Below are 55,801 nucleotides of genomic sequence, written 5' to 3' on the forward strand. Positions count from 1 at the left end.
ACAAAAGACTCCACATGTAAGTCGATGGATATTCGACTTACTGCATGAGCTTTACCACGCATCTCAACGACCCGAAGAAACTGACTTCGTGATTTTGGAGGCTGCCGAAACTTCCGAGGAGCGCCGTAGCTCCGATGAAGAGGTAAGAGCAAGTCAATTCGCTGGCGAGGTTGGTCTCTCGGGCCAGGCGGAAGAGCTCACGGCAATTGTCGTGGATAGAAGCCGCGGCGACATCAAAAGGGTCAAGTCCGTTGTTGCGCGCTTGGCCGAGGAGAGGGGCGTGGACGTTGGATTGCTCGCAAATTACCTAGCATTTCGCCTTCAGATGCAAGGGATCAACTGGTGGGGAGCTGCGGCGAACCTCCAGCGAGGTGGCGGGGATCCTTGGATGGTCGCGAGGGATGTGTTTTGCGAACGGTTTTCCTTTGATGGCCTAGACGACGTCGATGGTTCAATTTTGCAACGAGCTCTTGAGAGGAATTATTGATGAAACCCTTGGTCGAACTCAAACCACTCAAGATTAGCTGCACGGATAGCGATTGCGATAACGGTCTTCACTGTTTCAAGACGACGCGACAGATGGGGCGTAAGGAGCGTGGAAGTTGTCGGTCTTGCGGTGCCAAGCTTATCGACTGGCCGCGGCTGCATAAAAGATCAATCGAAGATGCTGAATTCACTTTCGAGGCGCTTCGAAATGAAAAAATTAGGCATCATTTCTTTCACGTTGAGATTGATCAGCGTGCAAAGAACTACGCCAAGCGAAAGGGTTGGTTGAAGCTTCGAGAAGCAGTCGAAAGTAGGATCAGAAAGTACGTGGCGAAGGCAGGGAACCCGCGTGATGGGCGGCAAACACCGTTCGAAGACAATCCAATCTTCTATGCACAGCACGCAACCGCCACATGCTGCCGAACCTGCCTCAACTACTGGCATGACATCTCCAAAGGCCACGATTTGACTGATGAGGAGGTAGACTACTGCGCGGACCTAATTGAGATGTATCTTCGAGAGCGCCTGGACGACGTTGAAGACGGGCCACAGCGTGTTCCCCCGATCCGGTCAAAGATTATGGGGTAGGGGGTCGAGAGATGCTCAGAGGCGTTATCAATACGGAGCAACAGGCAGAGCATCTGCGCAATAAATCGGTCAGCGCATCTGAACGGCGTGTGCTGCTTTCCAAGCTAAGCGGCTCCGACCAAGAAGCTGACCTAAGCGTTCCGACGAATTGTGAAGGCTTCGGTCGAGTTCGTCACTTCAAAACCTCAACGGCTCCGAGCTGGCCGTCCAACCCACTGCCAATCCTGCCGGCGGCGAAGGCTCTAGGGCTCCCGGACGGCCAGACTGCCATGGAAGCACAAGTCTATCAAAACGCGGCTTGCCCTTGGCGATGCTGGTACTGTTTCGTTCCTTATCCACTACTGAGCGCCAACCCAAAAAAGTCGAAGTGGTTCACGATATCGGAGCTAGTAGACCTCTTCGAGAATGAGGCAGATGGGTGTCCGAGAGTCATCGATCTATCAGGTGGGTCGCCGGATTTGGTCCCAGAATGGCCAGTTTGGATGATGGAAGAGCTGGAGGCCAGAGGACTCGATCATCAGACGTTTCTATGGTCGGACGACAATCTCAGCACTGACTGGCTTATGACTAAGCTGTCGAAGTCGCAGCTGGAGCGAATGCAGTCTTACAAGAATTACGGTCGGGTTTGCTGCTTCAAAGGTATCGATGAAAGGTCATTTGCGTTTAACACAAATGCAGAGCCAAGCGGCTTTGAGTTCCAGTTACAAGTAATGGATAGGCTGCTGGACCTCGATCTCGACGTCTATGGCTACATCACGCTTACCGACCCAACGTCTGACAACATCGATTCTCGGATGAGCGCCTTCTTCGACCGTTTGCAGACCATTCATGAATTCCTCCCCCTTCGCATAATCCCACTGCAGATTGGCGTCTACGGTCCAGTGGAGCCGAGAATGAATGACGAGTTTGATGCCAGCCTTGCTATACAAGAAGTGGCAATCCAGCACTGGAACGTGGAAATCGAAAAAAGGTTCTCACTCGAAGATCGTCAACGGCCAATCACGGACGTGAGCTTGCGGAGGTCTCAGGTATGAAACACGCGCCGATCGATCTCTGGTCGTTCGAAAGCAGGGTAGAGTTCTGGCTTCTAAAGTCGCTATCGGCGGGCGTCACTAGCTTCTCAAGTCTGCTTGCAGAACTCCCCGGAGTGTACCCCACTGCCGCAATGGCGGGAATTCGTCGTCTAGTCAAAAGTGGGCGCATTTCAGTCGAGATGGGCCGAAAGCTAGCTCTCCAAGCACGTGTCGCATCAAGCCCCACTTCAACTTATGCCGAACTTCCACCGCCGCATCCGTTGGATTTCGAATGGAGATTCAACCAGGAGACTTCTGAAGCACTCGCTTCTCGAGCTGTGATTCCCAGTGCACGACGTTTTGGAAGGACGCTTTGCCTTGGCGTCCCGACAGTCGCCTTGGCCGCAATCAAGCTAGGTTTGGGTCAACACGCCGACTTCTTGGGAGAAGCCAACGAGATTTCAACGGCTGTAAGCGAACATGCACGAAGAAGGGCTAGCTCGCTCTCAACACATTTCGGTTCGAGCCGGGCTTCTTCGGCGTCCTATGCGAGTGTAGTTCTAGATCCTCCTTGGTATGATGATTGTCTTCACGAGATGATTCCGCTGGCGGCTTCTGCTTGCCAGCACAACGGTACCGTGTTCGTGGTCGCTGCCCCATTCGGTTCGAGAAGATCGGCGATCGATCATCGCGCCAATCTGATTTCCATTGCTGAACAGTGCGGTCTGGTTCTGGCAAATCAAGTTCCAGCATTCGCGAGGTATCAGACCCCTTTCTTTGAAGCCAATGCTCTTAAGGCCGCTGGCTTAGCGGTACCCGGAGATTGGAGGACGGCCGACTTGCTCGAGTTCCGAAAAGCCGGTGTTGGGAGCAGCCTGCCTTTGAAGGCTCGAACAAGGCCTCGCCCGTGGCACGAACTCTCCGTCGGTCGGATGCGTCTATTTATCGACGTGTCTCAACCAGATGAGCATGGAGGCGATGTCACACTAAATAGCATCGTTGCAGGTGACGTATTGCCTACAGTGAGCAGGCGCGACGGACGGAGGACGCGGGCAAACGTTTGGACGTCTGGCAACCGCATCTTTCGGTGCAACAGGCCAAATGAGTTAGTTGCTGCACTCGAAGGAGACTTGTTGGCGCTTCCAGAATTTTACCATCGCGATCCATGTCGACCCTATTACCACAGAAATTTCCAACGATACGCTACGTTGAAGTTCCACCTTCAGAAGCTCTCCGCTAAAGAGCTGCAGGAAGAGAAGGAGCACTTTGGTGGGAACAGTGGCGCGGCGCGAAGAATTGCTTCACGAACTCAGCGCGAGGTTGCGTTCGCACAACTTTTGGGGTCCGCTCCTCGCAGAGATCCTTTGCAGCCGTTTGGACAGTAAGTTGCACGTGGCGATCTTTTCAGAACCATTTTTGTCGTTCCTCAAAGCTGGACAGAAAACAGTAGATACGCGCTTGTCCTCGGTGAGGTGCGCTCCCTACGGCCATGTATCCTCGGGTGACCTCGTTCTTGTGAAAGAAAACTCTGGGCCGATCACTGCAGTAACAAGAGTCTCCGATGCTGAGTATTTTGCTACTGCGCATCACTCGTTGGATGCAATTAGGGCCGACTATGGCACTAGGATCTTGGCTGGAGATGATTTCTGGCGATCAAAGCAGTACGCTAGGTTTGCTTCCGTTATTCACGTTGAGCAAACCACAGAGTTTGCACCGATCGAATTTGCGAAAACTGACAGACGAGGATGGGTCGCGCTGGATGACGACCAGTTGGAGTTTGCTTTTTGACTGGCAAGGTAGTCCTCGCTTTTTCCGGGCAGATAGGCAGTGGCAAAAGTTCACTGGCAAAAGCAATCAGTGACGAGTTTGGTTTTCCCCGAATAAGCTTTGGCGGCTACGTCAGGCATTTGGTTCGACAGTCTGGCGGAGACGAGAGTGACAGAAAATCACTTCAAGACGAGGGCGAAAGACAGGTCGATAACGACCCAAGTGCGTTCCTATTGGCGACACTCAATTATCACGATGTTGACAAAGCAAACTCCTTTGTTGTTGAAGGCTTGAGACATACTTCGATCCTGAACGAGATGCGCAAGTTCTTCGGAACAGATCTTATCCACATTCATTTGGAGGCTGCCGATCAAATTGCCTTCGTGCGTGCGGTAGCACGCGGAGACGACCCAAAGGTCGTGGAGCGCGCTTTGCGACACACAGTCGAGGCCGACGTGGCGATAACGTTGCGCGAAGCCGCCGACTTAGTGCTTGCCGCTTCTGAAACGTTGTCGGAACTGACAACGCAAGTTGTTCCGTTGGTTGAATCGAGAACCTGACGGACAAGAAAAGCACGGAACACGGACATCCGCTGTTGCGAGGTTGACCTGGAGGAAACCTCCCTTCCGTAAGCCTCGTAGAGCGTGATAGTTGTAGCAGATTGCTGCTGTCAGAAGTTCTCGATCCTCAGTATCGCTTTGATTTCTTTCGCACGTTCCGCCAACGGGGAATTGGTGTGATAAACACTATCAATGAACCCTTGAGCCCATTCTAGTAGTTCATTCAGGCGCTCAGGTGGATCTGGCCGAAAGGCTTGGTTGGCGTGGACGATATTGTTCCTGATCGTTCTAAGCTGTCTGTAGCAATTCTCGAATACCGACTTCTCTTGGTCGAACTCGATGTCCACGTAGCGGTAGTCTTCGATGTTGCCGTCGTAGCGGCCAGGAACCCCGATCGACTTTAACTCGTCAAAGAGATCTCGTGGAAGGTCGGGTGAGGTCTCGTGAAAGTGCTTGATTGCCCCTTCGAACGCCATCTCGTTCAATACCAAGCTAATGAGCTTGCGTTCTTGCTGGTTCATGCTGCCAGACTCCCAACCTTAGCATATTCTAACGTGCGTGCGCTCAGCGAAGCAACGTATTGGCGAGGTAGTTGACTTTCTTGATCAGACCGAAACGTACCATCAGTTCGCTGCCGACATGATTTCGCTTTTACGCCGAATGGCAGCAATGCGGACTGCGAATGCAGCATCTTGACCCGTTGGTGAACGGCAGGAATGGGCCGTCACCGCCTGCCGAGGCGACCCAACCTTGAAAGCTGCGCCAGCATTCGGGCTCCTGTGCCGGTTGCGTCACCGGAAGGAGCTGCGGTTGGCCCACCCGCAGTATTGGGTCGGCTTGGCAACGCTTGCACACCAAAGAATTGGCGCGCACGCAGAGCTGCGTACTCCGCGCCAGTCGCACCTCCGATGGCGTATCGGTTGTAGACTTGCTGGCTTCCTGCGAGCCCTCGGGCAAAGGCATAGCTGCCGCCGAAGCCGGCTGAGAGCGCTGGCATCATGATGTTTCCAGAAATCGCCCGCACCAGGAATGGCGTTGCTATGATAAATCCCTTTGCCATCAGCACCATCATGAAGAAGGGGATGAGCGCGCCGATGTTGGAGGCGCCTTCCGGGTCGCCCAACTCAGCAAGAAGCGCACGCGAGACCCCCGTGATCGTCGCGAACACGCCAGCCACGACGATAGGGTACATCGCGAAGGAAATCAGCGCCGAAAGCCAGCGTGCGAAATAATCCTTGGTCACTTCAAAGAGGGTCAGGAAGATCATGATCGGTGCAATCCCGATCAGCAGAGCGATCATGAGCCTGGACGCAACGACGATGAACGCAGCCAAGCCACCGAGGATTGAGAGCAGCAAAACCCCAAGGGTGTCCAACAGGGCACCGGCCATCCAGTTCAGTTCAGACCCCGCGGCATTCAAATAGTCCCCGAGCGCCGCGATCAGGTCATCGAACTCCTCTGCGAAGGTGCCAGACGGTCCGGGTGATCCGCCGCCGACCGAGGCCACAAGCGACCCGGCAGTGCTGTCGATCCCGTTCAGGATCGCCGCAGCAAGGATGTTGAACTGTACCCAGTTGGTTGCAAATGCGCCTATCAGCCCGATCTTCACGGCGAGCCAAAAGGCGGTGCGACCGTCCATGGCGCGATACTGGTAGATCGTGTTGATGAAAACCAGAATGACGACGAGTGTGGTGCCGAGGACGAGCATCGTTCCGACTGTTGCGGCGACTGCGCCGAATTGCGTCTCGGCAGCGGTATTGAGATAGCCTTCAGCCGTTTCCACGAAGTAGGTGACGACGCTCATGGAATCCTACCAGTTTCCGGCGGCTTTGCAGATTGGCATGGCTTCACGCCGAAGCTCATTTGCCTGGCGTCGAAATTCTGACGTCGCTTCCACGATGTCCCAGTATTCAGATGCGGCGAATTGCTCGCCGAAGACGCCTTCAGCGGCCTCCCAAGACGGATACCGCGTGGGACATTCGCAGCTCTGGGCTTCAACGATGCGTTGCATGCTCTGTGCCCGATAAATCTGTTGGATCAGGAGCCGTTTATGGGACTCGCGCACATCTATGTTTTGCATCCACTCTGGCTCTGGAGGTTGATTAGGGCAGACATCCGGTTGGTTTTCGAGCGTTGGGATCAGGTTCCGTTCAGAGACGCCAGCGGTTGCGCAGAGAACGACGAGCAGGCCTGCCGTCGCAACGACCCGCATCATTCTGAAGCCGCCTTCGTCGCCAAAGATTCTCGCTTCACGAACGTGGTGTAGCCGTAATCACCTGCTTCAGCTGTAATGACTTCCCACCCCTCTGCGCCGCGCTCATTCAAGGCGCTTCGCATCGCGTCGTAGTCCTTTTGCTTCTTCACCTGGAAGAACAGGATGTCATATTCAAAGGTCTTCATTGGGAAGCTCCAGTCTCGGTTGCGCCGGGGAGGTAGAATTCTGTGATGCCGCGCCTGCCGTCATGGCGACCGGCCTGGATGATCACGTCGATGGAATTCTCGATATATTGGATCATGTCGGCATAGGTCATTGGGATCTCGGTCTTGAGTGCCGCGATCGCGAGCCTCTGCACGGCGAGTTGCGGGGTTTCGGCGTGCAGCGTGGTCATGGATCCGCCATGACCGGTGTTGATCGCCTCGAGGAAGGTCATGGCTTCCTTTCCGCGCACCTCGCCCAGAATGATCCGGTCGGGGCGCATGCGTAGCGTGGCAGTTAGCAGAACATCGGCTGTCTGGAATTCCACATCGCGATTGGCGATGAGGGTCACGGCATTGGGCTGGGTCGGCAGAAGTTCGGCGGCTTCCTCGATGGTGACGATGCGTTCCTCAGTAGGCACATGAGAGAGGATCTTCCGCGCGGCAACGGTCTTGCCGGTGGAGGTGCCACCAGAGACGATCATGTTGAGCTTGTTGTCGACGCAGAACGCGAGTGCATCGTCGATGACGCCAGACGCGACGACCCCGCGCAGTTCCCGGGTTTTCTCTAGGCGGAGTTCTTCAAGCTTTCGTTCCTTTCCATAGAGGAAATCAAGCGCGATCCCGTCGAGTGGCAGGCTCGAGAAGAACCGAAGGCTGATCGACATCGCCGACAGCACGGCAGGCGGGGTGATGACCTGTGCCCGGATCGGCCGGCCCTTGTAGGTGATCGAGACCGAGACGATGGGCCTGTCCTTGCTCATCGTGGTATTGGCGGAGGAGGCGATCTGGTTGCCGAGATCCTTCACTTCTGTCGCGGTCAACGCCTGGTCCAACTGCCGCATGAAATGATCCCCCTGGAACTCTCCCCAGCAGCTGCCGTCGGGATTGATGCAGATCTCGATGACATCATCACGTGCGGCGGCGTCGATCCGGTCGAGCGAGGTCTGGAGATAGCTCAGCGACATGGGCTCAGAATAACTCCAGATCGCGGTCGACCATCACCGTCACGCGGGCCCCCTGGTCGACATAGATGACGGGTCCGATCGAAAGGTAGTCGCCAATGACGCTGTCGGTGGCATCGGCGAGATCATCGCCCAAGTCTTCGAGAACGTCGGCGGCAGTCTCGCCTTCGACATTGGAGGCGGCGGCGTTCGGCGCGGCGGATATCAGAGAGATCAGCGCGGCAGAGCCAAAACGCTCGTCAAATCTGGTATCGACAAAGCCGGTCACACCGGAGCGGCCAAGTTCGTCTCCTCCGAAGGAACTGATCTGGACGGTCTGGTTGTCGGGCAGGACGATCCGATCCCAGGCGATCGTGACCCGACGTTGTGCGATATCAACGCCGGATCGATAGCGCCCGATAAGACGGGAGCCGCGTGGGATCAGGAGCCGGGAACCGTCGAAGCTGAAGACGTCTTCGGAGACCACGGCGCGGGTCTGGCCGGGCAGAGAGCTGTCGAGAGCGGTTTCCATGACGGCCTGGATCATCGTGCCCTGGACAATGGTGTTCGACGGATTGGCGATAACCTCGGCCTGCGTGACCGACGTGGGCAGCGCGCCGTTCAGCACGAAATCCGTCACCTCTCCGAAAGTGCGTTCGGACAGAGCCGTCTCATTAGCGCCCGAAGTACCGCCAAAGGCGATGGTGGGCGAGGTGATGCGGCTTTGCTGAAATGCGCGTTCCTCGGCTGCGCGGCGCTCGAGGTCCGCAAGCCGTCTTGCTTCCTCCTCGAGGAGCATGCGTTCTTCTTCCCGCGCCCGCAACTCGTCCTCGGTGGGACCGACGGGTGCCGGAAGGGGGCGGTTGGCTTCGAGCTGGGCCAGCTCGAGATCCATGCGGAGTTGCTCCAGCTCGCGATCGCGCGCTGTGAGCTCGTCGCGAAACTGCTGTTGCGCGGCTTCCGAGGCGGACTGCAGGGCGGCAATCTGGGCGGTCAGCGCATCGATGGCTTCGGCGGCAGTCGTGTCTTCTTCGACCACTGGTTCTGGCGCGTTGCGCAATTCCTCGATCTGGGCCTGAAGGGCGGCAAGCTGCGCCAGAAGCTCGGCGTTGGGTTCCACCGGATCCGGTGCGACCAGCACCACCTCAGGATCAGGCGGAGGGAGGGTTTCAATCGTCCCGAACCCGTCGCCCTCGTTTTGGAACACGTCCGGCGTGGCCGTGGGCAGGGCTTCCTCTTCCTCTGGTTGGGACATCAGATAGAGCAATGCCCCGCCCGCTCCGATCACGAGGACGACGAGCAGTGCGAGCAGCGGAGAGCGCCGCGGGGCAGCGAGTCGACCTGTTCCTTTGCCTCGTTCAAGGGCGGCGAGGCGCTTTTCGAGATCCGTGTTTCCAGCGTCGCTCATGAGCCTGCCCCCGCTAGCGGTGTGGCCTCGATACAGACCACCTCTTCCCCGACCCGCAGAACCCATTGCCTGTTCACGCCGGACACCCGGATCACGCCGTCCTCGGTGGCCTGCGTGTTCACCGTGCGCTCGCGGCCCTTTGCGTAGCGGAAGATCGCGGGCACCGGCGCGTTCCGCGGGAACTCAAAATACGTGAAGGTCCCGTCATCCCAGACGCGGGTCGGCGTGAACTCGGTGCGCGCGCTGGCACCGTAGTTGTAGTTCGGCGCTTGTGCCGCGACGGCGCGGCCCTTGCGCGTGTGGTCGTCTGGATAGCGGAACTGCACCACGTAGAAGGTCGGGCTGCGGGTTTCCTGGACGTTGAAATAATAGCTACGCCTGTTCGTGTAGACGGTCACGTTGGTATGGACACCGCGCGCGATGGGCTTGATCGCGAAGGCCTGGCCGCCGGGGACGCCGTCAATCTCGAAGCCCTCCGTGTCGCCTGCGATGATCGAGCGGATGCTCTCGCCTTCGCCGAACTCGACCGTGGTGACATGGGTGAGTGAAACGCTCAGACGGTAAACCTGGGCTTCCTGGTAGGTGGCCAAGCGCACCCGGTTGTCATTGGGCCCGCCGCGCGGGATGGCTTCGGCGAAGGCGAGGTCCGGCAGGAGGGCCATCCAGAAAGCGAACAGGCTGAAGCGAAACACGGTCAATTCTCCAATTTGTCGGAGCGGATAGAATATTCGAGCACGGTGAAGCCGAAGGGATTGGTCCAGACCTCATCGATGGAGCGGCGAGTCTCGGGGCGGAACTCGAAAAGAAGGGTGGCTGTGAAAAGACCGGTCTGGACGCCATTGATGGATGTGAGGCGTTTGCGCAGGCGGACCGTGGCGCGGCTCAAACCGATGCGATTGATACTAAGGATTTCCACATCGAGCCGGGCATTGGGGCCATAGACCGTCGGTGGGTAGTTCTCATTGGCGCTGTTCCAGATCTGGCGTAACCCGCTCTCGGCAGCGCCATCTGAGCGGCGCAAAACGCTTCGGATGCGCAGATCGTTGTCGAGCTGGTTGTAGACCTCACGGTCGGTCACGTAGCGGAACACCTCCGCCTCGATGATCGCCTGGTTGGCGGTGACAGACGTCGCTTCCACCGAGGCTTCGGGCAGGGCAAAGCCCGTCTCAGGATCATAGGGCACAACGACCGGGGGAGGATCGACATCGAGGATCGCGACGGCCGCCGCGCTCAGGCATCCGAGGATGCCGAAGATGAGGCCGATGAGCCCAAGGCGCTGCCAGAGCCGTTCACGGCGTAGCGCGCCATAGACCAGCTCTTCTTCGATGATTTCCTGTTCACTCGCCACGTGTCACACCTCGGCTCGGCGTTTCGAAATAGATTGAATCGGTTCTTCGCTGCCTCTCGCTTCGTTCGAACGCGAAAACCGATATTTGATATTCTGGGTCAATTTCGAAACGCCCTAATCAGCCCGCAGGTCGGGTAGGGTAAAATCCATGAAGCGCTGCTCCTCGGCGATGGTGGCCGCATCGATCACGCCGCCGGTGCCGTCGCCCACGGTTTGCACGGCTTCGAGCTGCCACATGGCGACCAGTGCGATGGCAAGTTCCGCCGTCACGCGCGTGTTGAGATCGACGCTTTCCTTGAGTTCGTCCATGTCATCGATCAGCGCGACCAGCCGGTCGACCCGTTCCAATGATTGGCCTGCGTCTTCGTAGCTGTTCTGGGCGGCGGCCGCGACGAGCGCGCCGGTCGTGGCTTGCGTCGCCACGCGATTGGCACCGGGATTGCCGCTGGTCGCCATTTCCGAGAGGGTGTCGTCGTCAAAGCCGAGATCGGCCAGTACCCGGTCCATCTGGGTTTCGATTTCTCCCGCGCCGGAGCCGGACAGGCCCGAGAAATCCCCCGTCTTGATGGCCTCAATCGTCGCAAGGATGTCGCCGAACTCTTGGTCGAGCAGACCGTTCAGCTCGTCTTCCATCTCGGTGCGGATGATTTCCGGCAGTTCGGCGAGGCGCGTCAGGGCCTCGTAGGTTCGTTGCAATTCGCCAAGTTGGTCCGTGAGCGTTGCAAGGTGTTCACGGAGCTGAGTCAGCTGCTCGTTTTGCAGGATCTCGTCCTCGATCATCTGCCGCAGCTGCTGGATGTTTTGCGCGATGTTCTGGGTGTCGACGACGGGCACGCCTTGCGCGAGGGCAGGGGACGGTGTGCCGAGATGCAGGCCAATCCCAAGCGTCGTGGCCAAGGCCGTTCTCAGAAAAATCCGTCCCATCAGTCAATCTCCCTGATCGTGAATTCCATGAAGGCGCCTTCGGCCATGTGGGCGCTGGCCTGCGCCAGCTCTTCGGCGGAAAGGACTCGGGTCCGTGCTGCCTGAAGTCTGATGCGGGCGGCAACGAGACGTACGAGTTCGGCGCGGGCATAGGTATTGAGCGCGATGCTTTCCTGAACGTCTTCGGTTTCGGAAATCCGCTCGACGATTTCTTGGATGCGTAGGGCGGCTTGGCGGATCGCGGCGGGCGAGTTGCTGCCATAAAAGGCGGCCCCATGCCCGGTGATCGAGAGGTTCGCATTGGCGAGAAGTGCGGGGTCGATCGTGCCAAGCGCTTCGATCCCACCGATGCGGCTCAGATAGAGATTGTAGCGTTCGGGGATGACCTGGACGTAGTGCTGGGTCTCAGTGAAAGGCGGCACCCCACCATATTCGAACACCCGGCCGGGTCCGGCGTTGTAGGCCGCGAGCGCGTTGATGATGTTTCCGTCGAAGGTGTTCAGTTGCGTTGCGAGGTACCGCGCGCCGCCATGCACCTGCAGGTAGGGGCTGTCATAGTATTCCGGGTTGATGCCGAGATCGCTCGCGGTGCCGGGCATGATCTGGGTGAGGCCGAAGGCGCCGACCGGCGAGCGGGCACCGATGGTGAAGCGGCTTTCCTGCCAGATCAACGCCTGCAGCAGGGCGCGCCATTGGACCGGCGATAGACCCGCGCGCCCCACGCCTGCAAATCCGCCGGTCTCCTGGGCCACGCGGATGATGAGCTGCTCGATATTCTCGGCGGCATCCCCGAACATCTGCGCGCCGCCGGGATTGGGATCGATCTCGGCATTTCCATAGACGGCTTCGACAGAACGTGCGGGATCACCGCTGCCGTTCTCCAGCCCCGAGACCATAGCCGGCAGGCCCTGACCACCAAAGCTGGTCTGGGCATCGAGGATGCGCTGCAGGGTATCCAGCTGCTCGCGTTCGATCTCGGCGATGAGTTCGCGCACGGACAGCTTGTCGGACTGGATGGCGAGGTCGGCCCCGCGATCGCCGGTCTCAATGATATCGCGCGCGGTCAGCCCGCTGTCATTGGTCGGCACGCCTTGGGCAAGGGCAAGACCGGGCAGCAGGCAAAGCGCCAGGATATGAGGCAGGCTAGACGTCAAAGTCGCCCTCCGGCGCGCCAAGCGGCGTGAAGGTGCAATCAGGCGCGACGGGGGCCGTCGAGGCCAGGAAGGTGAAGCAATTGGCCTGCGGTTCTTGGTATTGGGCGCAGGAGGCGAGAGCGCCAAGCGCAGCGAGCAGCAACAAAATGCGTGTCATGAAAGCCTCCAGAAGTCAGGACGGTCGCGGTAATCGGCGCCGACGAGCGCCTCGCCTTTTTCCATGCCGCCGAGGATGGTGAGATTGGGCCCGAGGGCGCTCAGATCGGCATCGACGACAATGGAGCCCTGATCATCGCGGATGAGCGCGAGGCGGCTGTCGCTGCCGGTGTTGAGAAGCACGTCGAGTTCCTTCTCATAGAGGTTCAGCATCGCGTAATCGGCGGCGTGCGCCCTGATGTTTGGGAGCAAGATTTGCGTCGGCACGGCCTCGACGATGGTCTTGCCGGTGCGCGTGCGCTCGAGCTGACTGGCGTATTGGGTCATCATCACCGCGACGGTGTTCTGCTTGCGCGCGGTGACCAGCCAGTTCGACAGCCGTTCGGCGAAATACGCGTTATCGAGGGCCTTCCAGGCCTCGTCGATCACGATGATAGTGGGGCGACGGTCCTCGATCTCGCGCTCCACCCGGCGGAAGAGATAGGAGAGGACGGCCATGCGCTCCTTCTCGGCCTCGCTGTCGAGAATGCCGGTGAGATCGAAGCCCACCACATCGCCTTCCAGCGAAAACGTGTCCTCCAGCGTCTGTCCGAAGATCCAGCCGTAGCGGCCCTCTTCGGTCCATTCGAGCAATCGCTGGTACAGATCGCCGCCATCGTCGGTGGAGACGAACAGCGATGCGAAATCCCGCCAGTTCCTAAGGGCCGGGTTCGTGGCCTGCGCGTTCTGGCGCACGACTTCCTGGATGCGGTTGGTCTGCGCAGGCGTGAGCGGCTTGTCGGCGCGATGGAGCAAGGTGGCGAGCCAGTCCGAGAGCCATGCCGTGCCACGCGCATCGGTCTCGGTCCAGAGCGGATTGAGACCGGTGGGTTGGCCGGCTTTCAAAGACGCATAGCGCCCGCCATTGGCGCGGACCGCCATCTCCATACCAAGACGATAATCGAAGACGAAGATCCGCGCCCCTGCTCGACGGGCCTGTGTCATGAGGAATGCCGAAAGCACCGATTTGCCCGAACCGGGTCGCCCCATGATCAGTGTATGCCCGCTGGTCGGCTCTTTCTCGGGGCTGCCTTGCTCGTGATAGGAAAATCGATAGGCGCTCTGCTCAGGAGTGGGCAGATAGGTGATGACCTTGCCCCAGGGGGTCTTCTCCGCTGGTTTGCCGAGCTGCGTCCGGTGAAACGCCGCGAAATCCGCGAAGTTGCGGTTGGTGATGGCACTGGCACGCACGCGCTTGGTCTGGTTGCCGGGATGCTGGCTCAGGTAATGCGCCTTGGCGGCGACGCGCTCCCCGATCATCTTCACGCCCTCGGCGGCGGCCGCGTTGACGATCTCGGCGCTGAGGGTTTGTAGCTTGTCGAGCGTATCGCAGAAGATTGTCACGACCATGTGGTGCTCGCCGAAGCTCTGCCGCTTGGCCTCCAGATCATCGGCGGCGATATCAAGCGCTTCCATCAGCGAGAGGGCGGCGTCCTGGCTGGCCAGCATCTGCCTTTTTTGCCGCTTGATGCGACCCGCCATGAGGTTCGAATTGATCGGTGTGAAGGAATGGGTGACGATCATGTCTACCGGCAGGTTCAGCATGTCAAACATGGTGCAGGAGGTGGTCTCGGAATATTCCCCGATGGTGAAACTCTTGCCGTAACGATGCCCCACGACGCCTTCGGAAAGCTCGAAATGATCTCCTTGAAACGTCACGCGGGTATTGGCGACGTTGAAGGACAGGAAGCCGAAGGTGTTCGCCGGATAAAGCGGCAGTTCCTGGCCGGTGTTGAGGGCTCCCAGAAAGCCGATGAGTTCGCCGCTTTTGGCGGTTAGCACGCGCGGATTCAGCTCCGTCAGGCCTGCCAGGAAGACACTCACGGCCTCGCCCAGACGGCGCAGGCGCTTCTCGGTTGCTTCCTTGAGGCGATCCGGCGCGCTGCGGTTCAGGAATGGCAGGACGCTTTTCGGAGGCGGGCGATGGATCACCGTGAGGGTCAGGGTCTTGTCGCGCAGGCCGCTGGTTTCGAGTTTCGCGTGCCAGAGGCGGTCAACTTCTCCAGCAAAACTGTCCTCGCGCACTGGCTCGAGGTCCGGCGTGATCGCCTTGGAGACCTTGTGGACATAGTAGCTGAACTCCGGCCCCAGCTGCGCGATGATCCGGGCAAAGAGCGCGGTCACCTTGTCGAGATAGGCATCATCCGTCGTATAGCTGTTGACCCCATCGAGCCGGATGCACTGGAAGAGCTCGTTGACCCGCGTCCGCACCGTTCGGTCATCGACCAGACTGACGTAAGGAAGCATATGCGCGAGGCGGGTTTCGCGGGCATACCAGTCCGGCGTCATGGTCCGGGTATCGAGGGCTTCGTCGAGAACTTCACTATGGCGCATAGCTGTCCCCGCCATGGATGGAGCGGTTCCGCGTCGGCGGCGTCTCCTGCAGTGCCGTCATCATCACGTCGATAAAACGCGGATCCCAATCGGCGGCCTTCCAGAGCACCGGGTAGAGCAGAGCGGCCACGCCCAGTATCGCGATATGCTGGACCCAGACGAACAGGAGCACCGAGCCGAAGAGCCAGACCATCGCATACATGATGGGCAGGCCCAGAAGCTTCGGCGGCCGCACGAGGCCGAGAAAAAGGGGTGACCGTTCAGCCACCGCCAAAGACCGCGGCAACGATGGTGGGAGCGGCGGCAACACCGGCGATCCCGACAAGCACCCAGAGCGCCTGGCGCAGATCGATGATGTTGAAGAACCAGCTTAGGAAGACGCCTAGAACGGCGAGCGTGGCGATAACAACGCCGAGCGGCCCGGTCAGCGCATCGACGATACCTTGTAAGAGGCTCTGGATCGGGGAGAGATCGATGCTCTGCGCGAGGGCCGGTTCTGCAATGAGCAGGAAGAGCGCAAGCGAGGCAATAAACCCGTTAGATGTATGTCTCATGAATTTGATCCTTCCAATCGGACCACGACGGCCATGACACGGGCCACGTGGTTCTGGGTTTCTCGGTAGGGGGGAATGCCGCCGTGCTGGCGAACCGCGTCTGGGCCCGCGTTGTAGGCTGCGAGCGCGAGCCGAGGATCGCCGAACGTTTCCAGCATCATCGCGAGGTAGCGGGCAGACCCGTCGAGATTCTGAAGCGGGTCATGCGGGTCAACGTTCAGAACGCGCGCCGTTGCGGGCATCAATTGACCAAGGCCGATGGCACCCGCATGTGAGATCACATTCTGCCGGTAGGCGCTCTCGACCTCGATATTGGCGCGGTAGAGGGTCAGCCAAGCTCGGATCGAGAGCTCCGCGCGGCGCAGCCCGGGATGCCCTGCGTAGCGAAGGGCGGTGACCTCAATGGCCGTGAGAACATCGGCGCGGGGCAGGAGAGCAGGCCGCGAGAAGGCTGCTAGCTGAACGTCATCTGGCTCAGCGTCCCGTTCGCCAAAGATTGCCAGATCGTCGGATGCTGACCCCTGACCGATGCCGTCATTGTAATTGCGGGCAAAGCTGTCTTGGGAACGCGACGGGGACAGAGACCCATCGCTCTCCATGACCAGCACCATCTGGGCAGAGGCGGGACCCGCGAGATACCAGAAAAGGAGAAGGCTGCTAGCTGCCGCCCTTGTCGGTCGCAGCCAGTTTTTGCGTGGTCCGCTGACCTTTTTCGAGTGGCACATCGGCGTGGGAGAAGCCGATGCCGATAAGGAAGGAGACCACACCGGTGATCGTCTTGAACTCGCGGATCTTGATGTCGTTATAGGTCGTCCGGGTGCGAGCTGTAACCAAGAGCTTCTCAACGCCCTCGTCAGACACAACGCGCATGATCCAGACCCCATAGTAGCTGGGGCCCTTCTTGTGTGCCGACTCCTGGCAGAGGAGTTCAGCGCTGTAACCACTTTCCACGAGTTCGCGGAAACGTGCCTCCGTAACCACATTTGGTGCTTCTATGTCCCAGTCCATGGCCCGGCTCACGCTCTCTACAAAGGCGCAACCCCCGGCATTCCTACTTGAAGCCTAGAGTTACGATAGTATATTATTGACTGCAAGATATATTGCAGTAGATACGGCTGTATCTCGCCTACACAGACACTAGGCCTGCCGCCATACGTGTATCAAGGAAACTAGAGCTTTGAGAACCCGACTGTTGAACGTCAAACTTTCGACGAAAGCGCTTATCTTCGTAGCTTTTTGTCCTGGAGCAGGTACTGCGGCCACCTGCAGTGCTCCGGTTCGCCCTTATCTTCCAAATGATTCGCAAGCAGCGCGCGACTACGCCGACATAATTCAACGGGACTTCGAAACCTATATCGCAGACATTCAGGGGTATTTTCGCTGCCTCGAATTGGAGCGAGCTCGTGCATTTGAGGAGGCACGGGAAGTAAGTCAGGAGTACGGAAAGTTCTTGAGAGATCTAGGCGAAGATTGAGCTCAATCGTTGTTCGATCTCTTGGTGGTAAGTGGGTGTCGCTCAATGTCCGTGCCGGCCCTGTAAAACCACAAAGTTGACGTGTCGCCCGTATCCCACAAGTATTCGATTCCGACCGTGCGTCCTGTCAGCCTGCAGACCAATCGGCAGACAGCTTCAGCTTCAAGTGACGTATTGTCAAACGAGCGCATCATTTTCTCCCGGCTATTCAAGATCTGCATGCCTTGCTGGACCCTCAAAATCCCGCTAAGAGGGAGTCTAGCGATAGGTTTCTCCCTAAGCGCGAAATAAACGATCAAGGCGAATCCGAGCTCGATAAGCTACTGAAATAGAGAGCTAAAATTTTCCCCCAGTAGCCTGTTTTACTGAAAGCTGTTTCGCGAAAACCTAAACGAAGGTCCGGAGATGGTTCACATCGACGAGAATTTCGTGACGAGGCCGGTCGGCAGTGCCCTTGATTTCAAGGAGCTTTTTCAGGCGGCAATATCTGCCCGCGCAGGTCTTTCTCCAGCGAAACCAGGTGAAACAAGTCTTGAATGGACACCAAGTATGTTGGCGGATGCGATCTTGGAGGCAGATCCAGAAGGTCGCGGAGTGGATGTGCGGACGGTGCAGAATTGGTTTCAAGACAATGATAGGGGGATCAGCTCCGAGAACATTGCTTGTCTGGCCCGCGTTTTTGGCAAGGGCGATCCGGACGCGGTTGCAGCATGGAGAACAGAGCTCAGAACGGCCAACAAGCGACTGGCTTCGAAGCGCAGAGCGCGCCGCAGTAGCCACGACATCTCGGTGACAAGCGAGGATCCTAACGGCATCAATTCCACGTTAGGGGAGATCGATCAGTCGCAGGGCCGACGAGGAAGCTTCGCAGAATTTTCAGAAAGAATGTTTACAAACACAGAAGGCTTTGGCGTCGCGATTGTCGTCTGGGCCGGTTTCTTCCTTTTGTGCTTAATGTCGTTTGTCTTCGACAACCATGATGTAACCTACGCCGCGCGACCTGACCTAATCAAACAAGTCGGTTTTTTCTGGTCTCTCAGTTGGCCGGTGGAATGTCTTTTGCTATATCCCTCATCGTTCTTGCTCATTGCGAACCTTGTGGCTTTCTGGAAACGGGAGTGCCGAGCCAACAAACATGATGAAGAACAGATTTCCAACTGGAACGAACTAATCATCAGCTTGCGATTGCCTTTTTGGATCGTGGCCTTCGTGTCGTTCGGCTTGGTGTTTTTGGTTCAGTGGAGCGGCGTTTACCTGCGCGGCCTTACACAAAGCGACATGCCAGGCCTTATCGATTGGGTGCTCGTCGCCCAGGTTCGCCCTGACGTCGTTTCGTTTTGGGAAGCGCTGGTCGCCTCCTTTTTTGCATTCTCATACTCTGGTCTGATCTATTGGTTCTATTTTACAGGACTTCTTTTATTGTTTGCTGTCTGCCACGATTTCCACAAGAGAACCACGGCATCTGATCCGGCACTTAGCTACGGTTCTTCGGAATTCATTGGTGAGAAACTCCAGAGGGGCATCTTCCGCTGCACTGTCATTGGCATTTTGGCCGCCACAGCCATCCAACTCAACGCGATCTATTTGAAGTCTGACGGCTCAACCAGCGTGGGCTGGCTGATCAACGACTTTACTGGAGCACTGGATTGGCATTCTGCAGACTGGGCACTACTAGATCAGTCTTCGGTATCCTCGCTAACCAGTTCGATACTGCTGCTTTTTCATGTGGCTTTGTACGGTATTTGCACAACGAAAGTTCGGTCAGCTGTGCGTGCATCGCACATGCGAAACCTTGGAGCAGAACGCTTGGTCGGCAACGAGAGTGGCGAGCGTAGGCGAGCACATCATAACACGTCGCTCGCACAGCTTTGCGTCTTGGGAGTTTTGTGTTTCAACTTTGCCTTGCTCGGCCGGTTTGTAGGTTTCACGCTCTTTTTATGCGCATCACTACTCATCGCCATCGTGGCCATCTGCTGGCCCGATAAACACCCTGAGTTTCAACCTAGTGTGGAGAATTAGGTGTTCATTCGGTGGATTTCATGAGCAATAGGCAGGGCATTGCGTTCGTTATCCTGTCTATGGCTGCGTTCACGCTTGAGGACATGTTCATTAAGTTGTTGTCGAGCAATATACCCGTTGGTCAATTGCTCTGCATGTTTGGGCTTGGAACAGCGTCACTATTTGCCGGCATTATGTGGTTCAGAGGAATTCGGATTGATGAACCGGGCGCCTGGGAAAAAGTACCTCTTGCGCGAACGCTCTGCGAGGCTGGAGCGGCTTCAACATTTTACTTGGCCCTTTCAAAGGTTGACCTGACCCTTGTGGCAGCCGTTTATCAAGCTGTCCCACTTGTGATCGTACTCGGGGCATTTCTGTTTCTCCAGGAGCAGGTCGGCTGGCGAAGATGGTTCGCAGTGCTAATCGGATTGGCTGGAGTAATGCTCATAACGCGTCCTGGCCTCGCGGAGTTCGATCCGAATTCACTTTGGGCCGTTGTATCTATGCTGTTTGTAGCGGGCAGGGATTTGGTTACTCGGAAAGTGCAGAAACGCCTTTCTTCAATCCTGATATCGTTTCAAGGCTTCCTTGTACTTATTCCTACAGGAATACTTTGGCACTATGGGACGGGGGAGGCTTTGGTCCCAGTTTCCCGATATCATCTAGTCTTAACACTTGGGGGCGTAGTGTTTGGCGCCATCGGTTACTACTGCATCGTTCATGGTATGCGCTTAGGAGAAGCGTCAGTGGTTGCACCCTTCCGATACAGCCGCATCCTGTTCGCAATCTTGGTTGGCGCCATTGTCTTTGGTGAGCGCGTTGATGCGCCTACGCTATTAGGTATCGGGCTCATCGTTTCGGCGGGGCTGTACGCGTTCGAGAGAGAGGCCAGGAAAGGAACTCGGGCGCGGATTTGATCGACTGGTGTACTTGCACCGGGCCCCAGTCTGAGCGTCCAACTAGTAGTTAATCTGCTCGAAGCCGTAGTTGCCATCATAGTCTTGCCAATCGACAAATACCGACCGATTATAAAGGCTTGGGCAATTCGAACCCCAACCTTCAAGTCCAACATGTGCATCGGGTAGGGCAGTTGGTTTAGAAATTGCCCAAGCAAACTCACCCTGCGTACCGTAGGTACCCAAATAGACCAGAGCATCGCGCCTGCATTGCTCGTTTTCTCCGACTTTTCTCTGGGATGCGTATCGCACGTCGAACACTCGAATGGAGCGCACAAAATTAAACTCAGGTCCGCTGATATCGATGTCCGCGCGATCGGCTGTGAGACGCAGGATCAGAACCTTCTGCAAAAGGTCCGTCTGTGCTTTGCATGAGTGCCGAATAGCGTCTGATGATTTTGTGTCGAAGCTGCGCTCTAGCTCCGGCAAAGACTGGCTTTGCCGAAAGTCGCCCTCAGGGAACAAGACGTCGATGACGCGCTCCGCTCCGCTGGACTGACGGTCGGTCTCATGGGATGCACCCATTGGACAGCGCCAGATTTGCAGCGGCGGCTCGACCGGCCAAGGTGTAATCCGTCGGATAAATTCGGCGCGTGCCAGAGAACAAGGCGCCGACGCCGGCCAGCCACCGGAAAGACAAAGGAGGATCGCGCAGTCAATTGGATACGTTTGCGCGCGCGTTTTGGTGGGCAGCCAAAGACTGGTCAATGCTAAGGCGATTGCGAAAGGGGGCAGGATCTTCCGGAAAGGTTTGTGCATGCTGGGAACCTCGACAAGTCCCAATCAGCATATATACGAAAATATACTTATGCAACGCAAAGTATAAAGTCGCATAATGTATCTTATGTTAATTTCAGAGATGCAAGTTAGATTATTTTTACCTGCGTGCCGACTTTGGCTAAATCAAACAATTCCACGATATGTTCGTTATAAAGACCAATGCATCCGCTGGAGGACCTCCTGCCAATTTTTCGTGTGTCTTGGGTGCCATGGATTCTATAATATTGCCAACTAAGACGCAGCGCCCTGATACCTAGCGGATTCTCTGGCCCTGGCGCCACATATTTTGGTAAGGTTGGGTCGCGCTCAAGCATTGAAGGTGTTGGTCGCCAATCGGGCGCAGGATCCTTGTAGACTACGCGAGTATACCCGCGGCGTGTGAGCTCTTCGCTCATGGGTACGCTCGTTGGATAAAGTTTGTAAATGCTTTCGTCTTCAGACCAGAACTGCAGCGCTCTGGAAACCGTATCGCACAATATCGCTCCGTTCTGAAGATTGTCGAAGTGATCTTGCCACTCGTCTATCGAAAATGAAGAGATATTCCGTTTAACTGTATCCGGCTCTGCATTGTTCTGAGACAAGCCGGGGCCGGCCGAAATTGATAATCCAGCTCCCATGATCGAACGCAAAGCCATTCTTCTATTGAGGAATCGTACCATTTCTTAAGCGTTCCTTTGCCGCTTCCATAAGACAGTTTTGCATGCTCTAGTTGCTTTAGGTTCAACTCAAGAAAACGTGAGTTTGAGCACGAAAAAAGCCGGATAGGCCGCCTCCAAACCCATATTTTTGGGAGTATACTTGCTCGCACGGTACGCTTTAGCCATGCCAGATGCCGCCACCGAGATCGCCAGGCTGTACGCCGCGCTTGCCGCTTCGGAGCCCCGCGCCGAGGCTGCCGGGAGCGAGCTGGCGTAGATCTGGGCCGTGGTCTCGACCTCGAAAGCGATGATCAAGCATCTGAAGCTGGACTCGCCAAACTCAGGAGAGAGCAATTTGGCCACAGCTCGGAACGCCGAGCCCGGCTGATCGACCAGTTGGAGCTGCAGCTCGAAGAGCTCGAGGCGGCCACCACCGAAGACGAGATTGAAGCCCTGAATGTGGCGAAGACCTCGACCGTCGACGGCCTCGAACGCCGACGCCCGACGCGCAAGCATTCACTGAACCATCTACCGCGCGAGCGCATGGTCATCGAAGCGCCTACCACCTGCTCCTTCTGCGGGTCGGACCGCATCGTGAAATTGGGCGAAGGCATCACCGAGACGCTTGAGGTCATCCCCCGGCAATGGAAGGTGGCCCGGACCGTCCGCGAGAAGATCAATCAGCTACCCGCCCCATTCCATCCGACGCCATGGGTATGGGCTGAGCCGAACCTGCCGGCGATGGTTCTGTTCGAGAAGTTCCGACCGCACCAACCGCTCATCCGCTAGGCCGAGCGCTACGCCTGGCAGGGTGTAGATCTCAGTCTATCGACCCTGGATGATAAGGTCGGGGCCTGTGCTGCCGCGCTCGAGCCGATCCACGCCCTGATCCGGACCCATTCTCTGGCGCCCGAGCGCCTGCACGGCGACGCCACCACGATCTCCCTCAGTCCCTTCACCTGCCTGCCCCCGGCGCTTTCTGTTCGGAGCATCAGGCCTGTGTCCCGGGTCAGCGCCAATTCCGAATATATGAGGTTCGGAATTGGCCCTGACCCTTACGTCCGGGGAAAATTCAAACGGCGGTTTTGGGCAAATTACGTCCGGCGGTTACAGAGATGCGCCGGTTGAAGGCACTTGAGCACGAAAACACCCGCCTGAAGAAGATCGTGACGGACCTGACACTGGATCGAAAAAGCTTCAGGATGTCATTGGCCGAAAGCTTTGCAGCCTCGCTGTTTACGCGAGGTTGTTACCGGGATGTACGTAGTTTGAAGTGTGTCGATCCGGAAGTCTGAAGGGGCCATCTGCTTTGACACGTGCCCGGCGAACGGATTTGGATGCCGTCGAGAGGCGGATCAAGGGTCTCACAGAGACGCGGGAGAGTCGGGTCTGAGGTCACAAGAACCGGCACAATTCGTTTTTGACCCGCGTGCCAACTTCGGCGGAAACTAAGAAATCCGTCCCAGTTACGTGCGTTTCGGTGACTCTTAATCTACTCTGCTTCTGCGACGTTGCCGTGGCCATAAAGGGCGGCGTTTTTATGTGCGCGATCCACATGCTCGAACTCCAGGCTAGAATGACGAATGCCAAAATCACCTCTCAGAAGGCTTTTGAGTGTGGCCTTGACATTTTCTGTCTTGCTCCATCCATCTGCCGTCAAAACGATGTGACAATCGAGTGCCACTTCGTGCTCTTGCATCTGCCATAAATGAACATGGTGCACGTCCTCGACACCTTCCGCACTCCGCAAAGCCTCGAGGACAGCGTTGTTGTCGATGCTGGGTGGGCTACCGAGCATCAATGTCCGGATAGGTTCGCCTATCTCGATAATAGCCAGATAGAGGATATAAAAAGCGATGCCGATGGTGATCGCCGGATCGACCCATCGCATGTCGTAAATAATGATTAAAGAGCCGCCAATGACTACCGCTACAGAAGCCAAGGCGTCGGACAGGTTGTGCAAAAAGAGCGCACGAATGTTCACGCTGCCCTTTTGCATCGAATAGGTGAGCAGCGCTGTCAAAGTGTCGACCACCAGTGCCACACCACCCAGAACTACCACTGTCCAGCCTTGGACTTCTGTGGGATCAATCAAACGTATGCCACCTTCATAGATGAGATACAATCCAATCAAGATAAGGGTTGTATAGTTGATTAAAGCCGCGACGATCTCGACTCTTCCGTAGCCGAATGTCATGCGATCGTCTGCGGGCCGACGAGCAATCTTTCGCGCGGCGAAGGCAATAACCAACGATGCCATGTCTGAGAAATTGTGCAGCGCATCCGCAATCAACGCGAGGCTTCCGGATAGTATCCCGCCGATAATCTGCGCGAATGTCAGAAGGCCATTAGCCCAGATGGCAATAAATACGCGTCGGTCGCCTGTTGCTGGGTCAGTTTGCGCGTGGCCGTGATCATGCGGCACGGTCTGCCTCCTCGTGACTGTGATTTCGTCGACTGGACTGGGAGTCTCTTGGTAGTTTTCCGCTCCGAATCGCACGTACTCGCGCGTTCATCCAGTGCCGTATGAAGCGGCGAAAGAGCCAGTTGCGCAAAAAACCGAAGTCTTGACGATACTCTGAGAAAAACTCGTCTGGCTCATCGAACGTGCCTAGATCACGGACAATACCATTGTCCTGGATGTAAGTGTCGGTACCGTTCCAACCGATAGGCGGTGCACTCAGGCATTCCGTCGCAACACCGAAACCGCATAGCGCCTCCTCATCGCCGAATTTCCGTTGAAGCGTTTGCAAAAAAGAAGTGTCTAGAATGAAACCCTCAAGATTTACCCAACCCTCAACTGTTTCGACCTCGACCCAAGAATGTAAAATTTCAGAAGGTGCGAGCGGGTAGACAAGTTCTGGCACGATGCCCCTCTGAAGTGCCTTGTGAATGGTAAACCCATGAAGCCTGCAACGTATGCCGACACTGCGAAGCAAAGCCATGAGGAGTGTACCCTTGGTGTTGCACTGACCGTAGCCATCCTCCAGCACCTCGGAGGCTTGAATGTCGTCAGAACGGTTATAACCAAAGGCAATTTCGTCCCTGACGAAGTTGTAGGCAGCGCCAATGCGATCATGTTCTGCAAGAGCTTTCCAGTGGCGGCCGTTGGTCAACTGCCGAATTGAAGTTGCGTCATAATTCAGCAATCGCGTTTTTTTTAGATAAGGCTCGACCTTCGTCATAGAATCTCTCCAAGACTAACATGTCGGGAATAATAGTTGCTACAGTGGCTATAGCTTCAACCCCAAACCTATGCGCACCTCGTGGATCGCATCCGCACGCGGCATCCCTTTTCCGACAAGAACGTCAACCTGCCGCAACAGCTGAACTATTTCGTCGGGCTTGTGTCACTTGTTTGCCATTCTCTGTCCTCCGTTTCCTAAACATAACGGTGGACCAATTTAGAGGGGGAGGTTCAGGACCGTTCGACTTTTTCAACTATTGATGCTGGCCTGTGCAGCTGCAAAGTCTTCCACTTCTCGGCCCCACACAAGGGCTGGACAGTATACCCCCCTGCAGGCCTTTTTCGCGTCAGCCGCATGCTAAATAACGGTCAACAGGTCGCGGAGCAGTTCTTCCAGATGCCGTGGGTGTCAGCGGTTCCTGCACCAGCAGATCGAGCGTCAAATAGCTCCTCGCCGAACACCATCTTTGCTAGCTGCCATCCAACTAGCGTGTTGCACGCGCTCAGTAAAATTTTCAAGTGTCGAACCCCCAAGTAGCACTCAAGCGCACGTCGTAAAACAACCTAAAATTCAGGCCAAAATCGTTAGCGGATGGGCTTTTGCGGCGGGAATATCAAGCGCCAATTTCTTGGTGATCGGTTAAGCACTCGGAATGGTCTCGAAGCACCTCCAGCACGCGACAATCCGACATTTGCCCGCCGCTGCATTCGCGCACCATTCTTTTTAATTCAGTACGAAGAGCCTCTAGACGGGCTAATCTTTGCTCGACTTGCTTTAGCTGCCGGCGGGCGATTGCATCGGCTTCCGCGCAGGACTTTTCCGGATGATCGCTGAGATCGAGGAGTTCACGGATCGCGTCCAGAGAAAATCCTAGTTGCCGTGCGTGCCGGACGAAAGATAGACGGTCGAGTTCGTCGAGGCCATAGCGCCGTTGGCCGCCTTGGGACCTGCCGGGTTCAGGCATAAGGCCGATCTGCTCGTAGTATCTGATGGTCTGCACTTTCGTTCCAGTCTTCTTCGCGAGCGTCCCTATTGTCAGCATTGCAGGTTCCCCATGTTACCTACAGTCAGTGTAGATTTACGCGGCGCGTATCGCAAGCTCCAACTGGGTCTCGCAGACCGGTGAGTGACCAATCGAGAAGTGCCAATGATGCTTGCACCTACAGCGGCTAGAGGATGTACGCATGTTAGATATCAAGAATCGGAACTCAAGGAGTAGCGCTAGATTTTCAAGTCTTCAGAGTTTATTTTGGGGTCTTGGCGCGTGGTGAGGATCCGGAACAGGATCAATTTTTGCAAGGCACTAGCCAATAACTGCGGCATCATGGGACGCGGGCCAAATCTGTATTCGAAAGAACTGCTGTTTTGCACGAAGCCCGAACAGGCATCGCTGTTGACCAGTCGGTTGGACAATTGGCTATGCTCCCTGCTTGACAGGTTGAAGGCATCGCAAGGCGTCAGGACATTGCACAGTGCGTCATCTTGCCCAGACAGAACGCTTAGATAAAGAGGTCAGAGAATGCGTATAGCCTTGGCTTGGTATCGCGGGTTGCTTGTGAGTTTTGCAATCTTTCTGGTTTTAGTGGCAAGTCCTGTTCGCGCCTTGGAGTCCAATGCGTATCGGTCCGAAGCACTGACGGCGCGCTTGATCGTCGCGGAAGCGGGAATCGCCCCGGGATCGCTGTTTCTTTCGGCGGGTTTGAAGATTGAATTGGAGGAAGGATGGAAAGCGTACTGGCGGTCACCCGGCGAGGTTGGCCTGCCGCCGGAGATCGACTGGGAAGGGTCCACAAACCTTGAATCCGTCGACATGCTTTGGCCCGCACCCACGCGTTTTCGCGCCTTCGGAATTGAAAACTTTGGCTACGGCAAGAAAGTTACATTTCCGTTACAATTGCAGCTTATGGATTCTGATAGGTCAGCCGAGCTGAAGGCAATCGTCAATCTGCTGATCTGCTCCAATGTGTGCGTCCCGGAAAGGTTTGAACTGACTCTCCCTGTTCCATTGGGATCCGGCGTCGACGCTAGAGCCGCGACCGAAATCGCGACATGGGCCGCTCGCGTACCTGTCGTAGGAACAGAAAGCGCAATAGCGATCTCGGGCGCAGCGCTGAAGCAGGGTCAATCTTTGGTTATTCACATGACGCGGCCTTCTGGCTGGAACAATCCCGATATTTTTCCGGAGTCTGATGCAGGCTCTGCATTCGGTGCGCCCGATATCCGCCTTACAAATGATCGTACCGGTCTTTGGGCAAGTATTCCGATTCTCGCGTTAAGCGAGGAACAATCCTCCCTTCGAATTACTGTCGTGGACGACGATGTCGCGGTTACATTCGATGATGTGAACACCACCGACATTGTACCTGCTCCACCTTACGCATCCGAAACCGGCCAAGATAGGGGTCAGTTTTTCCCGATTCTCTTGCTGTCCTTCCTGGGAGGGTTGATAGTGAACGTAATGCCATGCGTCTTGCCAGTTCTATCGATCAAATTCGGATCGGCGCTTCGAATGAAGAATCGCTCCGTTTCACAATTGCGCGCGGGGTTTGTCGCTACGGCTGGGGGAACTGTTGCTTTCATGTGGGTACTGGCCTTTGCGGTCATAGCGCTGCAGATGCTCGGATATGCCGTTGGATGGGGTATGCAATTTCAGAATGCATATTTCTTGACAGCACTCATTCTCGTTGTCGGACTCTTCGCGACTAATTTGTTTGGAGTTTTTGAAATTTCTTTGCCCAGCAGTTGGATGGCGAGGCTATCTGGCCGCTTTGGGCGGGGGTATGCCGAAGACTTCTCCACCGGCGCTCTGGCTGCGATACTTGCAACGCCTTGTTCCGCCCCGTTGCTGGGGACAGCCATTGCCTTCGCGCTTTCCGGCACGACAGGCGATATACTTGCGGTTTTCACAGCGATGGGGATTGGGCTTGCACTGCCATATATTCTGGTTGCCGCTTGGCCTGGTTTTCTGTCCCGACTGCCCAAACCGGGACCTTGGATGATAAGCTTGAAAATTGTTCTCGGATTGCTGCTTGCCGGAACCGTTGCATGGCTATGCTGGGTCTTGATTGGTGTGACGTCGCCAACCCTCACAGGCTTGGTGCTGCTGGGTCTTGGGTTCATCGTACTGGCTACGAGAGCCTATCAGGCCCAGCCCAATAACGGTTTGCTGTGGGGAATGACTGCGGTTTTGGGCATGACGTTGGCGGCCCCTGCACTGCTGCCAAAAGGCTCCGATGATGTAACAGACTCGATCAATTCTTACTGGGTCGAGTTCGACCGGTCCCGGATCGCGCGTGAAGTGTCGCAAGGCAAAACCGTATTCGTGGACGTTACTGCGGATTGGTGCATCACTTGTAAAGCAAACAAAACCCTGGTCCTAGATCGTGAACCAGTTTTGGGAGCACTTGGCGAGGAAGCGGTGATTGCGATGCGCGCGGATTGGACGCGACCGGACGCGAGAATCCAATCCTATCTCGAGACACACGGCAGATACGCAATTCCGTTCAACATCGTCTACGGTCCAGATGCGCCTGAAGGTATCATTCTATCTGAATTGCTATCCGTGGATGCGGTTCTCGAAGCGCTGTCGGCTGCCGATCTCAGCGCTGTCCGAAAACGATGAAATAGTGCCGTTGCATCGCTCAAGAGAGGCAGAACCTGCAATGGTTCAGTTTCAGGTGAAGGGAAGCTGTTATGTATCTGAGAATTCGCAGCCTCAATTTATTTTTTGATCCGATCCAATCGGGCCGTGGCGGCGGCACGCGTCGGGTCGGTTTCCGGAAGGCTTTCGGCCAAGCTGCGCGCTTTGCCGGCGGCGTTCTGGGCAGCATCAAAGTCACCCAACACACTGTACGCCTCCGCTAGCCGAAGCCATCCTTCAAGATTGGCTGGGTCATTCAACAATCGCGCCGCCAAGCGGTCAACCATGGAGCGGACAAAAGTGCTGCGCTCCTCGACTGACATATCTTGGGCGGCCTCGATATCGACCGCACGGGGGCCCCGTGCGTCCTGTGGATCCGGAATTAAATCAGCTAGAGTGACAGGGGTCTCTCCGACCTGTTCCCCCAATCGGTTGGCGACAGACAGAAAAAGTTCCATCCACGGATAGGCGCGATCCGCTCTCTTGAGACGCTCGATCAAAAGCGCCCTCGCTTCCTCTGGAACCCCGTCCTGTTCGAGGATCCGGGCCCTATAGAAAATTGGGCCTGGATCATCAGGGTCCATCTCTGATGCACGTTCGATCACGCTTTCCGCTTGCGGCGTCACGATCCCGTTCTCGGCTGCGATCAAGGCCTCGGCAAATAGCAGTAGGGTTGAGATATCTACATTGTCGCGAACTGTGACGCGTTCGAATGCATCGGCGGCATCATCGTAACGAGCTGTACGCATATAGGTCTGACCGAGCAGAACCCAACCATCACTTGGTCCACCCGACGGGTCAGCTTCAAGCCGGGTTTTTAATCTCTGGGTTAACTCTGAGAGGTTTGCGGCTTTCTGGATTTCAGATGCGCGAGACGCCAGAGGCTGGCTTTCGATCTTTGGCGAGCCGATTTGAGAATACAAAGCAAAGGCTACCAATGGCGTAGCAATGGCGGACGCGAAGATGATGCTTCGCCCACTTGCGCGCGACGACTCACGTGTCGCAAGCCGACCGGCAGCCAGAATGCGGCGTTTGATTTCAACCCTGGCCGCGTCCCCCTCGGTAACGGATATCAGATTCCGCTCTTGATCAATATCAATTTCGGAAAGCTGATCCTTGAGGATAACCAACGCTCCATCCTTTCTATTCAGGACTTCACCCGTTCGATAGAGACAGGACAAGAACAGGAGGGCGGTGATGGATGCCATCGCGCCTAACACCAACCAAATCATGGGCCTCTCCGTCCTTCATTCTCCTTAAAAATGGCCTCGAACTCACGCTCTTCATCGGGGCTCAGTGGATCAGCAGTGCCATCAAGAACCGCCCTGCTTCGGCGCCTGATTGTGACAAAGACAACGCTAATCCCAACGGCAAGAAGAACCGCAGGTCCGAACCACAACAAATATGTGGCGGGTTTCAGTCGCGGCTTGAAAAGGACGAAGTCACCGTAGCGATCTACGAAAAACGCAATGATCTCGTCATCTGTTTCACCTGCAATCAGACGTTCGCGCAGCAAGGTGCGCATCGTTCGGGCAACACCAGCATTCGAGCTATCGATATCCTGATTTTGGCAGACAACGCAGCGTAACTGCTTTGAAAGCTCCCGGGCGCGCGACTCAAGCACCGGATCATCCAGCAACTCATCTGGCTCCACAGCCCAGGCCGCGGTTGTCGCGGCAAGCACCAGTACGAGTAAATAGAGCCAACCCTTCATGATTGACCACCTGCTGCGGCCAACGCAGCACGAATTTCATCCTGTGCCTCTGGCGTCACAATGGGACCAACATAGCGATAGACTACGATCCCCGTTCCATCGATCACGAAAGTCTCCGGTACGCCGGAGATACCCCACTCAATCCCGACGCGGCCTTCGCTGTCTGATCCGATCCTCTCATAGGGGTTGCCAAGCTCCTCCAGCCAATTGGCTGCATCTGCTGATTTGTCCATGTAGTTGATCCCCATCAGCCGAACACCGTCCTGTTCGACAAGCCTTGTGAGCACCACATGCTCAGCACGACAGGGCACGCACCATGAAGCGAATACATTGACCAAAACCGGCTCGCCAACGCTACGAAGGGCTGCGGACGACAGTCCGGGTGTCTGAGTACCCTCTACCGGTGGGAGTTCAAAATCCGGAACTGGTTCGGAGACCAAAGCGGAAGGGATTGCGTTAGGATCACGGTCTGGGTTGAGCCCCCAGAACAAAAATCCACCCAAGACTACTGCGATCAGCGCTGGCAGCGCGAGAATGATTTTCTTCATCGTATCATTCCGCCGGTTGAAGCGCTGACGACCGGCTCTTTGGCGACGGCGCACCCACCCGCAATCTCCGGTCCGATAGCGAGAGGGACCCGCCAAGCACCAGCATCGTCGCTCCGATCCATATCCAATTAACCAGTGGTTCGTAGAGGATGCGCAAATTCCACTGGCCCGACGCCGTTTCGGCCGCAGGTTCACTGATGGTGACGTAGAGATCACCGCTTAGCGTTGATCGGATTGCAGATTCGGTTGTGGACGTCCCCGCAACTGGATAGCTTCTGCGCTCCGGACGAAGAAGCGTAATCTCCCGTCCATCTTTCAAGACGCGAAGCTGGCCTTGTTGTGCGATGTAGTTTGGACCACGGAACCGTTCGACGCCGTCGAATATTACCTCAAAACCTGCGATGTCCACGGTCGACCCCGGTTCTGCGAAAAGAACACGTTCTTCCTTCCAGGCTGTTGAACCTACGAATCCAAGCACAAGCATTGCAACGCCGAGATGCGCGAGCGTCATACCGTGCGCGGAGCGCGGCAGGTTCCGCGCGCGACGCAGCGACTGAGAAAGCGGTAGATCAAAGAGCTTGATACGCAGCGCCCATTCGCGCAAAGTCGCAAAAAAAACCCAGGCTGCAATCCCTATTGAGACCACAGCGAGCAGGGGCCCGTTTGTCTGAAGGTACCAAACGATCCCCGCGACACCAATCGCGATACCAAAAATCAAACGCAGCCGTTGCCAGATACCGGGAAGATCGGCCCGTTTCCAAGACAGGAATGGGCCAACTCCCATTATTATGACGAGCGGCAGCATGAAAGGGATAAAAGTCGCGTTGAAATACGGTGGTCCTACAGAGATCTTTTCTTCAGTCACCGCTTCCACAAACAATGGATAGAGTGTTCCAAAAAGGACGGTCGCCGTTGCGGTCGCGAGCAGAAGATTATTGAGCAAAAGCCCAGCCTCGCGGCTGATTGGCCGAAAGACGCCAACCGATCCAAGCTGAGGCGCGCGCCATGCGTAAAGTGTCAGTGAGCCGACAATTGTCACACCAAGAAGGCCGAGAATGTACACGCCGCGCGCTGGGTCGACCGCGAACGCGTGAACGGATGTCAAAATGCCGGATCTGACGATAAATGTCCCAAGAAGTGACAGAGAAAAGGTCAGGATGGCTAAAAGAATGGTCCAGCTTTTGAACGTATCCCGCTTTTCCGTGACAATAGCCGAGTGCAGGAGTGCCGTGCCGAGAAGCCAAGGCATGAAGGATGCGTTTTCAACCGGGTCCCAAAACCACCAGCCGCCCCAGCCAAGTTCGTAATACGCCCACCAAGAGCCGAGTGCGATCCCCGCAGTGAGGCTGATCCAGGCCGTCAGAGTCCATGGCCGCACCCAACGCGCCCATGCGGGATCCACCCGGCCCTCTATCAGAGCCGCGACCGCGAAGGAGAAGACGATCGAGAAGCCGACATACCCAAAATACAAGAGCGGGGGGTGCATCGCCAACCCGATGTCCTGCAGAAGCGGGTTAAGATCCGTGCCATCCAGAGGCGGCGGGAAAACCCGCTCGAACGGATTGGATGTAAAGAGCATGAAGCTCAGGAAACCGACACTAATCCAGGCTTGAACCGATAACGTTCGCGCTTTGAGACCAACCGGAATGTTTCTGCCCAGCAGCGCGACCCCAGCCCCGAAAAGTACGAGAATAAGGGTCCAGAGAAGCAGGGACCCTTCGTGGCTGCCCCAAGTGCCCGCAACCTTGAAGATCATCGGCTTTAGCGAGTGGGAATTTTCCACTACGTTTTGAACAGTGAAATCACTGACAACAAATGAGCGCATGAGTGCGCCAAACGCAATTGCAACCAATGTCACCTGAATCGCGGCTGTCGTCTTCGCACTTTCCATCCAAAGCACGCGCCCCGTGTTCGCCCCTACAATTGGCAGGACACTTTGAACAATTGCGACTGCAAGCGCCAAGACTAGCGCAAACTGTCCAATCTCAGGCGTCATGTTGCATGTTCCCGACGAGCGCTCTCGGATCACGGAGAACGACTTCTCCACTATGGCATTGGTCAACGAGATTTCTTATCATTTCGATCTACTTCGGCCAGTCGAGAACGGTTTCGCGAATTATTGACATCGACCCAACCGGAAACTTTCTGTGTCCAAGTCGCGATTGGAGCCACTGTGTTGATTCGACTTCATCGTAGTTCCTGAAGCAGCTGTAGGTTCAAACGTTTTAATTTTTGCTTTGGCTCTCAGATCCGCTGATTGCTATCTTTTAATATTTAAAACGCTTTGCACGGACCTTGGCATCGTGGATGCTTGCAGATCGTCACCAGCGTGACGTCGATCGCGAACCTAACCAATACGACAAATGACAATCTGGGCAGTCATTCAAAACGGATGGCAACTTCCCATTCACAGTCGCGTGACGTGCCGTCTCAGAAGGATAAAAGAGCTTGAACCTACAGCTGCTGCAGGATGTACGAGAAAGAAAAAATCGGAGCAGAAATTGTGCAAAGCTGCGTGGTGCTTTCAGGTCTTCAGAAGATATTGTGGATGCTGGCGGGTGCGGCATCGTTCGCCTTTATCGGGTTTTTGTTATCGGCTGACTACCGTGCCGCCAGCTGGCGAGATGTAAGTGAACCGCCGTTTTTTGCGGAGTTCGAACTAACAGGGCACAATGGAATGGTTTTTACAGAAGAGGACTTCGAAGGCCAGTGGATGCTGGTTTTCTTCGGCTTCACAAATTGTCCTGACATCTGTCCAACGACGCTCTCAGAGGTCGCAGCGGTGATGGAGGGTTTGGGAGATGACGCGTCAAAAGTCCAACCAATCTTCATCACGATAGATCCCCAACGAGACAACCCGACCGCACTGGCGCAGTATGTGCCAAAGTTCGACGCGGGCATCATCGGGCTCACAGGCACACCGGAACAGATCGATGAGACATCCGAAACCTTTCCAATCTTCTACGAGCGGATCGAGGAAGCTGCAGCATCAGACGGCTATACAATGGGGCATACATCACATCTTTTCCTTTTCGACACGCAAGCAGGCTTCGCAAAATCTTGGCCCTATGGCACCCCCGCTCAAGATATCCTCGCCGACCTAAGAGAGAGGCTCTGATTTTATGACCCGACTTTCCGGAGAGACTGCTCTCGGCCTGGCTTGGTTCATCGCGCTAAACGCATCTCTCGCCGTACTCTTCATCGGGGAGGTGCTGGGGCAGACTCCTTGCTTACTCTGCTGGGTTCAACGCACTTTCATGTTCCCCTTGGCCATAATTCTCGGGCTTGGGCTGTGGTGGCAGGACCGGCGCGTCGGTCGCTACGCGATCGCGCTGGCTATCGGTGGCGCCGCCATAGCACTTTGGCACCTCGGCCTCTATTTCGGGCTGATTCCCGAACGCATCCAGCCCTGCACTGCGAGCGGCCCATCCTGTACCGACGACAATCAATTGTTCTTCGGCATTCCTATCCCACTGATGGCGCTCGTCGCCTTCGCGATGATCGGTCTGCTGTCGGCTGTCTCACTGAAGGAAACACAAAAATGAAACGACGCGGCCTCATCCTGTCCGTTCTCGCTCTCGGTGCCGCCGGTTTCGGCGGTGCCGCATGGTACGCAACCCGCCCCGAGGCGATTGCCGAGGCCGCCCCCGTCGACCCGCAATTGGCCGATGGGCTGATCCGGCCCTATTCCCCGATCCTCGGCCCCGAGACGGCGCCTGTCACGATTGTCGAGTTTTTCGATCCAGCTTGCGAGGCGTGCCGCGCATTCTATCCCGTGGTCAAGGATATCATGGCTGGGCACGGTAATGCGGTACGTGTCGTAATTAGATACACTGCCTTTCACGGGGACGCTTCGGTGGAAGCGATCCGTGTTCTTGAAGCTGCGCGGATGCAGGACGTGTTCGAACCGGTGCTCGAAGCGGTCTTGCAAGAGCAGCCCCGATGGGCGTCCCATGGTGCGCCGGAGCCGGGTTTGCTCCTTGAGATTGCCGCAAGCGGAGGTCTGGATGTCGAAGCTGCCCAGACGCAGATGCTGGCCCCCGATGTTGTAGCGGTGCTGAACCAAGACCGTGCCGATGTCAAAACGTTTGGCGTGCGACAAACGCCCACGTTTTACGTAAATGCCAAACCGCTAGACCCGTTCGGTGAGGCGGAACTACGGCGGCTGGTGGCGACGGAAGTTGCGGCCAGCCAAAGTTGATACGCGGTCAGATGCAGGAGAAATTGTCGTGAAAAAACTTCCACACATCAAGGGATTGGCCTTTCTCTTGCTGCTCACGGGCCTGTCGGCCCCGGGATTTGCCGGCTCGGAGGATGTCGTCGTCGAGAGCGCGTGGTCCCGCGCCTCGATCGGCACGAGCCGTCCGGGGGCTGCCTACATGACCGTGCGCAACAGGGGTGACGACGCCGTTACGCTGACCAAAATTGCGACACCGCTGGCAATGATGCCCCAGATCCATGAGACGAAAACCGACTCCGCTGGCCTCAGTTCCATGGCGCCTGCAGGCGAGATCACGATTGAGCCCGGCCAAAGCGTGGCATTGGAGCCGGGCGGGCTGCACGCCATGCTCATGAAGCTGCAAGAGCCGATGGCCGAAGGCGAGACTTTCCCGCTGACACTGACCTTCTCGGATGGCGGCAAGGTGACGGTCGAGGTCCCAATCCTCGGGATCGCCGCGCGTGGACCAGAGGGCTGATGCAACGTCGGCAGCTCCTTCTATACGGCGCAGCCGGTGCCGGCGTCCTTGGCATGACGCTCTTCGTGGGCTGGTGGCGGGTGGACGGGCTTGGTGCGCCTGAACCAAAAGGGCAGCGGCCCCTGCCCCTATCGGCGATGGAGTTTCGGCTGACCGACCACGAGGGAAATGAGGTAGGGCCTGGCACCCTGATCGGTCGTCCGACAATGGTATTCTTCGGGTTCACCTACTGCCCGGACATCTGCCCGACGACCCTATCGGATATTTCCGGCTGGCTTGAGGAACTGGGCGACGAAGCATCAGAGATGAACGTTGTCTTCATCACGGTCGATCCGGAGCGGGACACGGTTGAGGCCATGGCCGAATATGTCGGCTATTTTCATCCGGTCATTCGTGGCTGGACGGGGCCGGAAGACCAGATTGCCCGCGCCACAGAAGGGTTTCGTGCCTCATTTGAGCGCGTCCCGACTGAGGGCGGCGGCTATACGATGAACCATACGGCAAGCGTATTCCTGTTCGATGCCGAGGGTGAGCTCGTCACGATGATCGACTATCACGAACCAAGAGAATTCGCGGTGCCAAAGATCCGGCGCGCACTGACAGAAAACGTAGAGGGGGCAAAATGAAGATAGGAACTGTCTTGGCGGCCGTGGCGGTCGCAGGCGCGATTTCGGTTGCCGGCATCGCCATCTCTGGCGTTCTGTCCAAAGAACCGGTGCCCCCTTCGATTGCTGAAGCGACCCTCTGGACTCCCGATCCGCTCACGCCGCCCCGGATTGCCGAAATCAATTCGGTCCGCCCCACACTCGCCCAGGCGGATATCGCATTCGAGTTCAGACCCGTGCCCCTCCTGACCGTTTCCCCCACAGATACCTCCTTGCCATCTATCGAGCCCTCGCTGGTCACCTGGTCGCGCGAGATTGCGTCGGGCGAGACGCTTGATGCGGTCCTCTCCGATGCGGGGCTGGATGCTTCGGATCGCGCCGAAATCGCCTTGGCGATTGGCGCGGAATACGATTTGCGCCGTCTGCGTCCGGGTCACATCGTTACCGTGGTTTCCACAACGGACGACAACCCGCGTCGTGTAGAACTCGCCGTCGAAGACGGTGTCCGGATAGAGGCGGTCTTCGGCGAACTGCTTGCCGCTCGCGTGTTGGAGCCGGACCCCGAATTGGTGACTTTCGCCGGCAAGGCGGTGATCGAGAGCTCGATTTTCGCTGCCCTGGACACGGCAGACATCCCCGCCCGTTTTGCGGTGGACCTGGCGCAGATGCTGGGCGGCACCGTGGATTTCCGTCGTGATCTCGCGGGTGGCGAGACGATGCGCCTCCTTTGGCGCGAGGCCCGAGACGGGAACAAGAGGATTGGTCAGCCTGAGCTTGCCTTCGCTGAGCTGGATCTTGGTGGATCGGTCTACGAGATCGTCTGGCCGGACGACGGCAGCGGTCAAGCGACGATCTATGTCGACGGAGAAGTGCTGCGCGTGTTTGCGCAACCGGTGGAAGGAGCGCGGCTGAGTTCCGTCTTTGGCCGTCGCACACACCCAGTCTATGGGAATGTGCGCATGCACACCGGCGTCGACTTTGCCGCGGCAAGCGGTACGCCGGTAAAAGCAACGGCGCCCGGACGCGTGAGCTTTATCGGACGTCGTGGTGGATATGGCCGGGTGGTGGAGATAGCGCATGGATCCGACACCTTGACACGATACGCACATCTCAGCGAGGTGCCGGACACACTCGAACAAGGGCAGCGAGTGATGGCCGGAGATTTGATCGGCCGCGTCGGTGCAACTGGCACCGCAACCGGCCCAAATCTGCATTATGAGGTTCTGGTCGACGGTCGCCCGACCGATCCTCTCTCTGACGACCGACTAGCAGAGGCGGCCGAGCGTGAAGCGGACGACACGGCCGCGCTTGAGCGACTGAGTGAGGCGCGTTCACTTCTGGCTGAGAGGCTCGCCAGCGAATTTGCCGAAACGACAACCGAAAGGCTTTGATCCATGAAACGATTGGCTCCCGCCCTTGCAGTCACGCTGGCCTTGTTTCCCGCGGGGCAAGCTGTCGCCGTTGCGATCCAGATTGACGTCCGAAAGACAAACGGCTGCGGCTGTTGTCACTCCTGGATGAAGCATCTGGAGGAAAGCGGATTCGCGCCGACAGGCGAGGACATGTTCGGGGGATCTCTTGTGCGCTTCAAACTCGACAATGGCGTGCCTCAGCGCATGGTGTCCTGCCATACGGCTTTGGTCGACGCCTACGTGATCGAAGGTCATGTGCCGGCATCAGACATTCAGCGTTTTCTGGATGAGCGTCCTGATGCAGTGGGGCTGGCGTTGCCGGGAATGCCCTATGGCTCGCCGGGCATGGGACCGGAAGACGATCGTGAGGCTTATGACGTCTTCCTGATCCGCGGCGATGGATCGACCGAGATCTTTAGCAGCTATTCGGCCGCTGACTGACGTATCGCCGAGACTTCAGCGCTTGGAACCTTTCTCTCCAATTACCCTTGGCTTTCTTGGAAGCCTGGCCGCCGGATCGCTGACTGCGGTCGGGGCGGTCCCAGTTCTTTTTGGGCGCATCCCGTCCCGGGCTACGCGCGATCTGCTGCTTGGCTTCGCAGCGGGTGTCATGCTCGCTGCTTCGTTTTTTTCGCTGATCATTCCAGCTCTCGACGCAGCCGAAGGACAGTTCGACAACGGTGCTCTCCCGGCGGCCATCGTTTGCGTTGCGATTCTGCTTGGCATGGGCGCCGTTGCTCTGATGAACGAACGGCTGCCGCATGAGCATTTCAAGTCGGGGCGGGAAGGCCCAGACGCCGCATCGCTGCGCCGCGTCTGGCTTTTCATCATCGCGATCACGATCCACAATTTTCCCGAAGGGCTTGCCGTCGGCGTCGGGTTCGGGGCTGACGGTTTGTCGGGCGGGTTGCCACTTGCTATCGGTATTGGATTACAGAATGCCCCCGAAGGTCTGGCGGTGGCGGTTTCGTTGCTCGGCGAGGGATATTCCAGGTTTCGCGCCTGGGGCATCGCCGCTCTGACCGGTCTCGTCGAGCCTTTCGGTGGGCTTCTCGGCGCGGGCATTATCAGTCTTTCGCAACCGCTGCTGCCTTGGGGTCTCGCCTTCGCAGCAGGTGCGATGCTCTACGTCATCAGCCACGAGATCATTCCGGAAACCCACCGGTCCGGCCATCAGAACAGGGCGACGCTCGGCCTCGCGGTTGGTCTTGTCATCATGTTGTTCCTCGACGTCTGGCTGGGATAAGCGTATGAGAACTTGCCTCTTCGTCGGTCTGCTTGCTGCTCTAATCGCCTTTCTTGTCGATCAGGCAACGAAGGCAATCGTTGTTTCCAATGCGACTGTACTTAGTTCCGGTGTATCGGTCTTTCCCGGCTTCAATCTCATCTACCTGCGCAATGACGGGGTGACCTTCGGGCTTCTCGGCGGTGCGCCATGGTGGAGCCTTGTCGTATTGGCGCTTGGCATCTGCGTCTGGTTGGCGGCCATGCTGATCCGTTCCAGCAGCCGGGTCGAGGCCATTGCCTATGGTGCGATCATCGGCGGTGCTCTTGGCAATATTCTGGACCGCCTGCGCTTTCGTGCAGTGACGGATTTCTTCGATTTCTACATCGGGACGGCGCATTGGCCTGCCTTCAACATGGCCGATATTTTTGTGGTTGGCGGCGTGGTGCTGCTCAGTGCGCCGTGGGTTGGCGCTCGACTTCAGACCGATTCATGAAGCCAGGTTTGCCGCAGTTCGTTAGTGAGGACCCAAACCTCTTCCCGCGCACAGGTCTTGCCCTTGTTGCCGGCGGATTGACGGTTTTGACCCTTCCGCCGTTTTCTTGGCTCATCGCGGTCCCTGTCTCCTTCTCCGTGCTCTTTATTGTTCTCCGGAACATCTCAACCTCGCGCGCTTTCCTTGTCGGTTGGGCTTTCGGACTGGGCCAATTCGGGATTGGAATTTCCTGGATCGCCGAGAGCTTTTACGTCGATGCCGAACGTTTCGGCGCACTGGCGATCCCAGCAGTAGTGGGACTGTCCGCCGGGCTAGCGATTTTCCCGGCCAGCGCAGCTATGCTTTTTGCCGCCATAATGCAGCATCGAGTTCTCCATGGTATTAAGGCGGGCCTTTTGCTTGCGACCTGCTGGATGGCCACGGAATGGCTGCGGGGTCATGTTCTGACAGGATTTCCGTGGAACCTTGCTGCATATGCTTTGGTCGATCACGCCGCGCTGCGACAGCCAGCGGCCTGGGTTGGAAGCTACGGCATGAGCTTTCTCACGGTCTTCATCGGCACCTTGCCAAGTGTTTTGATTGCGGTAGCGCCAAAGAGACGTCTGTCCGTTTTCGCGCTCTTTTCCGTTGCGATGACGGGTCTCTGGGGTGGCGGTACACTTTGGTCAAGTCAAGACGTTCCGCCGACAGACATTACATTGCGCATTGTTCAAGGCAATGTGCCGCAAGTCGAGAAGTGGGCACCGGGCAGCCGCAAGCGAACCTTGGAAAAATACCTGAGATTGTCTGTGCGACCCGGCCGTTTCGATCTGCTGCTTTGGCCGGAAACGGCTTTCCCCGGTTTTCTGGACGAGGACGCCATTGCGCGCACGCAAATATCTGCGGCTTTGCCAGACGGCAGGGTCCTTTTGACAGGTGCGCCGGACCGCGTAGAGGGAGATGGGGCAACCAGATATTTCAACACTGTACAAGCCTATGACGGCAGCGGTGAGATTCTGGCGGGATATGCAAAACATCATCTCGTTCCGTTCGGGGAATATGTGCCCCTGAAAGGCTTGCTGCCCTTTGAGCGGCTGACAGAAGGGTTAGGCGATTTTACGCCAGGACCAGGGCCACGCACACTGGCGATCCCTGGGGCACCTCTGGTCGGGGTGGCGATCTGTTACGAGATCATTTTTCCGGGCCAGGTGGTCGATGAGCTTCTCCGTCCTGACTGGATATTCAACGGTACAAATGATGCATGGTTCGGAACCAGCATTGGACCTGAGCAACACCTCGCTTCCGCGCGCATGCGCGCGGTCGAGGAAGGGCTTCCCGTGGTCCGCGCGGCCAACACTGGGATATCCGCGATTATCGATGCCAGCGGAGAGATCGTCGCCCGTCTCGACATCGGGCAAACTGGTGTCATAGATGCCAGGCTTCCGGCAGCGCATGCGCCCACGCCTTACGCACGTTTCGGTGATTGGACGTCGCTAGCGCTCATCTGTGCGGCCTGGGGCATAGCCTTTGCCGTCGGATTCACATGTCAACGTTTCAATCGCGAAAATACAAGATCGGAGGAATTGTGATGCTGGTGCTCGCGGGATTTGTCGGAGGTACGATTTGGGGTGGCTATCTGGCGCGGCGACGGAAAGGGGACCGCCTGGATATGCTTCAATATGCGACAAGCTCCGGCATTGTCTTCGGCTTGCTCGCCTATTTCGCCTCGTTGATCTTCTTGCGCATCATATCCTGAAACTAGTTTTGTACGGGCGACGAATTGAGACGGCTGATCCTCATTTCACTATATTTGTTCCTGTCGATTTTTGCATCAGGCTTGTTCGTTTGGGGTGCTGGCTACTTTCTGCTCAATGCCTCCGTTCCTGACTATGAAGAGAACTTTAGCGTTGCGGGTATAGAAGGCCCGGTTAACGTCCTGAGAGATGCTTCAGCTATACCACACATTTCCGCCGGCTCCGCTGCAGACAGCTATTTCGCGCTCGGTTTCGTTCACGCGCAAGACCGGCTGGGGCAATTATTGAGGGCAAGGCGGACAGCGCAAGGTTTATTGCCACTTGAGCAGATAGCTGAACTTGAACCGTCGACATCGGATGCACTCGAAGCATATGCCGCAGGTGTCAACGCCTGGCTTGGGCTGGTGTCCGAAGGCGGGCGCGGCAGAGGCGCACCTGAACTGTTGATCGCGGATGAGAGAACGATCGCGGCGTGGAGGCCCGTTGATAGCATCAATGTCGCAAACGCATTTCTGAACGATCTTCGCCCCGATAAACTTCAGAACGAACTGTCTGGATTCCCAGATAACCAGATTCCGTCAGATCGACCCGCGACACCCGAGTTGTTTGCCGCTTCTCCAAGGGTCAAACTGACTGCGTGGGCGTTGCCCGAAGATCGGACTACTACCGGAGCACCGATGCTTGCGGCGGATATCAGTGGTCCTTTGTCACTGCCGTCCGAATGGTACTTGGCAGACCTTCAAACGCCGGAAGGGGTCGCGATTGGCGCTACGATGCCAGGCGTGCCTTTCATTGTCGTTGGTCACAACGAGCGCGTCGCCTGGGCGTTCAGATCTTTTTCGCCAAATGAAATAGAAGAACCAGAAGTTTCCAAAGCTGCGCAGACAAGTGATTTCTTGATGATGCTCGACCGTCTGGCCAAGTCCGCCGGTGTGAACTATGCTCTGAACGCAACCATGAACAAGGTGCCAGATGGATTGGAGGTCCTAGCGGTCGACCGGACAACTCTGGCGGTTTGGCCTGAAAGCGAGGTCAAGCGTCCTGGATCATTTCAAGACGCCAGACTTGCAGTTCTCGATGATCGCCGGCCCGTATTCACTGTCGAGAGCGCGATTGCGGTTCAACGCGACACGGTCAGCGCTGTCGCGCGTACCCTTCTTCCGCTGATGGCAAAAGAGCTCTGGTTCGTGAGTTCCGCAAGCGACATCAAGGAGAACAAAGTCGGAAAGCTTCGCGAAGAAGTTTTGGACGAGCTTTCTCAATGGAATGGCGAGATGGGTCGCTACTCACTGGAACCGCTCGTGTTCTGGACATGGGTACGTGCTTTGCAAAGACGCATACTTCAAGATGAGTTTCCATCTGCAACTGCGGTCTGGACCAGACCGAATCCTGATTTCCTATCCGCGGTCCTTTCAGATCGAAGAGGGAGCGCAATCTGGTGCGACATCCGCCCGTCCGCCCGCATTGAGACCTGCCAGGATCAGGCTCGTGCAGCTCTGGATGATGCCATTGCCAAGCTTGTTGACCGGTACGGAAGCGATCCTTCAGTCTGGTTCTGGGGCGCGGAACACACACTGAATATGCAGTGGTCGCCAATCCAGTCGAACGGGATTATCAGCGATTTGTTGTCTCTCGAAGCGCCATACTCGGGTGACCCTTATACACTGATCGCTTCTGACAATGACCGCCCGGTCGCCTCCAGCGTCGGCACTAATTTTCAGGCAGTCATGTCGTTTTCGGATGAAAGCCTCTCCTATTTCATCACGCCTGCCGGTCAGTCCGGCCATCCGCTGTCACGTTTCTACGACAACCTGTTTCCTAGGTGGATGCAGAGCAAATACCTCGTGATGTCAACCGATCTATCTTTGGCCCGGGGTGGCGCAGTAGGAACTTCGCGACTTTCACCCTTATCCGCCTACAGCCGGGCAGTAAAACAAGGGAGGAGCCGATAATCACATATTTCCTCCTTTTCGACCCGTTTGGATATGCGATTTCGCCAGTGTCCCTTGTTTCCGTCAGCTTGGCCGCATGGTACTACATGCGCGGCCTCGCGCGATCCGCTCGTATTCGCGGGACGGTTTCTCTTTGGCGGCAGGCTATGTTCTTCGCTGGCTTGACCTGCATTTTCGTGGCCACGAATGCGTCTCTGGCTTCATTGGGGCACAGCCTCTTTTCGGTGCACCAGGTGGAACATCTTCTCCTTCGCCTTGCAGGACCACTGCTCATCGCTGTTTCGCAGCCGTGGCGCATCCTGCAAGCCGGTTTGGAAAGTCGGTGGCGTCGATACCTCGGCGCGCTGGCGAACGCCTGGTTCGTGCGGTTCATGGCGCATCCGGCAACCGCCACTGCCTTGCTCATCGCTTCGCTCTTCGTCTGGCAGATACCGGTCCTTTACGGACTTGCGCAGCGCATCGCGGCGGTCGAGCTGCTCGCACATCTGGCGATGGTGCTGGCAGGGATCTGGTATTTCGGCATGCTTTTCGACTGGAGGGATCCCCCTGCCGGTGCGCGACGCGGAGCGAGGCTGATCTCCGGTTTTGTGGTGATTGTTTCAAACATTTTTCTGGGTTCCCTCACGACACTTAAGGAGGTGGCCCTTTATGCCTCCTACCAAACGACAGGCACCGGCTTATCTGCAACTTTATCCGATGAAACGATTGGTGGCTACGTGATCTGGGTCCCATCCTCGATGGTGATGATCGCCGCGATCATTCTGGTCATGAACGGCTGGAACGCTGCGGAAGTGCGTCGCTGGGATGCGCGATACGAACTGACGCGCGCCTCGAACTCCGCCGCGCTCGAATTTCCGGAAACGGCCGAAGAGTTGCGTCTGAAGGTTGCAAAGCCAAATCGTGACATGGGCCGGACGCTCGCCCTAGGCGCGTTGGTCATGTTCTTGATCGTCATGATAACGGTGGTGACGATTGTGTATGCACTGTGATCGTTGCCATCCCGCCAGCACGCAATGCGCAGGCATGACGAGAACTGTTCACGAGGCACCTTGTCGCATCCCGCTTGCGGCTTGGCACGTTGTGATACGCGCCGAAATGATATAGCAAACCGGTATGGATGAGGGGACCGAAGCAACCGAGACGTCGGACCCTACGGCGAGCGATGTCAAGCGAACGACCAGATCGAGCAATCGAATGGTGCTCTGGATTTTGCTGTGCGTTGCCGGTCTCTTTTTCGCAACGGCCTTTGGCGTGGCGATATTGGTAAAATATGGCCCGTACTGACGCGACGATGACCCGCCGAGCGCTGCTCCGGCGCATGGGGTCCGCAGGACTGGTCGTGCCGCTGGCCGCCTGTAACGAGGCTGGATGGTATGGCGAGGATGTAAGCGGGCTTTTACCCGACCTGTCTTTCACCATGACCCGGGCTCAGGACGGGACGCGCGTGACACAGGCCGATTACGAAGGACAGGTCGTCGCGCTGTTCTTTGGCTTTAGCTTCTGCCCCGATATCTGCCCGATGACACTCTCCAACCTGTCCGCTGTGGTCGATCAGCTGGGCGAGGACGCCGCGAAACTGTCGATACTCTTCGTTACAGTGGACCCCGAGCGCGATACGCCCGAGGTGATGACGGAATACGCCGCCGCCTTCACGCCGTGCGTTGACGGGCTGATCGGCACGCCCAACCAACTGGCCCGTCTTGCCCGGCGCCTCAAAGTCACCTACAAGATCGAACCACATCAGCCGGACGACTTGACCTATGATGTATCGCACGGCAAGTCTGTCTATGTTTTCGATGCGCAAGGCGACGCGCGCGTCATATGGCCCGGTTTCGATACGCTACAGGCCGACATCGCTGGGGCCACCGGCGACATCCGCCGCGTGATGAGCGCCTGAAGGCTAAAGGTCTGCGTTGGCGGCGCGCATATTTCGCACCACCACCAAGAGGCCCAGAACGCTCATCATCGCGGGAGGAATCCAGATGACGATGCCGCCGATCTGCTGATCCGTTACCGCAGAGATCGAAGGGAAATACCGCCCGCAGAATGCGTAATAGGGAAACAAGTCCACCGTGGCGAAGGAGATGAGCGCGCCTAGAATGATCTGCGGAAACATGACGCCCACGGCCAGCGCAGCGCGCCAGCCGAAACGCAACCACGCGGGCGGCGCGGGCCGAGTGTCCAGTACCAGCGCCCAGAACAAGATGCCGTCCACCGCCATCGACCAGTTCATCACCTGGTAGAGCACCGGGTCAAGCATGGCGGCGAAATGCACCGGCGGGATCAGCCAGAACCAGAACAGTCCGACGAAGAGTATCACCGCTATGACGGGCTGCTGGATCGTGCGATAGATAACAATCACCAAGCGGCTGGCACAGAGCGCGCGCAACCATTCCGGCGCTCCCGCCAGCAGCACCGGGCCACCCGCGCTGAGCGCCAGCAGGACCGGGCCTACATGATGCATGGCGACGTGCTGCAACCGATTAGTGAAGAACATGCGCTGTGCGAGATATTCGAACCCGGTCTGCGTAACGCCCCACAACAACACCAACCCCGTCCAGAAAGCCGCCTGCCGCAATCGGCTCACGCGGTCTCCCGGCGCGGTCCGCCGGAGCCCGCGCGCGAACCAGAGCCCCGACAGCGTCACCGCGAGATAGATCAGCCACGAGAATTGATAGGGCAGGATCGCCGGCATCTGCGCCGGAAAGTAGGTGGTTAGCGCCCAGAGAGCCGCGCCAAGCAGAACGATACTGCCATAGGCCAAAGTGTCGCTTGGCAAGGCATTGGCTTCGAGTTTCTGAATGGTCATGGTCGCGATGGTCTTTTGATCGATTGGAAGACGCAACGCAAGACACAAGTATGTGGCAATTTGTGTGCCCGCCCTGTCAGAGCCTGAGGTGATGATCGGCCAATGATCAGCCGCCGGCCAAGCCTCCGCATAGCTCTGTCGCTATCGCACCGTCCCAGTTGCAGATCACTGTAATATGAGTTGTTGGTCGTAAGTTTTCGCTTGCAGCGATCGTAACTCGATCTTTGGTGTAATATTTTTGAGGTTGTTGTTTCATTTTCGCGCAGAACCTATTGAGGCGTTAAGTATCACTCTGGGAAGGCACGAGCGCTTGTTCGAATGCTTTCAGCGTTGTCTCGCTGACGTGGTGTTCAATACCCTCCGCATCGCGTTCCGCGGTCTCCTCGTCGATCCCGAGGCTCAGGAGAAACGCGACTACGATCCTGTGGCGTCGACGGCAGGCTTCGGCCAACTCCTGCCCGGCATCGGTGAGGAATATCGCGCGATAAGGTTCCCGCCGCACCAGGCCAGCAGCCTTGAGCCGCGATATGTTCTTGGTCACGGTCGGCGGCTTTACTCCAAACCGTTCGGCAATTTCCACCGGCCTTGCCTCACCGCGCGACTCGATCAGTTCCGCAATCAGTTCAACGTAATCTTCTGCCATTTCACTCTCATGCGCCTGACGCACGGTCGCGAAACCCTCAGCCTGTGATTCGGGAGCCCTTTCTACAATTTCGAACGTTTCACGTTCTTGTGATTGCAACTTTGTCATACTTGGGACTGTGCGGCGAAACAGCGGGATTGACAACTTGTTTGCTTCGGGTAGAAAACTTAGCCATGTCTAACTTTTGCCTTGGAGACCGTGGTGATGCTAAATATTATGAGAGTGCTGCTCGCCACACTCGCAAGTGCGCTCCTCCTGTCCGGACCTGTCGCGGCGACGCCGGCCAAGGAGGCGCCCTGGCTTCCCGACGCAGCGGCCTATCGGCTGACGCTCTTTCTTGGAAACCTCGCGCCTCTGCCCTGGGACGACATCAGGACCGCCTGGACGGAACCCTACCGGGGTTCGGAATTCTCTGTCGGAGCGCTGGCGTGGCTGGACCGCGAAAGCAAAATCGAGCCTGACGCTCTCATGGACGCCATGATGCGCGAAGACCGGCAGGCGGTTTTTGCCGAGGCGACGCGGCTCATCGCGCTCAGGATCGAAGAGGAACTGGACCGGTCTCTCGCGGCCGAAGAATCGGCGACAGCACAGCAGGCCGTACGAACGGCACGCGAACTCTACCGCGCGTTCGAGGACGGCGTCGCGGCCGCCGATTCGGAGGCTGCGAGACGGATCGGCCTGGCTTGGCTGGAGCTCAATAGCAGCACCGGGTTCTCTGGCGTACTTGGCGCAGGCTCAACATCTGCGGATCGCGAGACCATGGAAGCGGCGCGCACAGTGATCTCCAGCTATCTTGCGGAAAACTATCTTTTGGACAGCTTCGCTCCGCGTCGGGCGTTAAGCGCCCTGCCGGAAACCGCCGTGCTCAGCGGTCGCGCCATCGAGGTGCCGCCAAGCCTGCCACCGGGCTCCGACATCTTCGATCAGGACCCGTTGCCACTGCTCGTCCTCAATTTTGAGGAGCAGGACATCGACGAGACCGACCTGCCGCTCGTCGCTTTCGGCGACATGCTGTTCGACAGCGCGCAGATCTTCGGAAGCCCCGCGCGCGATCTCGGGATCACCTGCTCGACGTGTCACAACCGCTCGGACATCAACCAGCGGCTTTTCGTTCCGGGCGCAAGCCACCAGCCAGGCGCGATCGACGTCGACGGCGCCTTTTTCAACCCGATCTTCAACGACCGGCGCGACGACCCGCTCGACATTCCGAGCCTGCGCGGCTTGCGTTTTACAGGTCCCTACGGCCGCGATGGCCGTTTCGCCTCCCTGCGCGATTTCACCCGCAACGTGATCGTCAACGAGTTCGGCGGGGATGAACCGACGCCCTTCATGCTGGACGCTCTCGTCGCCTACATGCTCGAGTTCGACTTCCTGCCGAATTCCATGCTGACGACCGATGGCCGCCTGACCGACGCGGCCCCGGAAGTCGCCCGGCGTGGCGAGGAGATCTTCAACCAGCCCTTTGCCGGGCTCGGCGATCGCTCCTGCGCCAGCTGCCATGTGCCAGATGCGAACTTCCTCGACCGGCAGGCCCACGACATAGGCTCCGTTGCGCCAGCCTATGAAGGTGCCCGTGCCGGTGCGCTGGACACGCCCACGCTGCTCGGCACGGCCTATACCGCGCCCTACTTCCATGACGGATCTCTGCCGACGCTGGCCGCTGTCGTGGACTGGTTCGACGAAACGAAAGCGCTCGGGCTGACCGAGGAAGACCGCGCGTCCCTGACCGCCTATCTCGAGACCGTGGGTGCGGCGGACGAACCCTACGAGGCGTTCGACACCGAGAATACCGCTTTCCGGCTGGCATTCGCCGAATTGACGACCTTCGCCTCGACACTCGACACGCTACTGCCGCGGCGGGACGCAGAGCACATCCTGCTGCTGACTGACACCGTGGCCGCGGACCTCTCGGCGGACGCCAGCACCATGTCGAACCTTGCTGCGCGGCCCGAGGTCTACGCGTTGGCTGAGCGGCTGGCCGCGGTCGGCGCCGCCGTCCGTGCCGATGACTGGGCGACCGCCGAAGCAAGCTGGACCGCGTTCAAGTCCGAAGCCGCCGCAATCGAAGAGAGGGCATTCTGATGCCAGTTCAACTGACCCGTAGAACGATACTGACCTTGGTCGGCGCGGGCGCGGTGTCGTTGGCGACACCTCTCGCCGCGCAGGACACTGCGTTGCGGCTGGCTTTCATCCCGCAGGAGAACCCGGAGAAGCTGCTTGGCGATATTGAGGCCATCACCGGCTGGCTGGCCAGTGAGATCGGCGTCCCGGTCGAGGGGTTCGTTACCATCGACCACGCAGCGGCGGTTGAGGCGCTGCGAAACGGCGACGCGGATATCTCCTTCATGGGCGCCCTGCCCTTCGTTCTGGCCGAGGCCGAGATCGGTGCCGTGCCGCTCCTGTCCGAGGTCTACCGCGACGCGCCGAATTATACGGGCCGCATTTTCGTGCGGCGCGACAGCGGTATCGGCGCGCTCGCAGACCTGCGCGGACGCGACATCGCCTTTGCCGATCCGATCTCGGAATCGGGCTATCTCTATCCGCTCGCCGAATTCGTAGAGGCCGGGCTGGTTAAAGGTCCCGGCGCAGCGGAGGAATTTTTCGGCCGCGTCTTTTTCGCGGGGGGCTACCAACAAGCCATGCAGGCAATGGCCGAAGGCCTGGTCGATGCCGCGGGCGCCAGCCAGTATGCCGACCTGCTTCTGACACCGCAGCAACAGGCGGAGGTAACCTGGATCGCGGAAAGCGCACCGATCCCGAGCCATTTGGTGATCGCTCGCCCTGGGCTCGATGCCGCTCTGCGGGACCGTTTTGTCGACGCAATGCTGCGGCTCAACGAGCCGGAGCACCGCAACAAGCTGCGCTATCTTTATGGACCGGACGGCTATATCAGGGCCGACGGCGCCGCCTATGACGGCGTGCGCGATATGGCGCGGCGATACGGGCTGTTGGAATGAGCACTGCTATCCAAATCGACGACCTGAGTTTTGCCCATACGGGCGCAGACGTCCCGGCGCTGGAGCGGGTTTCGCTTAAGATTCCGACGGGCGAAAGCGTGGCTCTGCTCGGCCCGTCCGGGGCGGGCAAGACGACCCTGCTGGCACTGCTTGATGGCAGGCTGTTTGGCTGGCGCTGGCAGGTTTCGATCTTGGGCGCACCGCTCGATCCCGATCATCCGCCAATGCGCGCGCGCCGCCCGGATACCGGTTTCGTTTTTCAAGAGTTCGCGTTGGTCGAACGCTCCACTGTTCTGCGTAACGTCCTGAACGGCCGCCTGGGGCGCATGTCGCCGCTGCGGGCCCTGATGGGATCACCGACCAAGCACGATCTGGAGATTGCGCGCACGGCACTTGCCGATTGCGGCATTTCTGATCTTGCCGAACGCAGAGTCGACAGCCTCAGCGGCGGGCAGCGGCAGCGCGTCGCCATCGCGCGGGGTCTGGCGCAGGAACCACGGCTTATTCTGGCCGATGAACCGGTGAGCAACCTCGACCCCGCGCGTGCAGGTGAGATCCTGGCGCTGCTGACCGGGGCGGCGCAAGCGCGCGGCGCGACGGCGCTGTTTTCGTCGCACCAGCCCGAGCTGGCGCGGCATTTCGCGCAGCGCATCATCGGCATTCGTGGCGGGCGGATCGCCTTTGATGTGCCGACCTCCGAGTTGAACGAGGATGCGACAGCGGAGCTCTATCGGGAGGTTGAGCCAATCCCCGGAATCGGCCTCAGGGCGGTGTCCTGATGGCGTTCCGCGGGTTTGGCGGCTTTGCGACGAGTGGTCTGATTGGCGCTGCGATCCTGTGGTCCTTCGCGACGACCGATGTCGAGTTGTCGCGTCTCATGTCGGCCGGCCCGCGCATTGCCGATTTCCTCGGTCGCATGTTTCCGCCTGACCCGACCGTGATGGCCGAGATCAAGAAGGGCAGCGCGGAAACGCTGAGAATAGCGATCCTCGGCTCCCTCGGTGCTGTGATCCTGTCCGTTCCCTTCGGCATTCTCGCGTCTGAGACGATGGTATCGCCTGCGGTGTTCCGGCCGATCCGAACGCTGCTTGCTTTCATCCGGGCGATTCCGCTGATCCTCGTGGCCATGCTCATGGTAGGCGCTGTCGGGCTCGGGCCGCTGCCCGGCATCATCGCGGTCGCCTTTCATGCAACGGGGATGCTCGCCAAGTTCTATGCCGAGGCGATCGACGGCGTGTCCCGCGCGCCGATCGCCGCGCTGGAAAGCGCGGGCGCCGGGCCGCTCGTGCGGCTCAGATACGCGATCTGGCCGCAGATGGCGCCGGTCGTCGCCCGCGACACGATTTTCCGGTTCGAGTTGAACCTGCGCGAGTCGCTGATCCTCGGGATTGTCGGCGCGGGCGGGATCGGCTTTTACATCCAGACCTACGTGCGCTCTTTCCAGTATGACAAGGCGGCCAGCGTCACGATTGCCGTCTTCGTCATGGTCATCGCCATCGAAGCTATCAACGTCGCGCTGCGCCGTCGTTTTGCCTGACCTTCAGGCATAGATGTCGATCGGTGTCCCGTCCCTGACCATGGCGTAGATATCCTCGATCTGCCGGTCCGTGACGGAGATGCAGCCCGCGGTCCAGTCGCGTTTGTTCATCGGGTCGATCCCCTTGCGGGGCCCCCCGTGGATGAAGATGTCGCCACCCGGCGATTTTCCTTGCGCCTCTGCAAACGCGATGTCGGCTTCATTGGGATATGAAATGCCGATGGAGAGGTGGAAGAGGCTGTTTGGGTTGCGCCGGTCAATCAGGTAGGAGCCCTCCGGCGTGCGGCCGTCCCCCTCAAACTGCTTGTGGCCTTCGGGCGCGAAGCCCAATCCGATGGGATAGGTCCGCAAGACGTCATCCGCGCCGTCAAGAACTAACAGCCGCTGCGCCTTGTACATGCGTAACCGGGTCACTTGTGGTCCGTTGTACGACCGGAACTTGCTGGCACAGCCTGAAAGGAAGGCGGCCAAACCGCCCAACAGCAAGACCCGCCGTGAAATTCTGGTATTCATCACTGCTCGACGCCCCTTTTGCGAGGTCTGGATGATGTCAGACGTTACCCTACCGAAACCGCCGGATCAATGACCGTGCGCGAGTGCTCCCTTCGCCATCCGCTCGCCAATCGGTTCACCGCCCGAGGGCCCCGCTTCGACCCGGTGGCCGTTCAGGAGCCGAAGCGCGTTGGCCACGACAAGCAGAGACACGCCTACATCCGCAGCAATGGCGCCCCACATTGAGGCCATCCCGAACGCGGTCAGCCCGACGAACAGCGCCTTGGTCGCCAGCGATATGCCGATATTCTGGTGGATGATCGTCATGGCCCGGCGCGAATGGCCAATAAGCCAAGGTACCTTGCCGATGTCGTCGGTCATAAGCGCGATGTCGGCCGTCTCGATAGCGGCATCCGATCCGACAGCGCCCATGGCGATGGCATAATGCGCACGCGCCATGGCCGGTGCGTCATTCACACCGTCGCCGATCATCGCTACCATGTCGTGGCTTTCGACGAGTTCCTCAATGGCCGTCACCTTGTCTTCCGGCAAAAGTTCGGCGCGCACCTCGTCGATGCCGACTTCGGCTGCCACCGCGCGCGCGGTGCGTTCGTTGTCGCCCGTCAACATCACGATGGTCTCCACACCCTGCGCATGCAGGCGCGCAACGATACCCTTTGCATCTGGGCGGATGCGGTCGCGAAGCTCCAGTACGCCGGTCACGCCGGCCTTGTCACCCACGGCAACGAGGGTGCTCCCTGTCTCCCCGATCTGATCCCGCAGATCCGCCGGAATGGCATTGCCGAACCCTTTCTCTTCGGCGAACCGATCCGAGCCGAGCCAGATAGCGCGCCCGTCGGCGCGTCCTTCCAGACCGCGCCCGGGCACGGTGCGGGTGTCCTCTGCGGCAGACACGGAAACACCATCGGCTTTGGCGCGCGAGAGTATGGCGCGTGCCAGCGGGTGTGAAGACCGCACCTCCAGGCTTGCTGCCAGCGCCATGAGATCGCGTGCGGAAACACCGACCAGTGGGTGAACCGCCGCCACCTCAGGCTCTCCCATGGTGATCGTCCCGGTCTTGTCCATCGCCAGTGCCGTGGTCCGCCCCGGCGCTTCGACATAGGCGCCGCCCTTGATGAGCACCCCCGCCCGTGCCGACGCGGTCAGCGCCGCAACGATGGAAACCGGCGTAGAAATGACCAACGCGCAAGGACATGCGATGACCAGAAGGACCAGGGCATTGTAGAACCAGTAGTCCCAGGCGCCGCCGAGCAGGAGTGGTGGCACCAGCGCGATGGTGATCGCCAGAGCCATCACGATTGGTGTGTAGATGCGCGCGAACTTGGCCACCCACTGTTCGACCGGCGCGCGGCGGGCATGGGCATCGCCTACCATGCGAATGATTTTCGCGAGCACCGTATCCGAGGCGGCCTTCGTCGCCCGCACCGTCAGTGTGCCCTCGCCGTTGATCGTGCCGGCATAGACCTCTTCGCCGGGTTCCTTGGGTACTAGCGCGCTTTCCCCAGTAATTGGGGCCTGATCGACGGCCCCTGCCCCGTCCACGACCTCACCGTCGAGGGGGATACGGTCGCCGCCGCGCACGATAAACCTTGCATTGACTGCCACAGCCGCAGCCGGAACGTCGGATTCCGATCCGTCTTCGTAAAGGACCCGCGCCGTTGGCGGCGCCAGATCGAGGAGCGCGGAAACCGCGTTACGCGCCCGCCCCACGCTCCAGCTCTCAAGATAGAGAGAGAGCGAAAAAAAGAAGGCGACCGTCGCAGCCTCAAAAAACTCTCCGAGGCTGATGGCGCCGGCGACGGCCAGCACCATGAGCAGGTTCATGTCGGGGCTAAGCCTCCGCGCCGAAGACCAGGCCTTGGGCGCGACAAGCCAAACTCCGAAAAGAATCGCGAGGGCGAAGATCCCTGCTTCCGCCATGGGCATCGGCACATCGCCATGGCCCGCAAAGAGCCCGAGCGCGCCACCCATGCCGGTCTCGACCATGTGAAAAAGGAATCCCGCCCCCCAGAAGCCGCCGCTCAACGAGGTAAAGCGCTTCTGACGTGCCAGATGCGCCGCCTGGTCCTCTGCTGCGTTGTCGGCATCCCAAGGCTTCGCGCTCATGCCGGTCGTTGCGACCAACTGCGTGACCTCGTCGTCTGGTATCCTCTTGGCGCTATCGAGGATGGTCATTCGCCCGTTGATAACGTCGAATGCCAGGTGTTCGGTTCCGCCCACTTTCGGCCCGACAACCCGGTTCAGGATCGCCACCTCTTCGGCGCAATCGAGCCCGGATACCTGAAAGCTCCTTCCGCCGGACGGCGCTAGCCCAGCCGACGCAACATCTCTTTTCGCATCGCAACAGGATTTGCCTGTTGCGTGAGGTTGCTTTTGATCACTCCGGTGGCTGTGATCGTTGCGGTTGCCATCAAAAGACATGGATTGACCTCGGGATTCATTGATTCCACATTGCTATAGCTCCTAAAGCAACTAGAGCATCAAGAGTTAGAATAGGACGTTTCATGCAGAAAATTGCAGCGTCCGAACGTTCACCGCACCACTAAGGCGCGATGAAATCAGAAAGAGCGGGTTAAAAATGCAAAAACGACAAGCGCCTATCATTGCAGCAATTCTGGTACTCGCCGGCTGCGCGGTGCCGCCGACAGATGATGGCGCTCAGAACAAGGTTGGCAATGTTCCCGCGTCTGTAGCGGCCCTTGCTGCACCCGGTCAGGATCTCACGTCGGCTCGTCGACTTCCGGAAGATGGGTGCTACTGGTATCAGCACAGTGGACCAGTAGAGACCACTTTGGTACCTCTTCGCGCGGCCGGCGGCGGACCAATCTGCACGTCTCTCCAGTCTTGATTTGCTTGTCCAGAGGGTCGCGGATGCGTCGAGTTCAGTGCACGCCTTCAACTTTGCGCTGTCACACTATCCTCGGCCGAGTAAAGAAACGCTGTCGAACCTATCTTGACGTTGGGATAAAGTTCGTTGATGTGAGCCATGACCATCCGGACGCAGCCAGAACTTGCGCGACCGCCGATGCTTTTTGGATACGGTGTGCCATGGATACGTAGATAGCTATCCCTACTGCCGACAAAAAGATAAAGCGCACGTGACCCAAGTGCGTTGGTCGGGCCAGGTTCCATACCATCTGCGTATTGCTCGTACTCCGGATTGCGTTCAATCATGTTTTTGGTTGGCGTCCAATGAGGCCATTTCACCTTCCGCTTAATCGTATAAGTTCCCGGCTCATAAAGGTCGCCCTTTGCAATGGCCACGCCGTAGCGCATTGCAGTTCCACCTTTTTCGATGTGATAGAGGTATCGCGCCACTGCGTCCACGTGGATGTCGCCCGGCACGAGATTGCGCTTCGCGACGACGCGCTGCGGCAAAAACCTTGGATGCAGACCCCATGGGTTAGTCGTGGCTGGCTCGTAGCCGAACGGTGTGACTTGCTTGTCCCAAGCCGCCTTTTGTGATTCTGTTGGCCACGTATCGGCAAAGAGCGGCTGACCGATTGAGGCCGAGAATAGCGCAGTCGTTGTTTGGATGAAGTGGCGTCTCGTCAGCATTTTTCTGTTTCCTTCGCAAGATTTTACTAAAGGATAAAATATATCCTTATCGTGCCTCTACTTACCCAGGTAAGGAATAAGGCATCGTCAGCAACCTTCCCAAGGTCTAGTTCGGTACATTTGCGTCGTAACTCCTAAAGCTCCTAAAGGTTCAAGAAAAAAGTTCTGCGAACACGGTTCCCACTAACCCAGCCTCGTCGCGTGAAAAACCAGCTGATCCAATTACTTCTCAAGGGGCTGACGAAGCTCTTTTCAACATATTTCCGAGCCACAGCCTCTAGTCAGGGTCAGATAGGCTAGCGATTGGTTGATCCTTGCGAAAGTAGGCTTCGACGTGAAAAATTGGTCCAAATTCTGCATGCGAACAGGATACGATTGCATCATTCATGTGGGTATCAAAACCTCACGGGGTGAGACATGCACCGCGTACTTTCGTTTCGCTGACCTCAAGTTGCAAACGACTTTTTCAAATGCCGTTCAGTTTGGGGTAAAGATAAACGCGTGCACCTATCGCAACACGATCGTACAGGTCCTTTACGTGCTTATTGGTGAGGCGGGCACATCCGTTTGAAACGGCCGACCCGATGGTTTCTGGTGCATTGGTTCCATGGATTCGAAGATAGGTGTCTCGGCCGTCATCATCGTATAAATAGATCGCTCGCGCGCCGAGAGGATTATTCGGTCCTCCCTTCAAACCGTTTCTAAATCGTGCATACTTATTCGGCTCTCTTTGGATCATGGCGTTGGTCGGCCGCCACCACGGCCATTTGGCTTTGCGCGCTACTGTGAACACGCCTGATTCGTACAAATCCTTGCGTCCAACTCCTACTCCGTAGCGGATCGCCATACCTTCTTCGAGCATGAAATACAAAAAAAAATCATCCGGTACTAAATGCAGATCTCCGGGCAGCCAATCCGTCCGACGTGCGTTTACCAGTTGAGGAAGAAAGCGCTCTGGAAAAGAGGGTTGACTTGCTGCACCAATCGTAGGAGCCAACATGCTGGCTGCACTGGTAGATACGAACACTCGCCTGCTAA

Annotated in this window: 59 protein-coding genes and 1 pseudogene (1 of these 60 running past the window's edge); 28 read left to right on the plus strand and 32 right to left on the minus strand. The window is 57.6% G+C overall.

The window, feature by feature from the left end; genetic code table 11:
* The 5 genes from FIU89_RS21055 to FIU89_RS21075 form a co-directional block, all read left to right on the plus strand.
* On the plus strand, window positions 1-487 hold the end of the coding sequence (locus FIU89_RS21055; protein ID WP_152494654.1) for a helix-turn-helix transcriptional regulator. It extends 977 nt beyond the left edge of the window; only the last 487 of its 1,464 coding nucleotides appear in the window; the start codon falls outside the window, past its left edge; its stop codon occupies window positions 485-487.
* 92 nt (window positions 488-579) lie between these two features.
* Window positions 580-1,074: a DUF4186 family protein gene (locus FIU89_RS21060; protein ID WP_254701910.1), complete on the plus strand. Its 495-nt coding sequence runs from the start codon at window positions 580-582 to the stop codon at window positions 1,072-1,074.
* An 11-nt stretch (window positions 1,075-1,085) separates the two neighbouring features.
* Window positions 1,086-2,108 carry a radical SAM protein gene (locus tag FIU89_RS21065; protein WP_152494656.1) on the plus strand — a complete coding sequence of 341 codons (1,023 nt, stop codon included), beginning with the start codon at window positions 1,086-1,088 and terminating at the stop codon, window positions 2,106-2,108.
* Window positions 2,109-3,356: 1,248 nt separating this feature from the next.
* A complete protein-coding gene (locus FIU89_RS21070) occupies window positions 3,357-3,875 on the plus strand; it encodes a hypothetical protein (RefSeq protein WP_152494657.1) in 519 nt (172 codons plus the stop codon).
* Window positions 3,872-4,414 (plus strand): AAA family ATPase, encoded by a 543-nt coding sequence (locus FIU89_RS21075; RefSeq protein WP_152494658.1) that lies wholly within the window; start codon window positions 3,872-3,874, stop codon window positions 4,412-4,414. The genes FIU89_RS21070 and FIU89_RS21075 overlap by 4 nt, the downstream gene beginning before the upstream one ends.
* A gap of 110 nt (window positions 4,415-4,524) precedes the next feature.
* Here FIU89_RS21075 and FIU89_RS21080 read toward each other — a convergent pair whose 3' ends face one another.
* The 16 genes from FIU89_RS21080 to FIU89_RS21150 all read right to left on the minus strand — a co-directional run bounded on the left by FIU89_RS21080 (window position 4,525) and on the right by FIU89_RS21150 (window position 16,698).
* A complete protein-coding gene (locus FIU89_RS21080) occupies window positions 4,525-4,935 on the minus strand; it encodes a hypothetical protein (RefSeq protein WP_152494659.1) in 411 nt (136 codons plus the stop codon).
* Between the two features lie 203 nt (window positions 4,936-5,138).
* Window positions 5,139-6,218: a type IV secretion system protein gene (locus tag FIU89_RS21085; RefSeq protein ID WP_152494660.1), complete on the minus strand. Its 1,080-nt coding sequence runs from the start codon at window positions 6,216-6,218 to the stop codon at window positions 5,139-5,141.
* A 6-nt stretch (window positions 6,219-6,224) separates the two neighbouring features.
* Window positions 6,225-6,629 (minus strand): hypothetical protein, encoded by a 405-nt coding sequence (locus FIU89_RS21090; RefSeq protein ID WP_152494661.1) that lies wholly within the window; start codon window positions 6,627-6,629, stop codon window positions 6,225-6,227.
* Complete coding sequence (locus FIU89_RS21095) at window positions 6,626-6,814, minus strand: hypothetical protein (protein ID WP_152494662.1); 189 nt, start codon at window positions 6,812-6,814, stop codon at window positions 6,626-6,628. Before FIU89_RS21095 ends, FIU89_RS21090 begins: the two co-directional genes overlap by 4 nt.
* Entirely contained in the window at window positions 6,811-7,797 is a 987-nt protein-coding gene (locus FIU89_RS21100; RefSeq protein ID WP_152494663.1) for an ATPase, T2SS/T4P/T4SS family, read from the minus strand. Before FIU89_RS21100 ends, FIU89_RS21095 begins: the two co-directional genes overlap by 4 nt.
* 4 nt (window positions 7,798-7,801) lie before the next feature.
* Complete coding sequence (locus FIU89_RS21105; protein WP_152494664.1) at window positions 7,802-9,181, minus strand: TrbI/VirB10 family protein; 1,380 nt, start codon at window positions 9,179-9,181, stop codon at window positions 7,802-7,804.
* Window positions 9,178-9,843 (minus strand): TrbG/VirB9 family P-type conjugative transfer protein, encoded by a 666-nt coding sequence (locus tag FIU89_RS21110; RefSeq protein ID WP_152494677.1) that lies wholly within the window; start codon window positions 9,841-9,843, stop codon window positions 9,178-9,180. The genes FIU89_RS21105 and FIU89_RS21110 overlap by 4 nt, the downstream gene beginning before the upstream one ends.
* A gap of 32 nt (window positions 9,844-9,875) precedes the next feature.
* Window positions 9,876-10,529 carry a virB8 family protein gene (locus FIU89_RS21115; protein ID WP_152494665.1) on the minus strand — a complete coding sequence of 218 codons (654 nt, stop codon included), beginning with the start codon at window positions 10,527-10,529 and terminating at the stop codon, window positions 9,876-9,878.
* A 114-nt stretch (window positions 10,530-10,643) separates the two neighbouring features.
* Window positions 10,644-11,453, minus strand: a complete 810-nt coding sequence (locus FIU89_RS21120) for a type IV secretion system protein (RefSeq protein ID WP_152494666.1) — start codon at window positions 11,451-11,453, stop codon at window positions 10,644-10,646.
* Entirely contained in the window at window positions 11,453-12,541 is a 1,089-nt protein-coding gene (locus tag FIU89_RS21125) for a lytic transglycosylase domain-containing protein (protein ID WP_152494678.1), read from the minus strand. The genes FIU89_RS21120 and FIU89_RS21125 overlap by 1 nt, the downstream gene beginning before the upstream one ends.
* 55 nt (window positions 12,542-12,596) lie before the next feature.
* Window positions 12,597-12,764 carry a hypothetical protein gene (locus FIU89_RS22395; RefSeq protein WP_172978209.1) on the minus strand — a complete coding sequence of 56 codons (168 nt, stop codon included), beginning with the start codon at window positions 12,762-12,764 and terminating at the stop codon, window positions 12,597-12,599.
* Entirely contained in the window at window positions 12,761-15,136 is a 2,376-nt protein-coding gene (locus FIU89_RS21130; RefSeq protein ID WP_152494667.1) for a type IV secretion system DNA-binding domain-containing protein, read from the minus strand. The genes FIU89_RS22395 and FIU89_RS21130 overlap by 4 nt, the downstream gene beginning before the upstream one ends.
* Window positions 15,126-15,404, minus strand: a complete 279-nt coding sequence (locus tag FIU89_RS21135) for a type IV secretion system protein VirB3 (protein WP_057796642.1) — start codon at window positions 15,402-15,404, stop codon at window positions 15,126-15,128. Before FIU89_RS21135 ends, FIU89_RS21130 begins: the two co-directional genes overlap by 11 nt.
* Window positions 15,397-15,690, minus strand: coding sequence for a TrbC/VirB2 family protein (locus FIU89_RS21140; RefSeq protein WP_057796599.1), 294 nt, complete (start codon window positions 15,688-15,690; stop codon window positions 15,397-15,399). Before FIU89_RS21140 ends, FIU89_RS21135 begins: the two co-directional genes overlap by 8 nt.
* Window positions 15,687-16,301, minus strand: a complete 615-nt coding sequence (locus tag FIU89_RS21145; protein WP_152494668.1) for a lytic transglycosylase domain-containing protein — start codon at window positions 16,299-16,301, stop codon at window positions 15,687-15,689. The genes FIU89_RS21140 and FIU89_RS21145 overlap by 4 nt, the downstream gene beginning before the upstream one ends.
* A gap of 46 nt (window positions 16,302-16,347) precedes the next feature.
* Window positions 16,348-16,698 carry a hypothetical protein gene (locus tag FIU89_RS21150; protein ID WP_152477296.1) on the minus strand — a complete coding sequence of 117 codons (351 nt, stop codon included), beginning with the start codon at window positions 16,696-16,698 and terminating at the stop codon, window positions 16,348-16,350.
* Between the two features lie 184 nt (window positions 16,699-16,882).
* Between FIU89_RS21150 and FIU89_RS21155 the strand changes: the two genes are divergently transcribed.
* The 3 genes from FIU89_RS21155 to FIU89_RS21165 all read left to right on the plus strand — a co-directional run bounded on the left by FIU89_RS21155 (window position 16,883) and on the right by FIU89_RS21165 (window position 20,079).
* Entirely contained in the window at window positions 16,883-17,164 is a 282-nt protein-coding gene (locus FIU89_RS21155; protein ID WP_254701908.1) for a hypothetical protein, read from the plus strand.
* Window positions 17,165-17,569: 405 nt separating this feature from the next.
* Window positions 17,570-19,183 (plus strand): hypothetical protein, encoded by a 1,614-nt coding sequence (locus FIU89_RS21160; RefSeq protein WP_152494669.1) that lies wholly within the window; start codon window positions 17,570-17,572, stop codon window positions 19,181-19,183.
* A 20-nt stretch (window positions 19,184-19,203) separates the two neighbouring features.
* Entirely contained in the window at window positions 19,204-20,079 is an 876-nt protein-coding gene (locus FIU89_RS21165) for a DMT family transporter (RefSeq protein WP_152494680.1), read from the plus strand.
* A gap of 42 nt (window positions 20,080-20,121) precedes the next feature.
* On the opposite strand, the gene FIU89_RS21170 is transcribed toward FIU89_RS21165, so the two are convergent.
* Together FIU89_RS21170 and FIU89_RS21175 are read right to left on the minus strand one after the other, a co-directional pair.
* Complete coding sequence (locus tag FIU89_RS21170) at window positions 20,122-20,877, minus strand: hypothetical protein (protein WP_172978210.1); 756 nt, start codon at window positions 20,875-20,877, stop codon at window positions 20,122-20,124.
* A gap of 107 nt (window positions 20,878-20,984) precedes the next feature.
* Window positions 20,985-21,557: a L,D-transpeptidase gene (locus FIU89_RS21175; protein WP_082631147.1), complete on the minus strand. Its 573-nt coding sequence runs from the start codon at window positions 21,555-21,557 to the stop codon at window positions 20,985-20,987.
* Window positions 21,558-21,720: 163 nt separating this feature from the next.
* Between FIU89_RS21175 and FIU89_RS21180 the strand changes: the two are divergent.
* Window positions 21,721-22,484, plus strand: a pseudogene (locus FIU89_RS21180) (transposase); the annotation flags it as partial.
* Between the two features lie 544 nt (window positions 22,485-23,028).
* Here FIU89_RS21180 and FIU89_RS21190 read toward each other — a convergent pair.
* From FIU89_RS21190 to FIU89_RS21205, 4 genes are all read right to left on the minus strand, one after another.
* Window positions 23,029-23,961 carry a cation diffusion facilitator family transporter gene (locus tag FIU89_RS21190; protein ID WP_057796594.1) on the minus strand — a complete coding sequence of 311 codons (933 nt, stop codon included), beginning with the start codon at window positions 23,959-23,961 and terminating at the stop codon, window positions 23,029-23,031.
* Window positions 23,951-24,721, minus strand: coding sequence for a transglutaminase family protein (locus FIU89_RS21195; RefSeq protein ID WP_057796593.1), 771 nt, complete (start codon window positions 24,719-24,721; stop codon window positions 23,951-23,953). The genes FIU89_RS21190 and FIU89_RS21195 overlap by 11 nt, the downstream gene beginning before the upstream one ends.
* Window positions 24,722-25,337: 616 nt before the next feature.
* Window positions 25,338-25,766, minus strand: coding sequence for a helix-turn-helix domain-containing protein (locus tag FIU89_RS21200; RefSeq protein ID WP_057796592.1), 429 nt, complete (start codon window positions 25,764-25,766; stop codon window positions 25,338-25,340).
* A gap of 179 nt (window positions 25,767-25,945) precedes the next feature.
* Window positions 25,946-26,137, minus strand: a complete 192-nt coding sequence (locus FIU89_RS21205; RefSeq protein WP_144435627.1) for a hypothetical protein — start codon at window positions 26,135-26,137, stop codon at window positions 25,946-25,948.
* A gap of 106 nt (window positions 26,138-26,243) precedes the next feature.
* Between FIU89_RS21205 and FIU89_RS21210 the strand changes: the two genes are divergently transcribed.
* Complete coding sequence (locus FIU89_RS21210; RefSeq protein ID WP_057796591.1) at window positions 26,244-28,346, plus strand: protein-disulfide reductase DsbD; 2,103 nt, start codon at window positions 26,244-26,246, stop codon at window positions 28,344-28,346.
* A 98-nt stretch (window positions 28,347-28,444) separates the two neighbouring features.
* Here the strand turns inward: FIU89_RS21210 and ccmI are convergent, their stop codons facing one another.
* From ccmI to FIU89_RS21230, 4 genes are read right to left on the minus strand one after another with little or no spacing between them, the layout of a single operon-like run.
* On the minus strand, window positions 28,445-29,596 hold the full coding sequence (gene ccmI, locus FIU89_RS21215) for a c-type cytochrome biogenesis protein CcmI (protein WP_057796590.1): 1,152 nt from the start codon (window positions 29,594-29,596) through the stop codon (window positions 28,445-28,447).
* Window positions 29,593-30,078 (minus strand): cytochrome c-type biogenesis protein, encoded by a 486-nt coding sequence (locus FIU89_RS21220; protein WP_057796589.1) that lies wholly within the window; start codon window positions 30,076-30,078, stop codon window positions 29,593-29,595. The genes ccmI and FIU89_RS21220 overlap by 4 nt, the downstream gene beginning before the upstream one ends.
* The gene (locus tag FIU89_RS21225; protein ID WP_057796588.1) at window positions 30,075-30,626 is read right to left on the minus strand and encodes a DsbE family thiol:disulfide interchange protein; all 552 of its coding nucleotides are present in this window, start codon (window positions 30,624-30,626) and stop codon (window positions 30,075-30,077) included. The genes FIU89_RS21220 and FIU89_RS21225 overlap by 4 nt, the downstream gene beginning before the upstream one ends.
* A gap of 4 nt (window positions 30,627-30,630) precedes the next feature.
* Window positions 30,631-32,622 carry a heme lyase CcmF/NrfE family subunit gene (locus FIU89_RS21230; RefSeq protein ID WP_057796639.1) on the minus strand — a complete coding sequence of 664 codons (1,992 nt, stop codon included), beginning with the start codon at window positions 32,620-32,622 and terminating at the stop codon, window positions 30,631-30,633.
* 552 nt (window positions 32,623-33,174) lie between these two features.
* Here FIU89_RS21230 and FIU89_RS21235 point away from each other — a divergent pair.
* From FIU89_RS21235 to FIU89_RS21295, 14 genes are all read left to right on the plus strand, one after another.
* Window positions 33,175-33,744 (plus strand): SCO family protein, encoded by a 570-nt coding sequence (locus FIU89_RS21235; RefSeq protein ID WP_172977597.1) that lies wholly within the window; start codon window positions 33,175-33,177, stop codon window positions 33,742-33,744.
* Window positions 33,745-33,748: 4 nt separating this feature from the next.
* A complete protein-coding gene (locus tag FIU89_RS21240; RefSeq protein WP_057796587.1) occupies window positions 33,749-34,171 on the plus strand; it encodes a disulfide bond formation protein B in 423 nt (140 codons plus the stop codon).
* Complete coding sequence (locus tag FIU89_RS21245; RefSeq protein WP_057796586.1) at window positions 34,168-34,827, plus strand: thioredoxin domain-containing protein; 660 nt, start codon at window positions 34,168-34,170, stop codon at window positions 34,825-34,827. The genes FIU89_RS21240 and FIU89_RS21245 overlap by 4 nt, the downstream gene beginning before the upstream one ends.
* A 28-nt stretch (window positions 34,828-34,855) precedes the next feature.
* Entirely contained in the window at window positions 34,856-35,323 is a 468-nt protein-coding gene (locus FIU89_RS21250) for a copper chaperone PCu(A)C (RefSeq protein WP_236544576.1), read from the plus strand.
* Window positions 35,323-35,949 (plus strand): SCO family protein, encoded by a 627-nt coding sequence (locus FIU89_RS21255; RefSeq protein ID WP_057796585.1) that lies wholly within the window; start codon window positions 35,323-35,325, stop codon window positions 35,947-35,949. The genes FIU89_RS21250 and FIU89_RS21255 overlap by 1 nt, the downstream gene beginning before the upstream one ends.
* Window positions 35,946-37,319, plus strand: a complete 1,374-nt coding sequence (locus tag FIU89_RS21260) for a M23 family metallopeptidase (protein WP_057796584.1) — start codon at window positions 35,946-35,948, stop codon at window positions 37,317-37,319. The genes FIU89_RS21255 and FIU89_RS21260 overlap by 4 nt, the downstream gene beginning before the upstream one ends.
* Window positions 37,320-37,322: 3 nt before the next feature.
* The gene (locus FIU89_RS21265) at window positions 37,323-37,781 is read left to right on the plus strand and encodes a DUF411 domain-containing protein (RefSeq protein ID WP_057796583.1); all 459 of its coding nucleotides are present in this window, start codon (window positions 37,323-37,325) and stop codon (window positions 37,779-37,781) included.
* A 22-nt stretch (window positions 37,782-37,803) separates the two neighbouring features.
* On the plus strand, window positions 37,804-38,586 hold the full coding sequence (locus FIU89_RS21270; RefSeq protein WP_057796582.1) for a ZIP family metal transporter: 783 nt from the start codon (window positions 37,804-37,806) through the stop codon (window positions 38,584-38,586).
* Window positions 38,587-38,590: 4 nt separating this feature from the next.
* On the plus strand, window positions 38,591-39,061 hold the full coding sequence (gene lspA, locus FIU89_RS21275; RefSeq protein WP_057796581.1) for a signal peptidase II: 471 nt from the start codon (window positions 38,591-38,593) through the stop codon (window positions 39,059-39,061).
* Window positions 39,058-40,629, plus strand: coding sequence for an apolipoprotein N-acyltransferase (gene lnt, locus FIU89_RS21280; protein ID WP_057796580.1), 1,572 nt, complete (start codon window positions 39,058-39,060; stop codon window positions 40,627-40,629). The genes lspA and lnt overlap by 4 nt, the downstream gene beginning before the upstream one ends.
* Entirely contained in the window at window positions 40,629-40,796 is a 168-nt protein-coding gene (locus FIU89_RS22400; RefSeq protein WP_057796579.1) for a hypothetical protein, read from the plus strand. The genes lnt and FIU89_RS22400 overlap by 1 nt, the downstream gene beginning before the upstream one ends.
* A gap of 24 nt (window positions 40,797-40,820) precedes the next feature.
* Window positions 40,821-42,746, plus strand: a complete 1,926-nt coding sequence (locus tag FIU89_RS21285) for a penicillin acylase family protein (RefSeq protein ID WP_057796578.1) — start codon at window positions 40,821-40,823, stop codon at window positions 42,744-42,746.
* Window positions 42,747-42,814: 68 nt separating this feature from the next.
* A complete protein-coding gene (locus FIU89_RS21290) occupies window positions 42,815-43,735 on the plus strand; it encodes a cytochrome c oxidase assembly protein (RefSeq protein ID WP_254701901.1) in 921 nt (306 codons plus the stop codon).
* A gap of 281 nt (window positions 43,736-44,016) precedes the next feature.
* On the plus strand, window positions 44,017-44,643 hold the full coding sequence (locus FIU89_RS21295) for an SCO family protein (RefSeq protein WP_082631146.1): 627 nt from the start codon (window positions 44,017-44,019) through the stop codon (window positions 44,641-44,643).
* 3 nt (window positions 44,644-44,646) lie between these two features.
* On the opposite strand, the gene FIU89_RS21300 is transcribed toward FIU89_RS21295, so the two are convergent.
* Window positions 44,647-45,555, minus strand: a complete 909-nt coding sequence (locus FIU89_RS21300) for a cytochrome c oxidase assembly protein (RefSeq protein ID WP_057796576.1) — start codon at window positions 45,553-45,555, stop codon at window positions 44,647-44,649.
* 280 nt (window positions 45,556-45,835) lie between these two features.
* Window positions 45,836-46,306 carry a manganese-binding transcriptional regulator MntR gene (mntR, locus tag FIU89_RS21305; RefSeq protein ID WP_057796575.1) on the minus strand — a complete coding sequence of 157 codons (471 nt, stop codon included), beginning with the start codon at window positions 46,304-46,306 and terminating at the stop codon, window positions 45,836-45,838.
* Window positions 46,307-46,414: 108 nt separating this feature from the next.
* Between mntR and FIU89_RS21310 the strand changes: the two genes are divergently transcribed.
* The 4 genes from FIU89_RS21310 to phnE are packed head-to-tail and all read left to right on the plus strand — an operon-like array spanning window position 46,415 to window position 50,692.
* Entirely contained in the window at window positions 46,415-48,280 is a 1,866-nt protein-coding gene (locus FIU89_RS21310; protein WP_172978211.1) for a cytochrome c peroxidase, read from the plus strand.
* Window positions 48,280-49,155 (plus strand): phosphate/phosphite/phosphonate ABC transporter substrate-binding protein, encoded by an 876-nt coding sequence (locus FIU89_RS21315; protein WP_152494670.1) that lies wholly within the window; start codon window positions 48,280-48,282, stop codon window positions 49,153-49,155. Before FIU89_RS21310 ends, FIU89_RS21315 begins: the two co-directional genes overlap by 1 nt.
* Window positions 49,152-49,934 (plus strand): phosphonate ABC transporter ATP-binding protein, encoded by a 783-nt coding sequence (locus tag FIU89_RS21320; RefSeq protein WP_152494671.1) that lies wholly within the window; start codon window positions 49,152-49,154, stop codon window positions 49,932-49,934. Before FIU89_RS21315 ends, FIU89_RS21320 begins: the two co-directional genes overlap by 4 nt.
* The gene (gene phnE, locus FIU89_RS21325) at window positions 49,934-50,692 is read left to right on the plus strand and encodes a phosphonate ABC transporter, permease protein PhnE (RefSeq protein WP_152494672.1); all 759 of its coding nucleotides are present in this window, start codon (window positions 49,934-49,936) and stop codon (window positions 50,690-50,692) included. Before FIU89_RS21320 ends, phnE begins: the two co-directional genes overlap by 1 nt.
* A gap of 3 nt (window positions 50,693-50,695) precedes the next feature.
* On the opposite strand, the gene FIU89_RS21330 is transcribed toward phnE, so the two are convergent.
* From FIU89_RS21330 to FIU89_RS21350, 4 genes are all read right to left on the minus strand, one after another.
* A complete protein-coding gene (locus FIU89_RS21330; RefSeq protein ID WP_057796567.1) occupies window positions 50,696-51,205 on the minus strand; it encodes a murein L,D-transpeptidase family protein in 510 nt (169 codons plus the stop codon).
* Window positions 51,206-51,271: 66 nt separating this feature from the next.
* Window positions 51,272-53,626 carry a cation-translocating P-type ATPase gene (locus FIU89_RS21335; protein WP_236544572.1) on the minus strand — a complete coding sequence of 785 codons (2,355 nt, stop codon included), beginning with the start codon at window positions 53,624-53,626 and terminating at the stop codon, window positions 51,272-51,274.
* A gap of 474 nt (window positions 53,627-54,100) precedes the next feature.
* On the minus strand, window positions 54,101-54,763 hold the full coding sequence (locus FIU89_RS21345) for a L,D-transpeptidase (RefSeq protein WP_057796563.1): 663 nt from the start codon (window positions 54,761-54,763) through the stop codon (window positions 54,101-54,103).
* Between the two features lie 466 nt (window positions 54,764-55,229).
* Complete coding sequence (locus tag FIU89_RS21350) at window positions 55,230-55,763, minus strand: L,D-transpeptidase (RefSeq protein WP_144435632.1); 534 nt, start codon at window positions 55,761-55,763, stop codon at window positions 55,230-55,232.
* Between the last annotated feature and the right edge of the window lie 38 nt (window positions 55,764-55,801).

The sequence above is a fragment of the Roseovarius sp. THAF27 genome, assembly GCF_009363655.1.
Classification (GTDB): domain Bacteria; phylum Pseudomonadota; class Alphaproteobacteria; order Rhodobacterales; family Rhodobacteraceae; genus Roseovarius.

What these genes read in the sequence shown, in the direction of transcription:
- FIU89_RS21060 (WP_254701910.1), top strand. Translation starts at nt 580, where the DNA reads ATGGGGCGTAAGGAGCGTGGAAGTTGTCGGTCTTGCGGTGCCAAGCTT.
- FIU89_RS21065 (WP_152494656.1), top strand. Translation starts at nt 1,086, where the DNA reads ATGCTCAGAGGCGTTATCAATACGGAGCAACAGGCAGAGCATCTGCGC.
- FIU89_RS21080 (WP_152494659.1), bottom strand. Translation starts at nt 4,935, where the DNA reads ATGAACCAGCAAGAACGCAAGCTCATTAGCTTGGTATTGAACGAGATG.
- FIU89_RS21085 (WP_152494660.1), bottom strand. Translation starts at nt 6,218, where the DNA reads ATGAGCGTCGTCACCTACTTCGTGGAAACGGCTGAAGGCTATCTCAAT.
- FIU89_RS21090 (WP_152494661.1), bottom strand. Translation starts at nt 6,629, where the DNA reads ATGATGCGGGTCGTTGCGACGGCAGGCCTGCTCGTCGTTCTCTGCGCA.
- FIU89_RS21095 (WP_152494662.1), bottom strand. Translation starts at nt 6,814, where the DNA reads ATGAAGACCTTTGAATATGACATCCTGTTCTTCCAGGTGAAGAAGCAA.
- FIU89_RS21100 (WP_152494663.1), bottom strand. Translation starts at nt 7,797, where the DNA reads ATGTCGCTGAGCTATCTCCAGACCTCGCTCGACCGGATCGACGCCGCC.
- FIU89_RS21105 (WP_152494664.1), bottom strand. Translation starts at nt 9,181, where the DNA reads ATGAGCGACGCTGGAAACACGGATCTCGAAAAGCGCCTCGCCGCCCTT.
- FIU89_RS21110 (WP_152494677.1), bottom strand. Translation starts at nt 9,843, where the DNA reads ATGGCCCTCCTGCCGGACCTCGCCTTCGCCGAAGCCATCCCGCGCGGC.
- FIU89_RS21120 (WP_152494666.1), bottom strand. Translation starts at nt 11,453, where the DNA reads ATGGGACGGATTTTTCTGAGAACGGCCTTGGCCACGACGCTTGGGATT.
- FIU89_RS22395 (WP_172978209.1), bottom strand. Translation starts at nt 12,764, where the DNA reads ATGACACGCATTTTGTTGCTGCTCGCTGCGCTTGGCGCTCTCGCCTCC.
- FIU89_RS21130 (WP_152494667.1), bottom strand. Translation starts at nt 15,136, where the DNA reads ATGCGCCATAGTGAAGTTCTCGACGAAGCCCTCGATACCCGGACCATG.
- FIU89_RS21140 (WP_057796599.1), bottom strand. Translation starts at nt 15,690, where the DNA reads ATGAGACATACATCTAACGGGTTTATTGCCTCGCTTGCGCTCTTCCTG.
- FIU89_RS21145 (WP_152494668.1), bottom strand. Translation starts at nt 16,301, where the DNA reads ATGGTGCTGGTCATGGAGAGCGATGGGTCTCTGTCCCCGTCGCGTTCC.
- FIU89_RS21150 (WP_152477296.1), bottom strand. Translation starts at nt 16,698, where the DNA reads ATGGACTGGGACATAGAAGCACCAAATGTGGTTACGGAGGCACGTTTC.
- FIU89_RS21160 (WP_152494669.1), top strand. Translation starts at nt 17,570, where the DNA reads ATGGTTCACATCGACGAGAATTTCGTGACGAGGCCGGTCGGCAGTGCC.
- FIU89_RS21165 (WP_152494680.1), top strand. Translation starts at nt 19,204, where the DNA reads ATGAGCAATAGGCAGGGCATTGCGTTCGTTATCCTGTCTATGGCTGCG.
- FIU89_RS21170 (WP_172978210.1), bottom strand. Translation starts at nt 20,877, where the DNA reads ATGCACAAACCTTTCCGGAAGATCCTGCCCCCTTTCGCAATCGCCTTA.
- FIU89_RS21175 (WP_082631147.1), bottom strand. Translation starts at nt 21,557, where the DNA reads ATGGTACGATTCCTCAATAGAAGAATGGCTTTGCGTTCGATCATGGGA.
- FIU89_RS21195 (WP_057796593.1), bottom strand. Translation starts at nt 24,721, where the DNA reads ATGACGAAGGTCGAGCCTTATCTAAAAAAAACGCGATTGCTGAATTAT.
- FIU89_RS21200 (WP_057796592.1), bottom strand. Translation starts at nt 25,766, where the DNA reads ATGCTGACAATAGGGACGCTCGCGAAGAAGACTGGAACGAAAGTGCAG.
- FIU89_RS21210 (WP_057796591.1), top strand. Translation starts at nt 26,244, where the DNA reads ATGCGTATAGCCTTGGCTTGGTATCGCGGGTTGCTTGTGAGTTTTGCA.
- ccmI (WP_057796590.1), bottom strand. Translation starts at nt 29,596, where the DNA reads ATGATTTGGTTGGTGTTAGGCGCGATGGCATCCATCACCGCCCTCCTG.
- FIU89_RS21220 (WP_057796589.1), bottom strand. Translation starts at nt 30,078, where the DNA reads ATGAAGGGTTGGCTCTATTTACTCGTACTGGTGCTTGCCGCGACAACC.
- FIU89_RS21225 (WP_057796588.1), bottom strand. Translation starts at nt 30,626, where the DNA reads ATGAAGAAAATCATTCTCGCGCTGCCAGCGCTGATCGCAGTAGTCTTG.
- FIU89_RS21230 (WP_057796639.1), bottom strand. Translation starts at nt 32,622, where the DNA reads ATGACGCCTGAGATTGGACAGTTTGCGCTAGTCTTGGCGCTTGCAGTC.
- FIU89_RS21235 (WP_172977597.1), top strand. Translation starts at nt 33,175, where the DNA reads ATGCTGGCGGGTGCGGCATCGTTCGCCTTTATCGGGTTTTTGTTATCG.
- FIU89_RS21240 (WP_057796587.1), top strand. Translation starts at nt 33,749, where the DNA reads ATGACCCGACTTTCCGGAGAGACTGCTCTCGGCCTGGCTTGGTTCATC.
- FIU89_RS21245 (WP_057796586.1), top strand. Translation starts at nt 34,168, where the DNA reads ATGAAACGACGCGGCCTCATCCTGTCCGTTCTCGCTCTCGGTGCCGCC.
- FIU89_RS21255 (WP_057796585.1), top strand. Translation starts at nt 35,323, where the DNA reads ATGCAACGTCGGCAGCTCCTTCTATACGGCGCAGCCGGTGCCGGCGTC.
- FIU89_RS21260 (WP_057796584.1), top strand. Translation starts at nt 35,946, where the DNA reads ATGAAGATAGGAACTGTCTTGGCGGCCGTGGCGGTCGCAGGCGCGATT.
- FIU89_RS21265 (WP_057796583.1), top strand. Translation starts at nt 37,323, where the DNA reads ATGAAACGATTGGCTCCCGCCCTTGCAGTCACGCTGGCCTTGTTTCCC.
- lspA (WP_057796581.1), top strand. Translation starts at nt 38,591, where the DNA reads ATGAGAACTTGCCTCTTCGTCGGTCTGCTTGCTGCTCTAATCGCCTTT.
- lnt (WP_057796580.1), top strand. Translation starts at nt 39,058, where the DNA reads ATGAAGCCAGGTTTGCCGCAGTTCGTTAGTGAGGACCCAAACCTCTTC.
- FIU89_RS22400 (WP_057796579.1), top strand. Translation starts at nt 40,629, where the DNA reads ATGCTGGTGCTCGCGGGATTTGTCGGAGGTACGATTTGGGGTGGCTAT.
- FIU89_RS21295 (WP_082631146.1), top strand. Translation starts at nt 44,017, where the DNA reads ATGGCCCGTACTGACGCGACGATGACCCGCCGAGCGCTGCTCCGGCGC.
- FIU89_RS21300 (WP_057796576.1), bottom strand. Translation starts at nt 45,555, where the DNA reads ATGACCATTCAGAAACTCGAAGCCAATGCCTTGCCAAGCGACACTTTG.
- mntR (WP_057796575.1), bottom strand. Translation starts at nt 46,306, where the DNA reads ATGACAAAGTTGCAATCACAAGAACGTGAAACGTTCGAAATTGTAGAA.
- FIU89_RS21310 (WP_172978211.1), top strand. Translation starts at nt 46,415, where the DNA reads ATGAGAGTGCTGCTCGCCACACTCGCAAGTGCGCTCCTCCTGTCCGGA.
- FIU89_RS21315 (WP_152494670.1), top strand. Translation starts at nt 48,280, where the DNA reads ATGCCAGTTCAACTGACCCGTAGAACGATACTGACCTTGGTCGGCGCG.
- FIU89_RS21320 (WP_152494671.1), top strand. Translation starts at nt 49,152, where the DNA reads ATGAGCACTGCTATCCAAATCGACGACCTGAGTTTTGCCCATACGGGC.
- phnE (WP_152494672.1), top strand. Translation starts at nt 49,934, where the DNA reads ATGGCGTTCCGCGGGTTTGGCGGCTTTGCGACGAGTGGTCTGATTGGC.
- FIU89_RS21330 (WP_057796567.1), bottom strand. Translation starts at nt 51,205, where the DNA reads ATGAATACCAGAATTTCACGGCGGGTCTTGCTGTTGGGCGGTTTGGCC.
- FIU89_RS21335 (WP_236544572.1), bottom strand. Translation starts at nt 53,626, where the DNA reads ATGTCTTTTGATGGCAACCGCAACGATCACAGCCACCGGAGTGATCAA.
- FIU89_RS21345 (WP_057796563.1), bottom strand. Translation starts at nt 54,763, where the DNA reads ATGCTGACGAGACGCCACTTCATCCAAACAACGACTGCGCTATTCTCG.
- FIU89_RS21350 (WP_144435632.1), bottom strand. Translation starts at nt 55,763, where the DNA reads ATGTTGGCTCCTACGATTGGTGCAGCAAGTCAACCCTCTTTTCCAGAG.